This is a genomic window from Streptomyces rimosus subsp. rimosus, assembly GCF_000720725.1.
GTDB classification, from domain to species: domain Bacteria; phylum Actinomycetota; class Actinomycetes; order Streptomycetales; family Streptomycetaceae; genus Streptomyces; species Streptomyces rimosus_A.
Genome location: NZ_JOCQ01000057.1, coordinates 1 through 53,364, shown reverse-complemented (window position 1 = coordinate 53,364; position 53,364 = coordinate 1). Strand labels below are relative to the sequence as shown.

Genomic DNA, 53,364 nt, shown 5'->3' with positions numbered 1-53,364 from the left:
ACCGCCCCCGCCCGGCCCCCGCCTCCCGGGGCACATACACGGTCCGCGGGCGGCCCGTTCCCGGGCCCGGGAGGAAGGCGCTGTCTTCGGCCACCGCTGAGCCCCCCTTCGCGTACGGAAAGCGGGTGCGGCGGCACGGCACGGCGGGCAGGATCGGCGCGGCCGAAAGGATCGGCCCACGAAGAAAGGTGCGGAAACACCATGACCACCGAACGGCCCCGACCGCCGATGCGCGCGGGCGAGCGCGAATCCCTGCGCGCCTACCTCGACTTCCACCGCGCCACGCTCGCCATGAAGTGCGACGGCCTCTCCGACGAGGAACTGCGCAGCCGCTCCATGCCGCCGTCCACGCTGTCCCTGCTCGGCCTCGTCCGGCACCTGGCGGAGGTCGAGCGCACCTGGTTCCGGCGGGTGATCAACAAGGAGGACATCCCGCTCGTGTGGTCGCCGGAGGGCGACTACCAGGCGGCGTACGACCCCGGGACGAGCACCCGCGCCGACGCGTTCGACGCCTGGCGCACCGAGGTCGAGCACGCCCGCCGCATCGAACGCGCCGCCCCCTCCCTGGACGTGACCGCCCACCAGCCCCGCTGGGACGCCGATGTGTCCCTGCGCGTCGTGATGCTCCACGTCACCCTCGAATACGCCCGCCACAACGGCCACGCCGACTTCCTGCGCGAGGGGATCGACGGGGTGGTGGGGGCCTGAGGAGCGCCGGGGACGTCCGGCGGCGGCGCGCCGCCCCGGCCGTACCGTCCCCGGCCCCGCCTGGCATCCTGCGGACATGACCACGCAAGCCACCGTGGAGTTCGAAGCGCACCGGCCCCGGCTCTTCGCGCTCGCGTACCGGATGCTCGGTTCGGCGAGCGAGGCGGAGGACGCCGTGCAGGACGCCTACCTGCGCTGGAGCACGGCCGACGGCTCCGCCGTCCGTACCCCGGCCGCCTGGCTGACCAAGGTCGTCACGAATCTGTGCATCAACCGGCTCACCTCCGCCCGCGCCCGGCGGGAGCGGTACGTCGGCCCCTGGCTCCCCGAGCCGGTCCTCACCCACACCGCGGACGGGCGGCTCGGCCCGCTGGAGACCGCGGAGCAGCGCGAATCGGTGTCGTTCGCGCTGCTCACCCTGATGGAACGGCTCACCCCGGCCGAACGCGCGGTGTTCGTCCTGCGCGAGGCGTTCGGCCACAGCCACCGGGACATCGCCGAGGTCATCGGCGTCGGGGAGGCCCATTCGCGGCAGCTGCACCGTCGTGCCCGGGAACGGCTCGGTGGCTCCCCGCGCCGGCACTTCGACGTGGACGCCGCACAGCGCGCGAAGCTCGTCGAGCGGTTCTTCGCCGCCACGCTCGACGGCGACGTGGCCGGCCTCGAACGGCTGCTCGCCGACGACGTGGTGGCCTGGGCCGACGGCGGGGGCCGGGTGACCGCGGCGCGCCGGCCGGTCACCGGGCGCGTCAAGGTGCTCCGCTACCTGCTGGGCCTGGGGGCCCGGCCCGAAGCGGCGGTCATCCGGACCGACTTCGCCGAGGTGAACGGCGAACCGGCGGTGCTCTTCCGCGTGGGGGAGGACCTGCTCGGCGTCGTCGTCCCGGAGATACACGAGGGGCGGGTGAGCGCGGTCCGTACCGTCCTGAACCCCGACAAGCTCGCCTTCGCCGCGGGCCAGCTCGTGTGACCCGCTTCACCTTCCGGGCTGTCACGGATGCGCCCGCCCGCCGGTTCAGGGGGCATGACACATCACATCGTGGTCCTGGGAGCCGGGTACGCCGGACTGTCCGCCGCCAAGGGCGCGGCCCGCAGGCTGCGCCGCCGCGGCGTACGCATCACCGTGGTCAACGCCGTCGGCCACTTCGTCGAGCGGGTCCGGCTGCACCAGCTCGCCGCCGGCCGGCGGCCGGCGGACCTGCCGCTCGGCGCCCTGCTCGCCGGTACGGACATCGACCTGGTCGTCGCCCGGGTGACCGCCGTCGACGCCGCCACCCGTACGGTACGGATCGACTCCGCCCCGCACACCCTCACCTACGACACCCTCGTCTACGCGCTGGGCAGCGGGGCCGACACCACCGCCGTCCCCGGAGCCGCCGCGCACGCCCATGCGGTGGCCACCTACCAGGACGCGGTCCGGCTGCGGGCGCGCATGGCGGACGGGCGGGGGCCGGTGGCCGTGGCCGGGGCCGGGCTGACCGGCATCGAGGCGGCCACCGAACTCGCCGAGGCGCACCCGGGCCGCACGGTCCACCTGGTCACCGCCGGTGAGCTGGGAGCCGGCCTCTCGGAGCGCGGCCGGCGCTACCTGCGCGGTGCCCTGCACCGGCACGGCATCATCCTCCGCGAGCACACCCGGGTCCGCGAAGTCGCCGCGCACGGCCTGGTGCTCGCCGACGGCGGCGAGATCCCGGCCGCAACGGTCGTCTGGGCGGCCGGGTTCCGCGTCCCGGACCTGGCCCGCGAGTCCGGGCTCGCCGTCGACGGGCGCGGTCTGATCACGGTGGACCCGACGCTGCGCTCGCTCTCCCATCCGGAGGTCTTCGCGGCGGGCGACGCGGTGGCGGCGTACGGACCGGACGGCGCGGCCTCCCGTATGTCGTGCCAGACGGGGCTGCCGATGGGCGGGTACGTCGCGAAGAGCGTCGCCGCCGCGCTCACCGGCACCACCGTCGAGCCGCTCCGGCTGCGTTACGTCTGGCAGAACATCAGCCTCGGCCGCCACGACGGCCTCACCCAGTTCACCCGGGCCGACGACAGTCCGGTCGGCGCGGTGCTCACCGGCCGTGCCTCCGCCCGCTTCAAGGAGGCCGTCACCAGGGGCACGGTGCTGGCGCTGCGCCGCTGAGCCGGGTCTGTCCGCACGGGCCCCGTGCGTAAATGGCTGGCGCCGGCTCGGGACACGGCGGGACGATTCCGGGCAGCGAGGCCGCCGTACGTTCCTGTACCGGTGTCCCGCCCGCCAGGAGGGGAGTCCTGATGACCGGTGCAGCGTCCGGGCCGTCCGGCCCGGGGCCCGAAGCCCGTACGACGACCGGAGTGGTGCGTGGCGGCCGGGAGGCGGGCGTGGCTGTCTTCCGGGGCATTCCGTTCGCCGAACCGCCCGTCGGGGAGCTTCGGTTCGCCGCGCCGCGGGCGGTGCGCGGGTGGGACGGCGTACGGCCGGCCCTGTCGTACGGGCCGTCGCCCCCGCAGGGCGGCCACTTCGGCATGGAGGCGCTGTCCCGGGACGCCGACGACGACTGGCTGACGCTCAACGTCTGGACGCCCGAACCGGGCCCGGGCGCCGGGCTGCCGGTGATGGTGTGGATCCAGGGCGGCGCGTACGCGATCGGCACGTCGGCGCTGCCGGAGTACGACGGAGGCCGCCTGGCCGGTGCCGGTGTCGTCGTGGTGACGTTCAACTACCGTGTCGGACTTGAAGGCTTCGGGCAGTTCGAGGGGGCGCCCGCCAACCGGGGCCTGCTCGACCAGATCGCCGCTCTGGAGTGGGTGCGCGACAACATCCGGGCCTTCGGGGGCGCCCCGGACCGCGTCACGGTCTTCGGTCAGTCGGCGGGCGCCGGGTCGGCCGCCGCGCTGCTGGCCATGCCGCGGGCGGCCGGTCTCTTCGGCCGGGCCGTCGCGCAGAGCGTGCCGGGCACGTTCTTCACACCGGAACTGGCCGCCGACATCGCCGCCGCCTGCGCCGCCGAGCTGGGGCTGAAACCCACGGTGAGCGGCCTGCGCGCGGTGGCCCCGGCCCGGCTGTCCGCCGCCGGTGACGCGGTCGGCGCCACGATGGACCGGCACGCGCGCCGCTGGGGCGCCGTCGCACACCGGTCCATCCCGATCGCACCGGTCGTCGAGGGCGACACGCTGCCGGTCGCACCGTGGCATGCCCTGGCCGGCGGCGCGGCCCGCGACATCCCGCTGATCGTCGGCCACACCCGGGACGAGCAGCGGCTGTTCACCGTGATCGACGGCCTGCTCGGCCAGGTGACGCCCGAGCAGGCCGCGACCGCGCTGCGCATCTTCGGCCCCGGCCCGGACGGCGCGCGCCGTTACCGCGACCGCTTCCCGGCCGCGAGCCCGGACGAGCTGTACGAACGGGTCCAGTCGGACTGGCTGTTCCGCATGCCGAGCCTCCACCTCGCCGAGGCCCGGGCCGCGGTCGGCGGCCGGGTCCACGTCTACGAGCTGACCTGGCAGGCGCCCGGTATGGACGGCGTCTTCGGCGCCTGCCACGGTCTGGACGTACCGCTGGTGTTCGGCACCCTCGACCGCGGTCAGCCCGCCGTACTGATCGGCGAGGAACCCTCCCCGGAGGCCGAGACGCTGTCGGCCCGCATGCGCGCCGCGTGGACGGCGTTCGCCACCGACGGAGACCCGGGGTGGCCTGCGTACGACACCGGCCGGCGCCTCGTCCAGCTCTTCGACACCCGGCCGGCCGTCACCGCGGACCCGGCGAAGGCATCCCGCCTCATCTGGGAGGACCACACCTTCTCCGCGCTGCGGCCGGCCGGCGGGTAGCGGTCACCGGCGCGGCCGAGTGCTCAGCTGCCGGCCGCGCCGAACCACCTCGGCAGCGCGGCGACCAGCTCCCGTTGGTCCTCACCGGCCCACGCCACGTGCCCGTCCGGCCGCAGCAGCACCGCGGGCACGTTCAGCTCCTCGCTGACGTCCACCACGTGGTCGACCCGGTCCGCCCAGCCCTCCACCGAGAGGCGGCCGGTCTGGTCGAGCAGCAGGCCGCGGCCGCCGTGCATCAGTTCGTAGAGTCGCCCCCGCTTCAGGGCCACGTCCCGCAGCCGCCGGCCGAGCAGCTCGTGGCCCTCGCCGAAGTCGTAGTGGACCGAGACCGCGGTGATCTTCTCGATCAGGTACCGGTTCACCTCCTCGAACTCCATCAGCTCCGCCAGCAGCCGCCGCACCGACCGGGGGCCGGGCTCCGTGGACATCAGCAGCACCTGCGCACGGGTGTTGTCCAGGACGGCGGCGCCCACCGGGTGCCGCTCGGTCTGGTAGCTGTCCAGCAGCCCCTCCGGGGCCCAGCCGTTGACCTCGGCGGCCAGCTTCCAGCCGAGGTTGAACGCGTCCTGGATGCCGAGGTTGAGGCCCTGGCCGCCGGTCGGCGGGTGGATGTGCGCCGCGTCCCCGGCCAGCAGCACCCGGCCCTCCCGGTAGCGCTCGGCCTGCCGGGTGGCGTCACCGAAGCGGGAGAGCCAGCGCGGCGAGTGCACGCCGAAGTCGGTGCCGGCGGTCGCCAGCAGCTGGTGCTTGAACTCCTCGAACGTCGGCGGGACCGAGCGGTCCTCGGCCACCCCCGCGGCGGGCACGATCACCCGGTACACGCCCTCTCCGAGGGGCATGGCGCCGAACCACAGCTGCGTCTTGCGGACTTCGGTCATCACGGCCGTCAGCTCGTCCTGCGAGGCGGTCAGCGCCATCTCGCCCAGCAGCGTGTCACGCCGGCTCGGCTCGCCGGGAAAGCCGATGCCGAGCAGCTTGCGGACCGTGCTGCGCCCGCCGTCACAGCCGACGACGTAGCGCGAGCGCAGTGCGTCCGCGCCGGCCAGCTCCAGGGTCACCCCGTCCGCGTCCTGGCGCAGCCCGGTCACCGCGCAGCCGCGCCGGATCTCGGCGCCCCGCTCGACCGCGTGCTCGGTCAGCAGGCGCTCGGTGACGGTCTGCACGATGCCGAGGACGTACCCGTGCGCGGTGTCCATCCGCTCGGGCCACGACTTGCTGATGCCCGCGAAGAAACCGCCGACCTCGTACCGCTTGCCGAGCGCGAGGAAGCGCTCCAGCAGGCCGCGCTGTTCCATCACCTCGATGCTGCGCACGTGCAGGCCGAGCGCGCGGACCACCTTGGTCGGCTCCGGCTCCTTGTCCAGTACGAGCACGTCCACGCCCTGCAGCCGCAGTTCGGCGGCCAGCATCAGGCCGGTCGGCCCGGCGCCGACCACGATCACGTCCCTCACGTAAACCCCCATGCCACACGCCGGCAAAAGCGTGCGAATTTCGCGAACCCGCATTTCCCGCAGGTTCTGCCCTTGGCCGACGATTCTGCGGCACCACCGGGGCCTTGCCGCAAGCCCCCTGGTGTGCTATAGGTTAGTAGTGGCAGGGAGAGTGTGTTCTCCGTGCCTTTTTTCGTTCGAGGGTGCCGCGGACCGCAGGCGGGCGGGCAGGAAGAGAATCCTGATCCTGCCCGCCCCTCACACCACGCTCTCCCGCCACGCCTCGTGCAGCTCCGCGAACCGCCCCCGCCCCGCGATCAGTTCGGCCGGGGTGCCGTCCTCGACGATGCGGCCGCCCGACATGACCAGGACCCGGTCGGCCGTCTCGACCGTGGACAGGCGGTGGGCGATGACCACGGCCGTACGGCCGCGCAGGACCGTGTCCATGGCGTGCTGGACCGCGCGCTCGCCGGGGATGTCCAGCGAGCTGGTCGCCTCGTCGAGGATCAGTACGGCCGGGTCGGCGAGCAGGGCGCGGGCGAAGGCGACGAGCTGGCGCTGGCCGGCGGAGATCCGGCCGCCGCGTTTGCGTACGTCGGTGTCGTACCCGTCCGGCAGGGCCGCGATGAAGTCGTGGGCGCCGATGGCGCGCGCGGCCCGCTCGATCTCCTCGCGGGTGGCGTCCGGGCGGCCGATGGCGATGTTCTCGGCGACCGTGCCGGAGAAGAGGAACGCCTCCTGGGTGACCATCACCACCGCGCGCCGCAGGTCGGCGGTGGACAGGTCGCGCAGGTTGATGCCGTCCACGCGGACGTGTCCGGTCGCCGGATCGTAGAAACGGGCCAGCAGCTTGGCCAGGGTGGACTTGCCGGCGCCGGTGGAGCCGACGACGGCGACCGTACGGCCCGCGGCCAGCGTCAGGTCGAAGCGCGGCAGCACCTCGCCGCCGGTGCGGTAGCCGAAGCGGACGCCCTCGAAGACGACCTCGCGGCCGGGCCGGGAGCCGGGCCGCTCCGGCAGCGGCAGCGGATCGGCGGGCTCCGGGACACTCGGGCGCTGGGCGAGCAGCCCGGCGATCTTCTCCAGCGAAGCGGCGGCGGACTGGTAGGAGTTGAGGAACATGCCCAGGCGGTCGATCGGGTCGTACAGACGGCGCAGGTACAGCGCCGCGGCCGCCAGGACGCCCAGCGCCAGGCCGCCGGAGGCCACGCGGTACGCGCCCCACAGGACGAGCGCGGCCACCGCGACATTGGCCAGCAGGCGCGAGGAGACCACATACCGGGCCATCTCCAGGATCGCGTCGCCGTTGACGCGCTCGTGGCGGCCGTTCAGGCGGGCGAACGCGGCGTCGTTGGGGCGCTCGCGCCGGAACGTCTGCACCGGCCGGATGCCGTTGACCGTCTCGGTGAACTTCACGATCACGGCCGCCATCGCCGACGACTTCTCGCTGTAGACCCGCCGCGACCGGCGCCGGAAGGAGCGTATGAGCAGGTAGAGCGGCCCGGCCGTGGCCACCGCGGCGGCCCCCAGGCCCCAGTCGAGGTAGAGCAGCGTCGCCGTGATGTAGACCGTGGCCAGGACGATGGAGACCAGCTCCTGGAGGCCCTCGTTCAGCAGCTCGCGCAGCGCTTCCACGTCGGTGGTCGCGCGGGAGATCAGCCGGCCGGACGTGTAGCGCTCGTGGAAGTCCAGGCTCAGGGCCTGGCCGTGCCGGAAGATCCGGCCCCGCAGGTCGAGCAGGACGTCCTGGCTGATCCGCGCGGCGAGCCGGATGAAGACGTACTGGAGGCCGCCGGACGCCGTGGCGCACAGCAGATAGGCCGCGGCCACGGCGATCAGCGGACCGTGCCGGCCCTCGCGCAGGGCGGGCACGGCACGGTCGATGGCGAAGGCGACCAGCAGCGGCCCGGCCTGCACGGCGGCCTGCTGGAGCAGGAGGAGGACGCTCGCCGCCCAGACACGGCGGGTGTGCGGGCGCAGCAGTGACCCCAGGAGGGAGCGGGAAGCGCCCTTGTCGGTCGGCAGGACGTCCTGTTCGAAGGGATCGGGGCCGGCGGCGGCCGGGGGAGTGGCGGACGGCCGGGGCGCGGCGGGGGCGTCCGGGGTGCCGTGCGTGGTCGTCCGGCCGTCGTCGTCCGGCGCGCCACCTGTGGCCGTACCGGCATCCGTGCTCGTCGTCATCGCACGCTCTTCCCTTCGCGTCGGACGGCGCTCCCGCCGTCCGCGGCACCGGACATCAGCGCCGCGTACTCGGCGTTCTCCCGCAGCAGTTCGTGGTGGGTGCCGAGGGCGGCGATGCGCCCGCCGGACAGCAGCGCCACCCGGTCGGCGAGCAGGACCGTGGACGGGCGGTGCGCGACGACCAGCGCGGTCGTGGTCGCCAGCACCTGCCGCAGCGCGGCCTCGACCAGCGCTTCCGTGTGGACGTCCAGCGCCGACAGCGGGTCGTCCAGGACCAGGAAGCGCGGCCGGCCGACCACCGCGCGGGCCAGCGCGAGCCGCTGCCGCTGCCCGCCGGACAGACTCAGCCCCTGCTCGCCGACCTCGGTGTCGCGGCCGTCGGGCAGCGCGTCCACGAACCCTTCGGCCTGGGCGACGCGCAGCGCCCGCACGAGGTCGTCCGGACCGGCGTCCGCCCCGCCCATCAGGATGTTCTCCGCCACGGTCGCGGAGAACAGCGTCGGCTCCTCGAAGGCCACCGCCACCCGGGCCCGCAGCTCGTCGCGGGTCAGCGCCGTGATGTCCGTGCCGTCCAGGGTGATACGGCCGCCGGTGGCGTCGTACAGCCGGGGGACGAGCGCGGTGAGGGTGGTCTTGCCGCTGCCGGTCGCGCCGACCAGGGCCAGCGTCTCGCCGGGGCGGATGTGCAGGTCGATGCCCCGGAGGGTGGGCGGGGCCCCGGCGGGCGCGTCCGGATAGCGGAAGGTGACGTCGTGGAAGGCGAGGCCCGCCTTCTCGGTCACGGGGGCGGCCGGTCTGCTGCCGGGCGCCGCGGGCGCGTCGTCCCGGTCCGCCACCGGAGCGTCCAGCACCTCGAAATACCGGTCCGTGGCCGCCGCCGCGTCGTTGCTCATCGCCAGCAGGAAGCCGATCGACTCCACCGGCCACATCAGCGCGAGCGCCGTGGACAGGAACGCGACGAGGGTGCCGGCCGACAGGTCGCCGTCGGCCACCTGGACGGTGCCGAGCACCAGCGCCGCGCCGATGGCCAGTTCCGGCAGCGCGTTGATGAACGCCCAGAGGGTGGCCAGCAGCCGGGCCTTGCGCAGCTCGGTCGTGCGCAGCCGGGCCGTCAGCGCCCGGAACGCCCGGGCCTGGCTGCGGTGCCGGCCGAAGCCCTTGATGATCCGGATGCCGAGGACCGACTCCTCCACGACCGTGGTCACGTCGCCGACCTGGTCCTGGGCCCGGCGCGCGGCGACCGCGTACCGCGCCTCGAAGACCGAGCACAGCGCGATCAGCGGCACGATCGGGGCCAGCAGCACCAGCCCCAGCGACCAGCGCTGGACCAGCAGGATCACACAGCCCACCACGATCGTGGTGGCGTTGACGAGCAGGAACGTCAGCGGGAAGGCCAGGAACAGGCGCAGCAGCTGGAGGTCCGTGGTGCCCCGGGAGAGCAGCTGGCCGGAGGCCCAGCGGTCGTGGAAGGCGACCGGCAGGCGCTGTATGTGGCGGTACAGGCTGTCGCGCAGCGCGGCCTCGACGCTCGCCAGCGGGCGCGCCACCAGCCACCGCCGCAGCCCGAACAGGCCCGCCTCCGCGAGGCCGAGCAGGAGCAGGTACCCGCCGCCCAGCCACGCCCCGGCCGGGTCCCGGTCCGCGATCGGCCCGTCCACCAGCCATTTGAGGACGAGCGGGATGACCAGCCCGATGCAGGACGCGACGATCGCCACGAACGCCGCCGTGAACAGCCGCGTCCGCACCGGCCGGACGAACGGCCACAGCCGCAGCAGGGAGCGCACGGCGGAGCGCCGGGGCGCCGGACGCCGCCCGTCGGCGGTATCACCGGCGGCGTCACCGGCGGTATCACCGGCTGGATCGTCGGAGGACTGCTGACTCGTCACCTTCGCTGTCTCGGCCATCAGGACCGAGACTACGGCTCGCCACTGACATCACTCACCGGGTTTTCGCCGGGCCGTGTGCGGCAGTTGGGGCGGGCGGGGCGTCAGTCCGCCACCACGCGCAGCAGCAGCACCGACCGCTCGGGAACGGTGATCCGGGTGCCGGCGGGCAGCGCGGTCCCGGGCGGTCCGTCCTGGTCCTCGCGGGAGGTGTCCACGACCAGCTCGTACGCGTCGGCCCAGGGCGGCCCGGGAAGCGTGAAACCGGCCGGACGGTGGCCGGTGTGCAGCACGGCGAGGAAGCTGTCGTCGATGACGGGGCGGCCCTCGGGGTCGCGCTGCGGGATGTCCGTACCGGAGAGGTACATGCCGAGCGACGGGGTGGGCGTGTACCAGTCGGGCTCGGTCATCTCCGTGCCGCGCGGGGTGAACCAGGCCAGGTCGCGCAGGCCGTCGGGGCGCTGCGGGCGGCCGGAGAAGAACGCGCGGCGGCGCAGTACGGGATGGTCGCGGCGCAGCGCGATCAGCCGGGACGCGAGCGTGGCCAGGGCCCGCCAGCCCGGGTCCTCCAGGAGCGACCAGTCCACCCAACTGGTGTCGTTGTCCTGGCAGTACGCGTTGTTGTTGCCGCCTTGTGTACGGCCCATCTCGTCGCCCGCGACGAGCATCGGCACGCCGGTGGACAGCAGCAGCGTGGTGATCATGTTGCGCAGCTGGCGGCGGCGCAGCGCCCGGATCCCGGCGTCGCCGGTCTCGCCCTCGGCACCGCAGTTCCAGGAGCGGTTGCCGTCCGTGCCGTCGCGGTTGCCCTCGCCGTTGGCCGTGTTGTGCTTGTGTCCGTACGAGACCAGGTCGCGCAGGGTGAAGCCGTCGTGCGAGGTGATGAAGTTGACCGAGGCGTACGGGCGGCGGCCGCCCCACGCGTACAGGTCGCTGGACCCGGAGAGCCGGTAGCCGAGGTCCCGTACGTCCGGATGGGCGCCGCGCCAGAAGTCGCGCACGGTGTCGCGGTAGCGGTCGTTCCACTCCGTCCACAGCGGCGGGAAGGCGCCGACCTGGTAGCCGCCGGAGCCGACGTCCCAGGGCTCGGCGATCAGCTTGACGCGGCGCAGCACCGGGTCCTGGGCGATCACCGCGAGGAACGGCGAGAGCATGTCCACATCGTGCATGGAGCGGGCCAGGGCAGCCGCCAGGTCGAAGCGGAAGCCGTCCACGCCCATCTCGGTGACCCAGTAGCGCAGTGAATCGGTGATCAGGCGCAGCACGTTGGGCTGGACGACGTGCAGGGTGTTGCCGCAGCCCGTGTAGTCGGCGTAGCGGCGGCTGCCGTCCGCCAGCCGGTAGTAGCCGCGGTTGTCGATGCCGCGGAAGGACAGCGTGGGGCCCAGCTCGCTCGCCTCGGCCGTGTGGTTGTAGACCACGTCGAGCACGACCTCGATACCGGCGTCGTGCAGGGCCCGTACCATCCGCTTGAACTCGCCGACCTGCTGGCCGCGGGTGCCGGTGGCGGCGTAGCCGGCGTGCGGGGCGAAATACCCGATGGAGTTGTAGCCCCAGTAGTTGCGCAGGCCGCGCCGGAGCAGGTGGTCCTCATGGGCGAACTGGTGCACCGGCAGCAGCTCGACGGCGGTCACGCCGAGGCGGGTGAGGTGGGATATCGCGGCCGGGTGCGCCAGGCCCGCGTACGTGCCGCGCAGTTCCTCGGGGATGCCCGGGTGGCGCATGGTGAACCCGCGCACGTGCAGCTCGTACAGGACCGTGTCGGACCACGGCGTCTTGGGCCGCCGGTCGTCCATCCACTCGTCCCCGCCGTCCTCCGGGTCCTCGTCGCCGACCACGACGCCCTTGGGGACGTACGGGGCCGAGTCGCGGTCGTCGCGCACGGTGTCGGCGACGTGCTGCTGCGGCCAGTCGCGGACGTGCCCGTACACCTGGGCGGGCAGCGTGAACTCGCCGTCCACCGCGCGCACGTAGGGGTCCAGCAGCAGCTTGGCCGGATTCCAGCGGGCGCCGGTCCACGGGTCCCAGCGGCCGTGCACCCGGTAGCCGTAGCGCGTGCCCGGCCGGACGCCGGGCAGGAAGCCGTGCCAGATCTCGTGCGTCAGCTCCGTGAGCGCGCGCCGCGTCTCGCGGCCCTCGTCGTCGAAGAGGCACACCTCGACGGACTCCGCGCCGCCCGCCCACAGGGCGAAGTTGGTGCCCGCCACGCCGTCGGGGCCCGTCCGGAAGCGGGCCCCGAGAGGCTGCGGGCTGCCGGGCCGGACCGGTACGGGCGGTGGCGCGGCGCGGATGTCCGCGTCCGGCGCGGCGGACGGGCCGGACTCCCGGGCGGGCGGCACGCGGACCCGGTGGCCGTTGACGGGCGCGGTGCCGCTGCCCGGCTCCGCGCCGCCGGCGGCGTCCGGGCCCTGCGTGCCGGCGGGGTGCGCCGTACGCCCGGGGCCACCGCGGCCGTGCTGTCCGCTCCGCCCGCCGTCCTCGCTGCGCACGTCCGGTACCGACTCCTGCTCGGGTGCGCTCGACACAGGGCAGCCTCCTGCGGCTCGGGCTCGGTCGGACGGGCCCGCGCGGCGTCCCGGCCGCGCACCCGGCCCGTCCTCCCCTGAGTTCTTCCCGCAACGGGCCGCCGCCTCACGTTTCCTCCGCGCCGGGGGCCTCGTTGATCTGTCCGTGACCTATCGCGGCGTGACATATCGGGACATGGGGCAGCGGATTCTCGTACGGCGGTCTTCGGTGCGGACCGCCTCCGTTCCGGCGCCTCCGGTACGGCGGACGACGGCGGCCCGGCCGCCCCACGGAGGCCGGGCGCCGTCCTCGGTGGCGGCCGCCGCCCTGACCTTCGCCGTCCTGGCGGCAGCGGCGGCGCTGGCCGGCTGCGGGCTCCCCGATGTGGTGACCGGGGGCAAGCCGCGCTCTCCCGAGGAGGCGATCCGGGTGTCGCCGGACGACGGCTCGAAGGACGTACGGCCCGCCGACCGCGTCCTGGTGCGGGTGCCGGACGGGCGCCTCGAACGGGTCGCGGTCAGCCGTATCGAGGACGACGGGAGCACGCCCGTGCCGGGCCGGATCGCCCCGGACGGCCTGAGCTGGCGCCCGTCCGGGCACGCCCGCCTGGTACCGGCCGCGCGGTACACGGTGGACGCGGTGGCGCTGGACGGGCACGGCCGCCGGTCCGCCCGCCACACCACCTTCACCACGTTCGTGCCTCCGCACCGCCTCGTGGGCTTCTTCGCGCCCGAGCACGGCGCCACCGTCGGCACCGGCATGATCGTCTCGCTGGAGTTCAACCGGCCGGTCGCCGACCGCGCGGCCGTCGAGCGCGCCGTCTCGGTCACCGCCCGGCCCGCCGCCCGGATCGCCGGGCACTGGTTCGGCGCCCGCCGCCTCGACTTCCGGCCGCGCGCCCGCTGGCGGCCCGGTACGGAGGTCACGATGGACCTGCGGCTGCGCGGCGTACGGGCGGCGCCCGGCGTGCTCGGCGCGCAGCGCAAGACGGTCCGGTTCAGGATCGGCCGGGATCAGACCAGCCGGGTTGACGCGGCGGCGCACACGATGACGGTGTGGCGCGGCGGACGGCGGGTGGCCACGCTCCCGGTGACCGCCGGCGGCCCCGGCAGCCCCACGTACAACGGGAAGATGGTGATCCTGGAGCGGCACCCGGTGACCCGCATGGACGGGGACACGGTCGGCTTCGGCGGCGAGTACGACATCCCGGACGTGCCGCACGCCCTGCGCCTGACCACCTCGGGAACGTTCCTGCACGGCAACTACTGGGCGCCCCCGCGCACCTTCGGCGGGACCAACACCAGCCACGGCTGCGTCGGGCTGCGGGACACCCAGGGCGGCGGCCCCGACACCCCGGCCGGCTGGTTCTACGAACGGTCGCTGGTCGGGGACGTGGTGGAGGTCGTGAACTCCCGGGACCGGACGGTCGCGCCGGACAACGGGCTCGGTGGCTGGAACATGCCGTGGCAGATGTGGCGCGCGGGCTCAGCGCTGCCGTAGAGGCGCCGAAAAACGGGGAGCGATCCGGCCGACTTCGGGGCGAACCGGACTCCCTTTCATGTCATCCCGCCCCACGCCTACCACTTGAGGCCGAACGGTGACATCACCGGGTGAAGCCACTGTCGGTGCGGTGTGGTTACCTATCGGCTGAGCGTGCGTGGGTAGGTATGCGCGTACGGGGGATTGCGGGCCGGGCGAGGGACAAAAGGGGCCAGTCGTGAACGTGCAGCAGGGGCAGCCGGTGACGGGGGCGCGGCGGGCGGGGCCGCGCGGGAGCGGCGGGGTGCTCGCGCTGCTGCTGGCGGCGCTGCTGATACTGGTCACCGCCTGCGGAGGCGGTGACGAGGACAAGCACGGCGGCACCGACCCGGAGAAGCAGCCCTCCCAGGCCAATGTGACGATCACGCCCGGGGACGGCGCGAAGGACGTGGCCACCGACGGCGCCCTGAAGGTCAGCGCCTCGGGCGGGCGGCTGACCTCGGTCAAGGTCGTGGACGACAAGGGCGCCCCGGTCGCGGGCAAGCTGAACGGCGGCTCGGTCTGGCAGCCCACCGGCAAGCTGCGCGCCGCCACGACGTACAAGGTCGACGCCGTCGCGGTCGACGACCAGCTGCGCGAGTCCGCCCGGCACGCGACGTTCACCACCCTGGTGCCCAAGAACACCTTCACCGGCCGGTACACCCCCGAGGACGGCCAGACCGTCGGCGTCGGCATGCCGGTCTCCGTCAACTTCACCCGGGGCATCACGGACCCGAAGCGGATCGAGCAGGCGATCAAGGTCAAGGCCGAGCCCGCGGTCCCGATCGCGAGCCACTGGTTCGGCAACGACCGCCTCGACTTCCGTCCGGAGAAGTACTGGAAGCCCGGCACCAAGGTCACGCTCAGCATGGATCTCAAGGGCGTCGAGGGCCGGCCCGGCGTCTACGGCACCCAGTCCAAGCACATATCCTTCACGATCGGCCGCAGCCAGATCAGCACGGTCGACGTCAAGGCGAAGGAGATGTCCGTCGTCCGCGACGGCAAGAAGATCAAGACGATCCCGGTCACCGCGGGCGGCCCGGGCACCGAGACGTACAACGGCCAGATGGTGATCAGCGAGAAGCACGAGGTCACCCGCATGAACGGGGAGACCGTCGGCTTCGGCGGCGAGTACGACATCGCCGATGTGCCGCACGCGATGCGGCTGTCCACCTCCGGCACGTTCATCCACGGCAACTACTGGTCCGGACGCTCGACGTTCGGCTCCCGCAACGCCAGCCACGGCTGCGTCGGCCTCTACGACCAGCGCGGCGGCGGCGACAGCTCGACCCCCGCAGCCTGGTTCTACGCCAACTCGCTCATCGGCGACGTGGTCACCGTCGAGAATTCCCACGACGAGACGATCGCGCCGGACAACGGCCTGAACGTATGGAACATGTCCTGGGAGAAGTGGCGCTCCGGCCGGTAGGGCAGAGCGCGCGGCAAGCGGCCGGGGCCTTGACCGAAGGGCGCCGGTCCGCCCCGCGTTAACGCGGACTAACCTGCCCCCATGACTGTGAACTTCGAGGTCGCCGAGGGCGTCGGCACCATCCGCCTGGACCGCCCGCCGATGAACGCACTGGACGTCGCCACCCAGGACCGGCTGCGCGAGCTGGCCGAGGAAGCCACCCGGCGCGACGACGTGCGCGCCGTCGTGGTCTGGGGCGGCGAGAAGGTGTTCGCCGCCGGCGCGGACATCAAGGAAATGCAGAACATGGACCACGCGGCCATGGTCGAGCGCTCCAAGGCCCTGCAGGACTCCTTCACCGCCATCGCGCGCATCCCCAAGCCGGTGGTCGCCGCTGTCACCGGGTACGCGCTCGGCGGCGGCTGTGAGCTGGCGCTGTGCGCCGACTTCCGGATCGCCGCCGACAACGCCAAGCTGGGCCAGCCGGAGATCCTGCTCGGCCTGATCCCGGGCGCGGGCGGCACCCAGCGGCTGGCCCGGCTGGTCGGCCCGTCCAAGGCCAAGGACCTGATCTTCACCGGCCGCCAGGTGCGCGCCGACGAGGCGCTGGCCATCGGCCTGGTGGACCGCGTCGTGCCGGCCGCCGAGGTCTACGAGCAGGCGCACGCCTGGGCGGCCCGGCTCGCGACCGGTCCCGCCATCGCGCTGCGGGCCGCGAAGGAGGCCGTCGACGCGGGCCTGGAGACCGATATCGACACCGGCCTGACGATCGAACGCACCTGGTTCGCCGGCCTCTTCGCCACCGAGGACCGGGAGACCGGCATGCGCAGCTTCGTGGAGGAGGGGCCGGGCAAGGCCAAGTTCCGCTGATACTCCTGTTGTTGGCGGGGCCCCTGGGGTTTGGCCGATGCCCGATGCCTCGTGTGGGCGAATTGCGGGATGCGCCGCCACGCCCCGGAGGGGCCCCGTCCGCTGCCCGCTGATCAGGTGAACACATCAGGACACCGCAGGTCAGCCGGGTTTCGGCCGCGTCACCACTGCCGTAGGCATATGACGGGGCGGCGTGCCGGATGCAGTGATTCCGGGCGGGGCATTCCTCCGGTTCCGCCCCCGTGACGCGGCGGTAACAGCCATGATGGGGGCATGGCGGGCCTCGAAGGAATGGAGCAGCCGCGGCCGCGGAGCGGCACGGCCGCCGCACGCTGGGGACTTCCCGGAGGTCTCCCGGGTGCGGGCGCGCAGGGCGGCCCGTCCGACGGGGAGGACCTCGCCGCCAGGGCGCTGGAGTTGGTGGGCGACCCCACGCTGGGCGAGGTGCGGATGCCCTCCCGCCCCGAATCCGCCCTCACCGCCCGCCGGCTGACCCAGTCCGTGCTCCTCGGGCGGTGGTCTCTGTCGCCCCAACTGACCGAACATGCCGTCCTGTTGGTCTCCGAGCTGGTCGGCAACGCCGTCCGGCACACCGGCGCGCGCACCTTCGGGCTGCGGATGCTGCGCCGCCGTGGCTGGATCCGTATAGAGGTGCGCGACCCTTCCCGTGGCCTGCCCTGCCTGATGCCCGTCCACGAGATGGACATCAGCGGCCGGGGCCTCTTCCTCGTGGACAAGCTCTCCGACCGCTGGGGCGTGGATCTGCTGCCGCGCGGCAAGACGACCTGGTTCGAGATGCGCGTCATCGACCGCTGAGCCGGCGTACCGGTCCGCCCCGCCGGGGTGCGGCGCGCCGGAAACGCGACTGGGGCCTGCCCGCGGCGTACGCGGGGAAGGCCCCAGTGTCGACCGCCGTCGGGCGAAAAGGGGTGTGCCCGCGGGGTCTGGACGACCTGGCCCGGGTCAATGGGGGTCGCTGCACCGACTATGGCAGGCCGGTCGCGACCTTGCCAAAGGTGCATTTCAGGACAGAGGGCGTCGAAGAGGTGTCAATTGCTGGTCGATCCAAGGTGAGCTACGACACCAGCCTTGCATTTAGTGGTTAGGTAATCGATTCCCTCGATGGTTATGCGGCCAAGATCGTGGGTTATGCAATCAGTTCCGGGGCGGTTCCCGGGCGGGGGCGCGCGGTCGGTCGCGGACGGGCGGGCCCGCGATCCGTAGGATGGGCGGCTCACGCCGAGGACGCCGCCGGGACGCCGGACGGGCGCCCGCCGCAGCCGCCCGGACGACGCAGCGAAAGGAGACAGGGCCATGGAACGCGTACGCCGCTCGGCCGTCGCGACCCTGCTCCTGCTGCTCGCCGTCACCTTCGCGCCACTGCTGTGCCGGGTGGGCGGCGTCCAGGCCGTACCGGTGGCACGGGCGGCCGTGCCACAGGCCGAGGCGGCGCAGACCGGAGTGGCACAGACCGGGACGGGGCGGGCCGCCGGAGCGGCACAGGACGGGACGGGGCGGGCCGGAGCGGCGAAGGCCCGGGTGGCGCAGGCCGCCGGCCGGGACGCGACCGCACCGGCCGCCCACTACTACGCCGTGGCGCAGGCGCCCAAGAAGTGCTCCGGACAGCACGCCCCCAGCCAGAACGAGTCGGCCCCGGTGCCCACCCCCAACCGTGGCGAGCCGCTGACGCCCGCCGGCACCGGCCCGGCGCCGTTCGCGGCCCACGCGCCCGCCTGTTTCGCGCTCGCCCGTCCGCCCACCGGCACGGCGCCCGCCACCGATCACACCGCGCTCCTGCCCGTACTGCGGATGTAGGCCGCTGCCCGCACGCACCGGCCCGATCCTTCCACCCAGTACGTCTGGAGCATCCGCATGCCCACTTCCGCATCGTCCGCCTCACCCACCCGCAAGATCGCCGCCATCGGTGCCGTGATCGCCCTGGTGGTGGCGCTCGTCGCCATCGGTGTCGCCGTCGGCAAGGCCGTCGAAGGCGGCTCGGACCGCGCCGCGGACACCCCCGGCGCCGCCGCCTCCGTCTCCCCGCGGCAGGACGACGACCAGCAGCTGTACGACCAGCTCGCGCGGCAGACCAGCCGGCGCACGGACGGCGACCCGCTCGCCGTCGGCAAGAAGGACGCCCCCGTCGTCCTGGTCGAGTACGCCGACTACCAGTGCTCGTTCTGCGGACGCTTCACCCGCGAGACCCAGCCCGAGCTGATCAAGAAGTTCGTGGACGACGGCACCCTGCGCATCGAGTTCCGCAACTTCACCATCTACGGCGCCGACTCGGAGCGGGCCGCCCGCGCCTCCTGGGCCGCCGGGCAGCAGGGCCGGTTCTGGCAGATGCACGACGAGCTGTACGCCAAGACCAACAAGGGCAGCGCGCTCGCCGAGGACAAGCTCGTCGAGATGGCCCGCAAGAGCGGGGTCGCCGACCTCGACAAGTTCCGTAGCGACATCAACAGCCCGGCCGCCGCTGCCGCCCTGAAGAAGGACCAGGAGGAGGGCTACCGGCTCGGCGTCCAGTCCACGCCGTCCTTCCTCGTCAACGGCCGTCCCGTCGCGGGGGCCCAGCCCACCGGCGTGTTCGAGCAGGCGGTCAGCCAGGCCGCCGAGCAGGCCGAGAAGTCCGGCGGCGCGGACAAGGGCCGGCAGGCGGGCAAGGCGGAGGAGCCGGCGAAGTGACGGACATCGGTTACCTCGCCGCCTTCCTGGGCGGCGCACTCGCCCTGCTCAGCCCGTGCAGCGCCCTGCTGCTGCCCGCGTTCTTCGCGTACTCCCTGAGCAACCCCGGCCGGCTGCTGGCCCGTACCGGCGTGTTCTACCTGGGCCTGGCCACCACGCTGGTCCCGCTCGGCGCGGCCAGCACGGCCGCCAGCCGGCTGTTCAACGGCCACCGGGACCTGCTCGTCGCCATCGGCGGCTGGGTGGTGATCGCGATGGGCGCCGCCCAGATCCTCGGTCTGGGCTTCGCCTCCAAGCGCGCCCAGCAGGCGGCGGCCCGGATCACGCCGCGCTCGGCCGTGTCCACGTTCCTGCTGGGCTGCGTCTACGGCCTCGCGGGCTTCTGCGCCGGGCCGATCCTGGGCGCGGTGCTGACGGTCACGGCGGTCAGCGGCTCGCCGGTTTACGGCGCCTCCATGCTCGCCGTCTACGCGCTCGGCATGGCCCTTCCGCTGTTCGTGCTCGCGCTGCTCTGGGACCGTTTCTCGCTGGGCAGCCGGGGCTGGCTGCGCGGCCGCGAATTCAGCGTCGGAAAGCTGCGGCTGCACACCACCTCCGTGCTGTCCGGCCTCTTCTTCATCGGAATCGGCATCCTGTTCCTCACCTTCAACGGAACCAGCGCGCTGCCCGGAATCCTCGACCCGGACGCGGAGATCCGGGTCGAGGAATGGGCCACCCGGATCGGTAATTCCGTACCGGATTTCGTCCTCGTCGCCCTGGTCGCGCTCGTCGTCGCGGCGGTGCTGGGACGTATCGCGCTGCGCCCGGAGAAGAAGCGGGAGGACTGAGGCGTACGGCCCCGGCGCGGCCGGGTGACCGGCGGCGCGTACGGGGCCATCCGGCGCACGGGCGGTCCGGCATCCCACGCACCCCGCGGGATGTCGGACCGCCCGAACGCGTTCCGGGCGCTATTTTCACCGGCCATGGACACCCTCGTCTTCGCCGGCCTGCTGGTCGCGCTCCTGGCGGTCGTGGGCGACAAAAGCCGGGCCGTGGTGCTCGGGTGGTGGTGGCTGATACTCGCCGCGACCCTCGCCCTGCTGGCCCACCACATCACCAGCAGCCTCGCGCTGTCCTTGCATTACTGACCCGGGGAATTCCGGGGCCCAGGTATTTCCCGCTGTCCGCCGCTTCCGACCGCCCGGAGCTGCCGGTGTCCATGAACGCACCCACCTACCCCGATCTGGAACCGGGGCCGCCCGCACTCGTGGCCCGCGGGCAGTACTGGTTCGCCTGCCTTTTCGTCGTCGGCTGGACCGGCGTCGTCTGCGGCGGCCTCTTCTACCAGTTCGTACGGTGGGAATATCCCTGCCCGCTCTGTGTGATCCAGCGGATGTTCATGATGCTGGCCTTCCTCGGGCCCGCGTACATCGTCCGGCAGGGTCTGAACGGCACGGTCGCGCGCCGCGACTGCCTCATGGGCTGGGGCCTGGCCCTGACCGGCTGCGTCGCCGGGTCCTTCGCGGCGTGGCGGCAGACGATGCTGCACATCCTGCCCGGCGACAAGGGCTACGGCAGCCGGCTGCTCGGCCTGCACCTCTACGTCTGGGCGTGGGTGCTCTTCCAGGCGTCCGTCGTCGCCATCGGCGTCGTCATGGCCTTCGCGTACAGCACGGCGGCCGACCGGCACGTGCCGGCCTCCGGGCCGTACCGGGCCGTCGGCAGGTTCACCCTGGCCTTCGCCACCCTCGTCGTCGCCGTGAACGTCGTCGCGATCCTCCTCGAAGAGGGCTTCCACTGGTTCCTGCCGGACAACCCGATCCGTTACGAGTTCTTCTACGACCTCGGCTTTCTCTAGGGCTGGACCAGAGCTGGGCCAGGGGTGAACGAGGCCTGGACCAGGGCGGGGCGGAACCAGGGCATACGGGGGCGGCGCCGGGCACCGCCCCCGTACCGGACGCCCGCCGCGCCCCGCACCGGCATGCCCGCCGCTACGCGCTGCGCCGCAGGGCGTGCTCCTGCCGATCCCAGTGATAGGGCTGGTGCGGCTTGGCGTCCGCGCGGCGGCGGCGGTCGTTGCACAGCAGGCACTTGCCGTACCCCGGAGGCAGCGGGTCCTCCGGGTCGCCGTACAGCGGATCGACGGCGCCGTGCGGGTGTATGGCGCAGCCGGTCGGGCCGGTCAGCGTGCTGAGCGAGCTGGCGGCGGTCAGCGCCTGCCGCAGGACGTCGACGAGCTGGTCGGCGTCCCGCCGGGTGGGCGCCGCCTGGAGGGAGGAGGCGATGTCGGATGCGGTCGTCAGCGCGGTCTGGAGTTCGCGCAGGTCTGCGTAACCCATGCTCCGGAGCGTAGGGGTACCCACTGACAGTCGATCTTCCGATCGCGTTTCACGGCTTCGCATGCCCCATCCCTGCCCGCCGCCGGCCACGCTTGCGCACACCTTGGATGACCATCCCCTTGCCGGAGCATGACAGACGTCACAGCGGGGTGCGGAAACGAAGACGGTGCGGGCCGCTCTCAGGAGCGGCCCGCACCGTCGGGAAGCCGACCGGGGCCCGGCGGCCGGAGCCGGTCAGGGCGCGATCGGCAGCTCCCGCTTGTGCGCCGTGGCGTGGTAGCGGCGGACGATCGCCTCGTACGCCTCCTCGCCCACCGGCTTGCCTTCGAGGAAGTCGTCGATCTGGTCGTACGTGACGCCGAGGGCGTCCTCGTCCGGCTTGCCCGGGTCCAGCGTCTCCAGGTCGGCGGTCGGCACCTTCCAGACCAGCTCGGCCGGGGCGCCCAGCGCCTCCGCGACGGCCCGGACCCGGCGCTTGGTCAGGCCGGTGAGCGGCACCACGTCCGCCGCGCCGTCGCCGTACTTGGTGAAGAAGCCGGAGACCGCCTCGGCGGCGTGGTCGGTGCCGACGACCAGGCCGTCCTGCGCGCCCGCCACCGCGTACTGCGCGATCATCCGCTGCCGCGCCTTGATGTTGCCCTGGACGAAGTCCTGGTGACGCTCGTCACGGAAGGTGACCCCGCCGGCCAGCGCCGCCTCCAGCGCGGCGTCGCTGGCCGGGCGGATGTCGACGGTCAGCAGCCGGTCCGCCTTGATGAACTCCAGCGCGAGCTGCGCGTCGTGCTCGTCGGCCTGGACGCCGTACGGCAGCCGCATCGCGTAGAACGTCGCCTCGTGCCCGGCGGCGCGGGCCCGCTCGACCGCCAGCTGGCAGAGCCGGCCGGCGGTGGTGGAGTCCACGCCGCCGCTGATGCCCAGGACCAGCGCGCGCAGGCCCGTGGCCGTCAGCCGCTCCGCGAGGAACGCCACCCGGCGTTCGATCTCCGCCTGGACGTCGAACGACGCGGACACCTGGAGGTCCCGGGCGATCTCCTGCTGCTGGGACGTGGACGCCGGGTCGGTCACGGCTGCTCCTTCGGGCGAGGGGCGCGGTGCGCGCGGTGCTGGTGCGGACACCCAAGACTCTATGACGGAGCCGCCCACGCCTTCAGGGCGGCCCGGTCCGCGAAGTCGCCCACGTCCTTGTCCAGCGGCCGGTCCGTGTACTGGTGGAAGGTCCAGTCGGCCTTGATGCGCGGGCGCCCGGCCGAGACGTAGTCGGCGATCCACAGACCGTCACCGGCGTAGGACGTCGTGTCGTGGTTGATCCAGAAGTCGCGGTTGCAGTAGAGGATCACGCGGTGCGTGGGCCGCAGCCGCTTGACCTCCCTGAGGAACTGGTCCTTCTGCGCGTTGCTCGCGTAGGTGCCGCCGCCGGTGCGCTCCCAGTCCGCCGCCAGCAGATCCCCCTCCACGGATGCGCACTTGTCGACGAAGTACTGGGCCTGCGCCGCGATGTTGCCCGGCCACAGGAAGTGGTAGAAGCCCACCACGCAGCCTGCCTTGCGGGCCTTGTCCGCCTGCGCGTTCTGGTGCGGGTTGACGTACGAGCGGCCTTCCGTCGCCTTGATGATGACGAAGTCCAGACCGGTCGCCGAATACGAGGGGTTGTGCGAGCTGACGTCGACGCCGTGCAGCATGAGCGGCCTCCTGCCCGACCGAAAACGATCGATTACGATGCGTCACCTGTTCTTATCAGCAGTTCAACATGTCCACGGCATCCTGCGCCAGATGCCTGAGGCCAATTTCCGCTGATCAACGCGTTGTTGGTGCCGCTACGCCCGTGCGTGACGTTCTTCGATCATTGGTGACCGGCTGTCATAACGGTAGCGATACGTAGGTGTAGGAACGCCGAATACGGGGGAGGGGTTACGCGGTCCGGCCAGGCAGGCGAAACGGACCGGCCAGAGAACTACCCGGGTTCGGCCAGACCGCGCACCGCCATGTTTCGGCCGCCCGCACACCGCGGCCGAAAGCGCATTCCTCCCGATCCTTGGCAGACTCATCGGATGAAGCACGCCGCACGCCCCACCGAGGACGACCCCTCCGGCCCGCACCCCCTGCCGACGGCCTCGGAACGGCCCGGCGTCTCCCGCCCGCTCCTCGTCTCCGCCGCCTGCATCCTGCTTTTCGCCGCCACCGCCGCGCTCCTCGCCGTACACGGCTGGGCCCCACTCGGCCCGGAACGGGCCGCCCACACCTGGTCGGTGGCCCACCGCCCGGACGCGGCGGGCACGGTCGCCGTCGTGGTCACGGCCACCGGTTCCGGTCCCGTCCCGTACGGACTGGCCCTGCTCGCGGGCGCGCTGGCCGGCCGGAACGCGCACGAGCGGCTGCGCGCCGCCGTCGTCGCGCTCTGCGTACTCCTCCTCGGCCAGGCGGTCCGCTACGCCCTGATGGAACTCATCGCCCGCCCGCGCCCCTCCGAGGCGGACTGGATCGCCCGGGCCACCGGCCACTCGTTCCCCTCGGGCCACTCCACGACGTCCGTCCTCGTGGCCGGCCTGCTCGCCCGGGCCGTACTGACGCGCCTCCACGGCGTGGTCGTCCGCCGCCTGGCCTGCACGCTGCTCGCGGTATGGGCCGTCACGGTCGGCGCCACCCGCGTCTACCTGGGCGTGCACTGGCCCGGCGACGTCCTCGCGGGCTGGCTCCTGGCCACGGCCTGGCTCTCCTGTGCCCTGCACCTCGTGAGGCGAGGCACCCTGCCGTTCCCACCCGCCTCCCCTCCCTCGGCCGCCCCCGAAGCCACACATTGACCCTTGAACGACCCACGGCCTCCCCACGTCTTCACCAAGCCGGGCATGGACCGGTACGGGCGCGAGCAACACCCCCGTGAACTCCGGACATTCGGTGGTGCCGGCGTGCGCACCGCCCGCCCGAGGGAGGCCCTCCATGGAACGCCGGCACGACCACACCCCGCCCCGTTGCCCCGCCGCACCACCCGCCGACCCGACCCCGTGCCAAGGGCCGCACGACGCGGTGACGATCGTCGACCGGCACGGCCGCGAGGTCGCGGGCTGCGTCCACCACTGCGCCCGCCTGCTGGCCGGCCTGGAGGGCGCCCGCGTCCATCCGTTCGTCCCGGCGGGCAGCGCCATGGACGTCTATCTGCGCGCCCGCGAACTCCCGCCGTTCGCCTGGGAGATAGGCAAGTAAACGATCTTGTCAGTGCCGGCCCCTAGGCTACGCCCATGACCGAACCGAACGGGGGCCCGCAAGCCGAACCCAGCCCACCCGCCTCATCCGTCCCGCCTGTCCAGCCGTACTACGCCCAGCACGCCGCCGCCCTGGCCGACCGGTACGAAAGCCTCGCCTTCGACACCGTGCACCAGGACTTCCTCCCCCTGCTGCCCCCGCCTTCGGCCCGCATCGCCGACATCGGCGCGGGCACCGGCCGCGACGCCGCCGCACTGGCTGCCCGGGGCCACACCGTCCTGGCCGTCGAACCCGTCCCCGAACTACGCGCGCTCGCCCGCCGCCTGCACCCGTCCCCCTCGATCCACTGGCTGTCGGACGCCCTCCCCGGCCTGCCCCGCCTCGCCGCCGAAGCGGGCCGTCTCGACGCGATCCTCCTCTCCGCCGTCTGGATGCACCTGCCCGAACCGTCCCGCCCACCGGCCATGCGCCGCCTTCACGACCTCCTGGCCCCCGGCGGCCGCCTCTTCCTCACCCTGCGCCACGGCCCGCCCCCCGAGGGCCGGCAGCTGTACGACATCCCCGCCCACGAAACGGTCGTCCTCGCCGCACAACACGGCCTCCGCCCCCTCCAACACACGCAGGCCGCCGACCACCTGGCCCGCGACCACGTCCACTGGAGCACCCTCACTTTCGAGAAGGAACGCCCGTGACCACCGACGACTTCTACGCCATCGCCCCGTCCGCCCGCGCTTCCTGGCGGCTGGTGATCCTGATGGGGCGCAACGCCCGAACGTACAAGTTCGCCCTCGGCGACGCCCTGCTCCAGCGCGCGTCCCAGGGCCACACGGAAATCCCCCTGCGCGACCTCGCCGCCCCGTACGCGATGGCCATACTGGAACGCCAGGCTCCCCAGGCGCCGGGGAGCGAGGCCGGGCTCGGCGCGACGGACTTCCTGACCGTAGCGGCACAGGAGAGCGCGGAATCCCGTCGGCTCGGCCGTCCCACCGACCGGCTGCTGGACGCCGCGGAGCGGTCGATGCCGGGAATGGTCATGGAGAAGTTCCACAACCACGGCGGCAGCCCGGTGCCGCACAGCTTCTACGAGGTCGTCGGCCGCGGACGCCACCGCACGGTCCGGCTCAGCTCCGCCCTGGGCCGGGTGGCTCGTTCGTACGAGCGCGAAGGACTCCGCACTGAGCTGGACGCCCGCTGGAGCATCGTGGAGAGCAGCTTCGCGACCGGCATAGGCCGCAGCCTGCTCAAGGAGGGCGTCCATGTGGACCGGGACACCCTGTACATCACGGAACGGCACCGGCGCCGCCCGGTCACCGGTGTCGCCGGGGCCGTGGCCGGGTTCCAGCACGGGCGCTGCCACATCTGCGACGAGTCGCTGGACGGCGACCGCCCCGCCGTCGACCACGTCTTCCCGCACGCTCTCATGCGCCGTTACGCCGGCGTCAACGGCTGGCACGGCCCCGACCTGGACAGCCTGTGGAACCTGGCCGTCGCCCACGCGAAGTGCAACGGCGAGAAGAGCGACCGCATGCCGACCCCCGCAGAACTGATCCGCCTGGCCCGCCGCAACGAGGCGATCATGCGCTCACCGGAGCGCCTCCATACGACCCTGCGCCTCACACTGAAGAACGCGATACCTGGTCGGCGAATATCCGACTGGCGGACGTTCCTGCGGGAGGTGGGGAAGGCCTGCGCGTAAGTGCCGACGAGCGCGGACAGGCCCTCACAGTCCAGGACGAGAGCGCCGGTCACGTTCGAGCCGGCGCTGGATGAGGGACTCCACGTAGGCGAACATACTGCGTTTGCCGGTATGCGCCTTGAGGGCCGCGATGGTGCCCTCGTAAAGCGAGACGGAGCCCGGCCTTGCAGCACTCTTCCGGTCAGCGGGGCCGCCCGGACCCCGCATCCCACCGGTACCGACTGCCCTTGGTCCGGGCCCCGAGCCCCCACCGCCGGGCCGACCGCGCACCACGCGCGTCCCCGTGGGCGCAGCTCCCCGGCCCCCGGCCCGAAGGGCACTCAGCACTCGATGATGTTCACAGCCAGCCCGCCCCGAGCCGTCTCCTTGTACTTCACGCTCATGTCCGCCCCCGTGTCCTTCATCGTCTTGATGACCTTGTCGAGGGAGACGTGGTGGCGGCCGTCGCCGCGCAGGGCCATGCGGGCGGCGGTGACGGCCTTGACCGCGGCCATGCCGTTGCGTTCGATGCACGGGATCTGGACGAGGCCGCCGACGGGGTCGCAGGTCAGGCCCAGGTTGTGTTCCATGCCGATCTCGGCGGCGTTCTCCACCTGCTCGGGGGTGCCGCCGAGGACCTCGGCGAGGCCGCCGGCGGCCATCGAGCAGGCCGAGCCGACCTCGCCCTGGCAGCCGACCTCGGCGCCGGAGATGGAGGCGTTCTCCTTGAAGAGCATGCCGATGGCGGAGGCGGCCAGCAGGAAGCGGATCACGCCGTCCTCGTCGGCGCCGGGGACGAAGTTGACGTAGTAGTGGAGGACGGCGGGGATGATGCCGGCGGCGCCGTTGGTGGGGGCGGTGACGACCCGGCCGCCGGCCGCGTTCTCCTCGTTGACGGCCATGGCGTAGAGGGTGGTCCACTCCATCGCGTGCGCCTCGGGGCTGCCCTCGGCGCGCAGCGCGCGGGCGCCGTTGGCGGCGCGGCGGCGGACCTTCAGGCCGCCGGGCAGGATGCCCTCGCGGGACATGCCGCGGGACACGCACGACTGCATGACCTGCCAGATCTCCAGGAGACCGGCGCGGATCTCGTCCTCCGTACGCCAGGCCTTCTCGTTCTCCAGCATGAGGGAGGAGATGGACAGGCCGGTCTCGCGGGAGAGGCGCAGCAGCTCGTCGCCGGTGCGGAAGGGGTACTTCAGGACCGTGTCGTCGAGCTTGATGCGGTCCTCGCCGACCGCGTCCTCGTCCACCACGAAGCCGCCGCCGACGGAGTAGTAGGTCTTCTCCAGGAGCGGGGCGCCGGCCGCGTCGTAGGCGAAGAGCGTCATGCCGTTGGCGTGGTACGGCAGGGAGCGGCGGCGGTGCAGGATCAGCTCGGTCGACTCGTCGAAGTCGATCTCGTGGTCGCTGCCTATCTCCGCGCCGAGCAGCCGCAGCTTGCCGCTCTTGCGGATCCGCTCGACCTCGTCGTCGGCGGTCTCGACGTCCACGGTGCGCGGGGAGTGGCCCTCAAGGCCGAGCAGGACGGCCTTGGGCGTGCCGTGGCCGTGGCCGGTGGCGCCGAGCGAGCCGAAGAGCTCGGCCCGTACCGCCGTCGTCTGCGCGAGCAGACCGTCCTTCTTGAGGCGCCCGACGAACATGCGGGCGGCGCGCATCGGACCGACCGTGTGGGAGCTGGACGGGCCGATGCCGATGGAGAAGAGGTCGAAGACGGAGATGGCCACGGTGGCGGACTCCCTTGTCTGCTCGTGGTGGACGGTGGAGCAAATAGAGATTTGGGGCGGACGAAACGGAAGGTACGTTTCTGCGCCGACTGTCGAGCCTAACCCGGACGGCGGACAGACTCTCAGACGGAGGCCGTCGGACGGCTGTCCTCCGGGGCAACTACGGAAGACGCAGGGGAGGCGGTCCGGCCGTCGAGTACCGGTCCGGAACCGGCCGGGCCGCCGGGTCCCGGTCCGGAACCCGTCAGGCCCACCCGGTGGGCGTGCACCCCGGCCCGTACGGCCCAGAAGTAGAAGGCGACGGCGGAGAGCGCCACCAGCGCGATGTCCACGCCGCCGGGCAGCACACCGTGGCCGCCGAAGTCCGGGCTGCCCAGCGCGGACAGCAGGGACATCCAGGCCAGGAAGCCGACGAGCCACCACGCGGGCGCGAACTGCCGGTGCAGGCCGCGCACGCCGCGCCGCCGCAGCACCACCGCCGCCACCGGCGCGGCCACCACGGTCAGCAGCGCGACCTTGCCGGTGTCCGGCCACTTCGACCAGTACAGGGCGCAGGCCGCGAAGGCGAAGGTCAGCGGGGCGAGGACGCCCGCGGCGGGCAGCCGGAACGGGCGCGGCAGATCCGGCCTGGTGCGGCGGAAGACGCCCACCGCGATCGGGCCGATCAGATACGAGATGACCATGGCGGCCGAGATCACACTGGCCAGCGCGTGCCAGCTGTGGCCGACGGTGACCAGCAGCAGCACCGAGAAGCCGAGGTTGAGCCACATCGCGGGGCGGGCGGTCCCGTACCGGGGGTGCACGGCGGCGAGCTTGCGGGGGAAGAAGCCGGTCTCGGCGAGGTTCTGGACCATGTACGCGGCCGACGCGACGTTGGCGATGTTGGAGCCGGCCGGCGAGATGAAGGCGCCGAACTGGAGCAGCGTGACGACCCAGTGCAGCATCAGCACCTTGGCCAGGTCGGCGAAGGGCGAGCTGAAGTCCACGCCGTGCCAGCCGCCGCTCTGCGCGAGCTGTTCCGGCGGTACGGCGCCGAGGAACGCGGTCTGCAGGGCGAGGTAGATCACCAGGCCCAGCGAGAGCGCGCCGACCAGCGCGACGGGGATCGCCCGGCCGGGGTTCTTCGCCGCCCCGCCGAGGTTGATCACGGCCTGGAAGCCGTTGAAGGCGAAGACCACGCCGCAGGTGGTCACGGCGGTCAGCACGGCCGGCCAGCCGTACGGGGCGAAGCCGCCGTGCGCGGAGAAGTTCGAGGTGTGGAAGCCGGAGGCGATCAGCGCGGCCACCGCGATCACCGGGATGGCGAACTTCACCAGGGTCAGCACGGTGTTCGCGCGGGCCAGCAGCTGGACCGACCAGTAGCAGGTCAGCCACAGCGCGAAGGTCAGCAGCAGCGCCACGCCCAGGCCCGAGGCCGTCAGATGGCCGTTGGCCGGATCGACCAGGTCACGGGCCCACCCGTAGCTCCAGGACGACATGTACTGGGTGGCGGCGATGGACTCGATCGGGATCAGCGAGGCGGTCGCGATCCACACCGCCCAGCCGGTGAGGAAGCCGAGCACGGGCCCGTGCGAGAGGTGGCCGTAGCGGGCCATGCCGCCGGGGATCGGGTACGCGGAGCCGACCTCCGCGTAGCACATCGCGATCATGCCGATGAAGACCGCGCCGATGACCCAGGCCACCAGCGCCGCGGGCCCGGCCACCTGGGCGGCCGCGCCGGCCCCGAAGAGCCACCCGGAGCCGAAGATCGAGCCGATGCCGATCATGATGAGGGCGAAGAGGCCGATCCCCGTGCGGTTGCCCGCGCTCATGTCCATTGCCGTGCGTGTTCCGTCCTGCTGTGGCCCGAGGGGCCCGGCCCTGCTGTGGTACGAAGGGCCCCGCGCCATTGCGGGGCCGGTTCTCAGCCTATGTGGCGCAAAATCACCGTAAGGCGGACGGAAAAGCCGTACGCCCGGGGTCAACGCCCCCGGGCGTACGGCCTGTTCACCCCGCGGGCACCGCCTCGGCGGCACCCCGCGGGGTGTACTTCATGAAACGCGTCACACGTGCGCCGCGGACGCGCCACGGGGGCGCGCCACCGGCGGTCGAGTGGCGGGTGTCACAGCGATCGCCGCGAGCGGCTCACAGGGACGGGTACAGCGGGTGCTTGCCCGCCAGCGTGGTCACCCGGGCCTTGAGCGCCTCCGCGTCGTACGACGGCTTCAGCGCCTCGGCGATGATGTCGGCGACCTCGCGGAAGTCCTCCGCCTGGAAGCCGCGGGTGGCCAGCGCCGGGGTGCCGATCCGCAGACCGGAGGTGACCATCGGGGGCCGCGGGTCGTTCGGGACGGCGTTGCGGTTGACCGTGATGCCGACCTCGTGGAGACGGTCCTCGGCCTGCTGGCCGTCCAGCTCGCTGTTGCGCAGGTCCACCAGGACCAGGTGCACGTCGGTGCCGCCGGACAGCACCGAGACGCCCGCCCCGGTCACGTCGGACTGCGTCAGGCGCTCGGCGAGGATGCGGGCGCCGTCCAGCGTGCGCTGCTGGCGCTCCTTGAACTCCTCGCTCGCCGCGACCTTGAAGGACACCGCCTTCGCCGCGATCACGTGCTCCAGCGGGCCGCCCTGCTGACCGGGGAAGACCGCCGAGTTGATCTTCTTGGCGAGCTCCTGGGTGGACAGGATCACGCCGCCGCGCGGACCGCCGAGGGTCTTGTGCGTGGTGGTGGTCACGACGTGGGCGTGCGGCACCGGGTTGGGGTGCAGCCCGGCCGCGACCAGACCGGCGAAGTGCGCCATGTCGACCATCAGGTACGCGCCGACCTCGTCGGCGATCCGGCGGAACGCCGCGAAGTCGAGCTGACGCGGGTACGCCGACCAGCCGGCCACGATGAGCTGCGGACGGGTCTCCTTGGCCAGGCGCTCGACCTCGCCCATGTCGACCTGACCGGACTCCTCGTCGACGTGGTAGGGCACCACGTTGTAGAGCTTGCCGGAGAAGTTGATCTTCATGCCGTGGGTCAGGTGCCCGCCGTGCGCGAGGTTCAGACCCATGATCGTGTCGCCCGGCTTGAGCAGCGCGAACATCGCGGCGGCGTTGGCCTGCGCGCCGGAGTGCGGCTGCACGTTGGCGGCCTCGGCGCCGAAGAGCGCCTTGATGCGGTCGATGGCGATCCGCTCGACCACGTCGACGTGCTCGCAGCCGCCGTAGTAGCGGCGGCCCGGGTAGCCCTCGGCGTACTTGTTGGTGAGGACCGAGCCCTGGGCCTCCATGACGGCGGCCGGGGCGAAGTTCTCCGACGCGATCATTTCGAGGGTGGACTGCTGACGGTGGAGCTCGGCGTCGACGGCGGCGGCGACGTCCGGGTCGAGCTCGTGGAGGGAGCTGTTCAGAAGCGACATGACTCTTCCTGGGGTTCGCGGGGCGCACGGCCCCGCCAGGCGGCGGGTGGGCGGGTCAGCCGGTGAAGGCGGTGTACTCGTCGGCCGAGAGCAGGTCGTCCGGCTCGCCGCTGACCTTCACCTTGAACAGCCAGCCGCCCTCGAAGGGGGCGGTGTTCACCAGCGAGGGATCGCTCACCACGTCCTCGTTGATCTCCGTGACCTCGCCGTCGATGGGGGAGTAGAGATCGCTGACGGACTTGGTCGACTCCAGCTCACCGCAGGTCTCGCCCGCCGTGACCGTGGCACCGACCTCCGGAAGCTGCACGAAGACGACGTCGCCGAGCGCGTTGGCGGCGTGCTCGGTGATGCCGATCGCCGAGACGCCCTCCTCGGCGGCCGACAGCCACTCGTGCTCCTTGCTGTAGCGCAGCTGCTGGGGGTTGTTCATGTCTTGATTCTCCTGGATACGGTGGCGTGCTCGGTGCAGGGGTCTTGACAGGTGAGACGCGGGTGCGTCCGGGGCGGAGGTACGCGCGTCACTTCTGGCGCTTGTAGAAGGGCAGCGCCACGACCTCGTACGGCTCGTGGGTCCCGCGGATGTCCACCGCGACACCGGTGGTGCCGGGCGTGGCGTGCGCGGCGTCCACGTACGCCATGGCGACCGGCTTGCCGAGGGTGGGGGAGGGGGCACCGGAGGTGACCTCGCCGATCACGGCGCCGTCCGGGCCCACGACCGGGTACCCGGCGCGCGGCACGCGGCGGCCCTCGGCGATCAGCCCCACCAGCTTGCGCGGCGGATTGGCCTCGGCCCGGTCCCGGGCGGCCTCCAGGGCGGCGCGGCCCACGAAGTCGCCACCGTTCGTCGTCTTCTCGAACTTCACGACCCGGCCCAGGCCCGCGTCGAACGGGGTGGTGTCCGTGGTCAGCTCGTGCCCGTACAGCGGCATGCCCGCTTCCAGGCGCAGCGTGTCCCGGCAGGACAGGCCGCAGGGCACCAGGCCCGCGTCCTTGCCCGCCGCGGTCAGCGCCTCCCAGAGGGCGACGGCGTCCGCCGGGCGGACGAACAGCTCGAAGCCGTCCTCACCGGTGTATCCCGTACGGGCGATCAGCGCCGGTACGCCCGCGACGGTGCCGGGCAGCCCGGCGTAGTACTTCAGGCCGTCCAGGTCCGCGTCGGTGAGGCCCTTGAGGATGCCGGGGGACTCGGGCCCCTGCACGGCCAGCAGCGCGTACGCGTCCCGGTCGTCGCGCACCTCGGCGTCGAAGCCGCTCGCCCGCTCGGTGAGCGCGTCCAGCACGACCTGGGCGTTGGAGGCGTTGGCGACGACCATGTATTCCGTCTCGCCGAGGCGGTAGACGATCAGGTCGTCCAGGATGCCGCCGTCGGCGTCGCAGATCATGGTGTAGCGGGCGCGGCCCACGGCCACCCCGCCGATGTTGCCGACCAGCGAGAAGTCCAGCAGGTCGGCGGCGGCCGGGCCGGTGACGGTGATCTCGCCCATGTGCGAGAGGTCGAACAGGCCGGCGCGGGTACGGACGGCGACGTGCTCGTCACGCTCACTGCCGTAGCGCAGCGGCATGTCCCAGCCGGCGAAGTCGGTCATGGTCGCGCCGAGCGCGCGATGGGTCGCGTCCAGCGCGGTCCGGCGGGGGGCTTCGGTCATGGTGGGGCTCCCGGGCATGGGTGACAGGACGGTCTCCCCATCTGTCATCGGAACCTGAGAGGTTCACCGGAAGGCCGTCACCGGTCCCGGTTTGCACCTTGGGTGGAGCCACACCACGGCGGCCCGCTTTTCAGATCTGCCTCGCCCGCGCGGTATCGGGGCCTGAGAGATTCAAGGGAGGACTTGCTCCTTCGGCGCCCCGCCGTGGCGGCCGGGGACTCTCCCGCGCGGATTCAAGCGGCCGGTATGCAGTTGGCTGAGCGTGGCACCCGTACGGCGACGCGCACGCTGAGGCGCGGTCCCGCACTGGGCGCGCACATCATCGCACGGGATCCCCGAATGCAGGAGCCAAGGTCGTACCGGTGTTCGCCGGGGTGTCACGACCAGGTCCTGGGACTGTACTGATCGTGGGAATTCCTTGAACCGCATTACCTTTTCTTGACACTCTGCGGGTAAGGGGACGGAACCACCGGACCGGGAGGGGCGATCACGGTGCACAGGCAGGCCGCACTCGCGACAAGTCCGGGAGGCGCGCCCCCGGGCTGTGTCCCGGAAGCGACGGGAGCCGTCCCGGAGCCCCGGCGGCTGCCGCTCGGGGTGGTACGCCCCGGCCGGGCGCGCGACGCGGCGGCGGAGGTCGTCGACCTCAGGGACGGGTGCGCCCCGCGCGAGGCGGCCGAGCTGCGCTTCGCCGCGGGGGACATCGTGGTGGTCTCCGGCCTGCCGGGCAGCGGCAAGAGCACGCTCATGCTCCGGGTGGTGCCCGCCCTCGACCGGCAGGGCGCCGCCGTACACCGCGTCGATTCCCAGGACGTACGGGAGCGCTGGGAGCGCGGCAGGCTGCGCCGGCTGCCGTACGCGCTCTACCGGCCGCTGGTCCGCGCCTCCCACTACCTCGGGCTGCGGCGGGCGCTGCGCTCCGGCGGCAGCGTGGTGGTGCACGACTGCGGCACGCTCGCGTGGGTGCGCCGCTGGCTCGCGCGTGAGGCGCGGCGCGGCGGGCGCGGGCTGCATCTGATGCTGCTGGACGTGCCGCCCGAGGTCGCGCTCTCCGGCCAGCGCTCGCGCGGGCGGGGCGTCTCCGGTTACGCCTTCGCCCGGCACCGGCGCGCGGTGCGGCGCCTGACCGCCCGCGCCCGCGCGGCCCGGCTCCCCGCGGGCTTCACCTCGGCCGTCCTGCTGGACCGGCCGGCGGCGGGCGCCCTGCGCCGGATCGGCTTCGAGTGAGAGTCATGCCGGTTTTCTGACGGTACGCCTGTTGTGCGAGGTCGCGCCGGGTCATGTGGCTGACGGGCCGTACGGCTGACGGGCCGTACGGAACATTCCGTACGGCCCGTCAGACCGGTCCTAACCGTGGCATATCTCCCGCATCTGCGCCTCCTCCGGACGCTAGGTGCCGGGCCGATTCAGAGACCCAGGCTCTTGAGCAGCACTCCGGGCAGCCCCAGCACCGATTTGAGCAGCGAGCCGGCACCACCCTGCTGCTGCGGGGCCTCCGCGGGCTGCTGCTGGGGCGCTTCCGCGGCGGGCTGCTGCTGTGCGTCGGCGGGGCGCTGCTCCTCGTTGGCGGGCTGCTGCTTGGGCGCCTCGGCGGCGGGCGGCTGCGGGTCGCTGGTCGGCGCCTTCGGCTGGGCGGCGGGCTGCTCGTCCGTCTCGTACTCGTCGGCCGCCTGGCCCGACGGCTGGGGGACCGGCCGGTTGGCGGGCTGCGCGGCGGACCCGGCGGCCGGCTGCTGCCGCAGGTCGCCGACCAGCTTGTCCACGCCCAGGATCTTGAAGATGTCCACGACCGACCTGGAGACCGACTCGGTCAGCTGCCCGGTCCTGCTCGCGGGGTCGGTGGGCTCCTCCTGCGACGGGGCCCGACGGCCGGTCAGCTCGTCGAGTTTCACGCGGAGATCCTGCGTCACCAGGCCGAGCCGTACGGTGTCGGCGGACGTCGCGCGGTCGGAGTCCTCGTTCAGCATCCGCGCCAGCCGCTGGGCATCGGCCAGGACCGAGTCCAGCCGGGTCCGTGCGGCCCTGACCTGCACGGAGTGGCCGCGGGCCTCGGCGGACTTCTCGGCCAGCTCCGCCGAGGCGTTCGCCAGCCGGTCGATGTCGTCGACGATGACGCTCTGGTTGCGCTCGTGGGACTTGGGGCCGTCCGACGCGCTCGCGGGAGCCGTGGCACCGAGCGCGAGGGCGCCGGCGGCGGCCGCGCTGACGAGGGTGGGGACGGTCCGGTGCGTTGCCATCAGGAGACATGCCTTTCTGTAGGAACGGCAGGGCAAGATCACCCTGGAGCCACCTTCGGAGCGGTGTGCACGGTCCGCAACCGCTCGCGCGCGTTCGGTGGTCATCCGGACGCATCAGGCCGCCGCCCGCCTGGTGGCGTTAGGGTCTTCGACCGAGTAAGAGCGGCGAAGCGGGTGGGTGGACATGGACTTTCCGGAGCAGGGCATTCCGCAGCTGGGGTGGCCCGCCAACGAACTGGAGGAGGTGCTCGCCGCCTCGGTGGGCACGCCCGGTGCGGGTGCCCGCATCGTCGAGGTGCTCGGGCGCAGCCGGATATGGGTGCCGCTGCCCAAGGGCGGCGGCCCCGAGAGTGCCGGAATGGGACGGGCGGGCCTGGACCTGCCCACCGTCGAGATCGGATCGGCCGCCTATGTGCCGGTCTTCAGCTCCGAGCAGGAGTTCCTGCGGGTGGCCGGGCCCCACCTGCCGTACGCCGTCGCCCCGGCCGCCGAATTCGCCCGCGGACTGCCCCCGCTGATGGGCATGGCGGTCAACCCGGAGGGCACGGTCGGCGTGCCGCTGCCGCCGGACGCGGTGGCCGAACTGTGCCGGGCCGACCGCCCCGACCTCCCCGGCGCGCCCAGCGGCGCCCGGGTCCGGCTGTTCGAGCCGGACTGGCAGGAGGAGCCGGTGGACTTCCTGGCCGCGGCCGGGCTGGAGTTCTCGGCCGCCGGCTTCGTGGTCACCGCGCGCCGCGCGCTGGCCAGCATCGAAGGGGACGCGCCCGCGCTGTTCGTCGGCGTCCAGGTGGACGCCGCGGCCGTCGCGCCGCACGATCCGGCCGTACGGGACGCCGTGACCGGGGCGCTCGGCCGGGCCCTCGGCGGGACCCCGCTGACCTGGCCTGTCCAACTGGTCATGCTGGACCTCGCACAGGGCGACCCGGTCGCCGACTGGATGCTGGAGCGGGTCCGCCCCTTCTACTCGCGCGAGCACGCGTAGCGGCCGGTATCCGCGCCGCGGGGGCCCCGTCCGCCGCCCGCCCGGCCGGGCCGCGTCCGGTGACCGCAAGCTGCGTGTGCTGATCCGACCGGGGCCCGGACGCAGGCTCTAAGCTGTTGGTGCGACCGGCAGGCGTACCCCACGTGCCTGCCGACAGAAGGGACGGACCACGTGAGCGCGGGTGCGCATCAGGGAGCGGCTGCCGGGCAGGTCGAGCAGATGCTGCAGCAGGTCTCGCCCGGCCGGTACGACGCCTACGAGGCGTTGCTGCAGGCGCTCGCCGCCGGCCAGGTCTGGATGCTGCTCTGGCACGGCCAGCCGGGTTCGCCCGATGCGCAGTACGGCAACATGGAGGTCGACGGGCTCGGCTACGCGCCGTGCGTGACCTCCGCCCCCGAGCTCGCCGCCAGCGGCTGGAACCGCGCCCACGAGGTCGTCTACGGCCGCGACATCGCGGCCACCCTCTTCCCGGACCGCTGGGGCCTGTGGCTGAACCCGCACGCCCCCGGCGGCGGCGTCGGCATCCCGTGGCTGGACCTGCGGCGCATCGCGGGCGGTCTGGACCGGCTGCCCGCCGGACCGCTGCGGATCACCGAACCGGCCATCGAGATCCCGCAGTTCTACGCCCTGCTGGGGCAGAACGCGCACCGCACGCCCGCCGTGCGCTCGCTGCGCCGGGCCTGGGTGCAGCCCGCCCTCGGCGCCCCGTACCTGGCCATCGGCCTGGACCTGTACGACACGGGCCAGCCGGCCGTGGACTCGGTGCGGTTGATGATCCAGCAGTCCATCGGCGCGGTGCCGGAGGGGCTGCCCGTCTCGACGGTCGCGATGAACGACGAGTACGACCCGGTCGGCATGTGGATGCGGGCCAACGCGCGGCCGTTCTTCGACCGGGACGCCTACGCGGCGGGCCCGGTGCCCGCGCCCGCTCCGGCCCCGGCGTACGGATACGGATACCCGCGCCCGTACTGATCCCGGCGCACCGCCCCGGGCGTACCGCTCCCGCCGTGCGCCCCGCTCCCCGCCGGCCCCACCCGTCCCGGTCCGGCCGGTTTCCCCTGTCTTCCGCCGGTGCCGTCCGGCTCCTGCCGGTTCCTCCCGGCCCGAAATGGCCTGCCCCGCCCGGTAGTTGACCTCTGGTCCGGACCGCGCGACCCGCTCAGTCGCGGCGGATGTCCGTATAACGGAAATCCGTGGTTCACATCACAGTTGCGCATCCATTCCCGGCCAGGGCTGGTGAGTGATCGCGAGTCGGATGAAGACTCCCGCAGCAGAGGGCTTCGGTCCGAGTCGTACGAGAGTTCCATCCGCTCGTCAGTCGCGTGACCTTCCGCGACATCCGCACCATCGGCAACACCTGCAACACCTGTTTCTGCAACGCCCGCACTACCTGCACCAGTTGCTCCAGCTGTTTCAGATTTCTCCCAGTTGCTCCAGATGTACTTCGTGCACCAGTGATGTGAACCAGGCCGCGCAACCGCGGCGCGCATGGGCCGGCGGCGCCGGCCGAGAGGGGTCAAAGGCACCGTGACCGCACCGATCGAGACCACCGGGGCGGCTGCCGAGGCGCAGCCGGAAGCGGTGCTGCAAGGCGTCGAGGGCAAGAAGATCGTGGGCCGCTCGCTCGGGCAGATCGCCTGGCTGCGGTTCAAGCGCGACAAGGTCGCGGTCGCGGGTGCCATCGTTGTCATCCTGCTGATCCTCGTCGCCGCCCTCTCCCGGCCGATCCAGTCCTGGCTGGGCCTGGACCCCAACAGCCCCAACCGGGACCTCATCGACCCCAACACCACGCTGCCCAGCGGCGACTTCGGCGGCATGAGCTGGGACCACCCGCTCGGCGTCGACCCGAAGTTCGGCCGCGACCTGTTCGCGCGGGTGCTGGAGGGCTCCTGGGTCTCGCTGATCGTGGCGTTCGGCGCGACGCTGCTGTCGGTGGCCATCGGCACCGTGCTCGGCGTGGTGGCCGGCTTCTACCGGGGCCGGGTGGACTCGCTGATCAGCAGGCTGATGGACGTCTTCCTGGCCTTCCCGCTGCTGCTGTTCGCCATCGCCATCTCCGCCTCGCTCCAGGGCGGCGCCTTCGGGCTCGAAGGGCTGCCGCTGCACATCTCGGTCCTGATCTTCGTGATCGGATTCTTCAACTGGCCGTACATGGGCCGGATCGTGCGGGCCCAGACGCTGTCGCTGCGGGAGCGGGAGTTCGTGGACGCCGCCCGCGGCATGGGCGCCCGCGGCCCGTTCATCCTCTTCCGGGAGCTGCTGCCGAACCTGGTGGGCCCGATCATCGTCTACTCGACGCTGCTGATCCCCTCCAACATCCTCTTCGAGGCGGCGCTGAGCTTCCTGGGCGTCGGCATCCAGCCGCCCCAGGCGTCCTGGGGCGGCATGCTCAACCAGGCGGTCAAGTACTACGAGGTCGACCCCCAGTACATGATCGTCCCCGGTCTCGCGATCTTCATCACCGTGCTGGCGTTCAACCTCCTCGGTGACGGCCTCAGGGACGCGCTCGACCCGCGCAGCCGCTGACACCGCCGGGCGCGTCCGCCCGGCAGGCCCCACCCAAGTTTCCGACCAACGAAGGGGAAACCGACCATTATGCGAAGGTCAGTCCCGGTCGCGGCGATCGCGGCCCTCACCAGTGCGGGCCTCCTGCTGTCCGGCTGCAGCGGCAAGAGCTCGGGGGGCGGCTCCGCGGAGGCGAACGCCGCCACCAAGGGCATCGTCAACGCCTCGGACGAGAAGGGCGGCACGCTCACATACGCGATGAGCGACGCCCCCGAGTCCTACGACCCGGGCAACACGTACTACGCGTACGTCTGGAACTTCAGCCGCCTGTACGCGCGCCCGCTCACCACCTTCAAGCCGGGCCCCGGCCCCAAGGGCAACGAGCTGGCGCCCGACCTGGCGGAGTCGATGGGCAAGGCCAGCGACAACAACACGACCTGGACGTACAAGATCCGCAAGGGTCTCAAGTACAGCGACGGCTCCGCGATCACCTCGAAGGACGTCAAGTACGCGGTGGAGCGCAGCAACTTCGCGCGCGACATCCTCTCGCTCGGCCCGAACTACTTCCAGACGTACCTCAAGGACAACGAGGGCGGCTACAAGGGCCCCTACAAGGACAAGAGCGAGGAAGGCCTGAAGTCCATCGAGACCCCGGACGACCAGACGATCGTCTTCCACCTGAAGCAGCCGTTCGCCGAGTTCGACTACCTGGTGAGCGCGCCGCAGACGGCGCCGGTGCCGCGGGCCAAGGACAAGGGCGCGGACTACACCAAGAACATCGTGTCGTCCGGCAGCTACAAGTTCGACACCTACGAGGAGGGCAAGCAGGTCGTCCTCACCCGTAACCCGCACTGGTCGGCCGCGACCGACCCGCTGCGCAAGCAGCTGCCGGACAAGATCGTGCTGAAGATGAAGGTCGCCCAGTCGACGATCGACAAGGACCTGAAGGCGGGCAACACCCACATCGACATGGCCGGACGCGGTGTGGACGCCCAGACCCAGGCCCAGCTCCTGACCAACACGAAGGACAAGGGCAACACCGACAACGCGCTCGGCCAGCGCCTGTCCTACGTGGCGATCAACTCCAAGGTCGCGCCGTTCGACAAGCCCGAGTGCCGCAAGGCCGTGCAGTACGCGATCGACAAGAAGGCCGTGCAGACCGCGCTCGGCGGGCCGATCCGTGGTGAGATCGCCTCCACGGTGCTGCCCACCGACCTCGCCGGGTACCAGAAGTTCGACCTGTACCCGCAGAAGTACAACGGTGAGAACCTCGACCTGACCGAGGCCAAGAAGCAGTGGCAGGCGTGCGGCGCCGGCAACGTGGACACCGTCATCACCGCCCGCAGCGACCGCCAGGACGAGGTCGACGCGGCCACCTCGGTGATCAACTCGCTGAAGAAGATCGGCATCAACGCCAAGATCCAGACGTACCCGAGCGGCAAGTACTTCTCGGACTACGCGGGCGTGCCGGCGTTCACCAAGAAGAGCAACGTCGGCCTGATGATGATGCAGTGGGGCTCGGACTACCCGACCGGCTTCGGTTACCTGAACCAGATCGTCAACGGCAAGGCGATCCAGAAGTCCGGCAACTCCAACCTCTCCGAGCTGGACGACCCGGCCATCAACAAGCTGCTCGACGAGGCCATCGCGACCAGCGACAAGGCGCAGCGGGAGAAGGACTACGCGGAGGTCGACAAGAAGACGATGGAGCAGTCGGTCATCGTCCCGCTGACCTACTTCAAGATCCTGATGTACCGCTCGCCGAAGGCCACCAACCTGGTGTCCACCTCCGCCTACAGCGGTGAGTACGACTACCTCAACGTCGGCGTCAAGAAGTAGCAAGCCCGAAAGGCAGGTGAAGGCAAGGGCTTCCGCGGGCCGGCCGGTCCGGTCCGCGGTGCCGACGCCGCAGTCCCGTGTTCGCGTACATCATCCGCAGGTTGATCAGCGCGGTGATTCTGCTGCTGATCGTCAGCGCGGTCACCTTCGGCATCTTTTTCGTACTGCCGAAACTGGCCGGGCAGACCGCCGACCAACTGGCCGCGCAGTACATCGGAAAGGCCCCATCGGCCGCGGACCTCGCCGCGGTGAAGAAGAACCTCGGCTTGGACAAGCCGGTCTTCGTACAGTACTGGGACTTCCTCAAGGGCATCTTCGTCGGGGTGGACTACAAGTTCGGCCCGGACGCCGCCACATGCAACGTGCCGTGCTTCGGCTACTCCTTCAAGACCCACCTGGAGGTCTGGCCGGAGATCCAGTCCCGGCTTCCGGTGACCATCTCGCTGGCCGCCGGCGCGGCCGTGGTGTGGCTGGTCTCCGGCGTCGCCACCGGCGTGCTCTCCGCGCTGCGCCCCGGGTCGGTCTTCGACCGGATGGCGATGGGCGTCGCGCTGGCCGGCGTCTCGCTGCCCATGTTCTTCACCGGCGCGCTGGCGCTGGCCCTGTTCACCTACCAGTGGCCGATCTTCGAGCGCAGCGACTACGTGCCGCTCTTCGAGGACCCGTTCCTGTGGGCACAGACGCTGGTGCTGCCCTGGGTCACGCTGGCCTTCCTCTACTCCGCCCTCTATGCCCGCCTGACGAGAGCGAGCATGCTGGAGACGCTGAGCGAGGACTACATCCGTACCGCGCGCGCCAAGGGACTGGGCGAGCGCAAGGTCGTGGTGCGCCACGGCCTGCGCGCGGCGCTCACCCCGATCGTCACGGTCTTCGGCATGGACGTCGGCCTGCTGCTCGGCGGCGCGCTGATCACCGAACAGGTCTTCTCCCTCAAGGGCGTCGGCGCGTTCGCCGTCGAGGCGATCAACGCCAACGACCTGCCGAACATCCTCGGCGTCACCTTGCTCGCCGCGTTCTTCATCGTCATTTGCAACCTGGTGGTGGACGTTCTGTACGCCGCCGTCGACCCGCGGGTGAGGCTGTCGTGACCGACTTCCCGGATTCCACCGCCGGCCACCGCGCCGGACCCTCCGTACCGGACACCGCCGCCGACGGGCCGCCGCCCGCCGCTCCGCCTGCCGACCCGGCCGACCTGACCAGGACGGGCGCCGCGGTGGGCGAGCCGGCCCCGGCCGGTTCGAAGGCGCCCACGGCCTTCCTCGAAGTGCGCGATCTGAAGGTGCACTTCCCCACCGACGACGGCATCGTGAAGTCCGTGGACGGCCTGTCCTTCAGCCTGGAGAAGGGCCGCACCCTCGGCATCGTCGGCGAGTCCGGTTCCGGCAAGTCGGTCACCTCGCTGGCGATCATGGGCCTGCACCGGGCCTCCCGGCAGCAGCGCAGCAAGGTGGACATGTCCGGCGAGATCTGGCTGGACGGCAAGGAGCTGGTCGGCGCCGACCCGGACGAGGTGCGCCGGCTGCGCGGCCGCGAGATGGCGATGATCTTCCAGGACCCGCTGTCCGCGCTGCACCCGTACTACACGGTCGGCAGCCAGATCGTGGAGGCCTACCGGGTCCACCACGCCGTGGACAAGAAGACCGCGCGCAAGCGGGCGGTCGAGATGCTGGACCGGGTGGGCATCCCGCAGCCCGACAAGCGGGTGGACGACCACCCGCACCAGTTCTCCGGCGGTATGCGCCAGCGCGCGATGATCGCCATGGCGCTGGTCAACAACCCCGAGCTGTTGATCGCGGACGAGCCGACCACCGCCCTGGACGTGACCGTGCAGGCGCAGATCCTGGACCTGATCCGCGACCTCCAGAAGGAGTTCGGCTCCGCGGTCGTCATCATCACCCACGACCTGGGCGTGGTCGCCGAGCTGGCCGACCAGCTGCTGGTGATGTACGGCGGCCGGTGCATCGAGCGCGGCCCGGCGGAGAAGGTCTTCTCCGAGCCGCAGCACCCGTACACCTGGGGCCTGCTGGGCTCGATGCCGCGCATCGACCGGGAGCAGACCGACCGCCTGATCCCGGTCAAGGGATCGCCGCCCAGCCTGATCAACGTCCCGTCCGGCTGCGCCTTCAACCCCCGCTGCCCGTACGCGGACGTCCCCGAGGACGACCTGACCCGCACGGTCCGCCCCGAACTGCGCCAGGTCGACCATGGGGGCACCCCCGCCGATGAGGGCGTGGCCGGCGGGGGAGGCCACTTCGCCGCGTGCCACATGGCGCCCGAGGAGCGGGCGCGGATCTGGACCGAAGAGATTGCGCCGAAGCTGTGACCGAGACTGAAGAGACCGGCGTCGTGGCCGGTACGACGGACGAGAGCGCCGCGCCGCTGCTGCGGGTACGCGGCCTGGTGCGCCACTTCCCGATCACCAAGGGCCTGCTCAAGCGGCAGGTGGGCGCGGTGCAGGCGGTCGACGGCATCGACTTCGAGGTACGGCCGGGGGAGACCCTGGGCGTGGTCGGCGAGTCCGGCTGCGGCAAGTCGACGATGGGCCGGCTGATCACCCGGCTGGACGAGCCCACCGGCGGCACCATCGAGTTCGAGGGCCGCGACATCACCCACCTGCCGCCGGGCAAGCTGCGCCCGATGCGCCGCGACGTCCAGATGATCTTCCAGGACCCGTACGGCTCGCTGAACCCGCGGCACACCATCGGCGGCATCGTCGGCACCCCCTTCCGCCTCCAGGGCGTCGAGCCCGAGGGCGGCCTGAAGAAGGAGGTGCAGCGGCTGCTGGAGCTGGTGGGCCTGAGCCCGGAGCACTACAACCGCTATCCGCACGAGTTCTCCGGCGGCCAGCGGCAGCGCATCGGCATCGCGCGGGCGCTGGCCCTCAAGCCCAAGCTGGTCGTCGCGGACGAGCCGGTCTCCGCGCTGGACGTCTCCATCCAGGCGCAGGTCGTCAACCTCATGGACGACCTCCAGGACGAACTGGGCCTGACCTACGTCATCATCGCCCACGACCTGTCCGTCATCCGGCACGTCTCGGACCGGATCGCGGTGATGTACCTCGGCAAGATCGTGGAGCTGGCCGACCGGAAGTCGCTGTACGAGGCGCCGATGCACCCGTACACCAAGGCGCTGCTGTCCGCCGTGCCGGTGCCCGACCCGAAGCGGCGCACCCAGCGCGACCGCATCCTGCTCAAGGGCGACGTGCCCTCGCCGATCGACCCGCCCTCCGGCTGCCGGTTCCGTACCCGCTGCTGGAAGGCGACCGAGGTGTGCGCGACCACCGAGCCGCCGCTGGTGGCGCTGCGCACCGGGCACGAGGTGGCCTGCCACCACCCGGAGAACGCGCCGGACGGCGCCCGGGACGACGAGCCCGCGAAGACCGCCTGAGGCGGCGCGGCGGGGCCGGAAGGCCGGTGCGGGGCGGTACGGAACCGCCGCCCCGCGCCGGCCTTCCGGCGTTCCCGTACCGGCCTTGACCGGCGGGTTTGCCGACCATAGATTCGAGCGCGCCCGGCGGCGCACGGCCGCCCGCCGGCTCCAGGAGAGGTGGAACCTTTGCCCGCGCAGCCCGACGGCCCGGCCCCCGACCCCGCGCTGACCGCTTACGAGGCGGTCGCGGCGGACTACGACACCATCGTCGAGGACCCGTACCTGCTGCGCTGGATCACCTTCTACGGCAAGCTCGTCGAGCGGTACGGCTCCGGCGGCACCCGGCTGCTGGACGCGGGGTGCGGCACCGGGCGCGGCACCCTCGCGCTGCGCGACCGCCTCGGGTACACGGTCACCGGCTGCGACCTCTCGCCCCGGATGATCGAGGTGGCGCGCGCCAAGCCGGAGGCGGCCGGAACGCCGTTCCACGTCGCCGACCTGCGGGACATGCCGGACCTCGGCTCCTTCGACGTCGTCACGTGCATGGGCGAGCCGCTGGCCTACCTGGGCGGCGAGCAGCTGGCCACCGCCTTCGCGGGGCTGGGCCGGCAGCTGGCGGACGACGGCGTGCTGGTCTTCGACATGACCACGCTGGGCAGCTTCCGGCGCGACTACGCGGTGACCAAGGTGGCGGACCGGGACGGCCGGTACGACGTGTGGCGCGGCGGGCCGGTCCCGGCCGGGCCGGACGCCGTCGTGGACGTCACCCACGACTACTTCGCGCGCACCGGCGAGGACAGCTGGCGCCGGGTCTCCTCCCGGCACCGCTACCACCACCACTCCGACGCCACGGTGCGCCGGGAGCTGGCCGCGGCCGGTCTGCGGCTGATCGCGGCGCACGGCGTCGAGGGGCGCAAGCTGACCGGCGTACCGGACGAGGACACCTGCCGGAAGATTCTCTACGTGGCCGGAAAAGGGTCTGAGTGAAGCGTCAACTGTTCAGTTGAGCATGACGAGTTGGCAAAGTCCGGAGTGAAAAACGACAGAAGAGTGCAGAGTCGGCGCGGTTGTGCATCGGACGACATCCGTGTGTTCGAAGGGACGGCTCATGGCACTCTCCCGTTCAGCACGTCGCTCCGCCCGTCTGCTCCCCCTCGCCACCGCGGTGGCCGCGGCCTTCACCCTCGCCGCGGCCCCCGCCGCCTCGCCCGGCGCCCCGGGCGTCGGCGACCCGTACTTCCCGAACCTCGGCAACGGCGGCTTCGACGCCCTGCACTACGACCTCGGCGTCAGCTACGAGCCCGCCACCGGCCGCCTCGACGGCCGCACCGAACTGACCGCCCGCGCCACCCAGGACCTCACCTCCTTCGACCTCGACCTCCAGAAGCTGGAGGTCACCTCGATCGAGGTGGACGGCAGACGCGCGCGGTTCACCCGCTCCGGCGACGAGATCACCATCACGCCCAGGCGGCCTCTCGAAGAGGGCGAACGGTTCACCGTCGAGGTCGTCTACGGCGGCGTGCCGCTGCCGCTCAGCGGGCCGATCGTCTTCGGCTCCGACTACGGCTGGATGAAGACCGCCGACGGGGTCTTCGTCGCCTGCGAGCCCAACGCCGCGTCCACCTGGTTCCCCTCCAGCGACCACCCGGGCGACAAGGCCACGTACGACATCCGCATCGACGCGCCCGAGGGCCTGACCGGCGTCTCCAACGGGCGGCTGGTGGACTCGTGGGACGAGGACGGGCGCTCGTACTTCCACTGGCGCGAGCGCAAGCCGATGGCCACGTACCTGGCCACCGCCACGATCGGGAAGTTCGACGTCCGTACCGGCACCACCCCCGGCGGCATCCCGATCTACGTCGCCACCGACCCGAAGCTGCCCACCGGCACCGTCGACGTCTACGGCATCACCGCCGCGGTGACCGACTACTGGTCTAAGGTCTTCGGCCCGTACCCCTTCGAGGAGACCGGCGCGATCGTCGACGACATGCCGCAGGCGGGTTTCTCCCTGGAGACCCAGAGCAAGCCGATCTACTCGGCCGTCCGCAGCGAGACGACCATCGCCCACGAGATCGCCCACCAGTGGTTCGGCGACTCGGTCTCGGTGAGCAACTGGCAGCACATCTGGCTCAACGAGGGCTTCGCCTCGTACGCGCAGTGGCTGTGGGACGAGCACAAGGGCACCCGCACCGCGCACGACGCCTTCCGCGCGGCGTACGCGGCCCAGCCCGCCGAGTCCGACTTCTGGAAGGTGAGGATCAGCGACCCGCAGCGGGACACCATGTTCGCGCGGGCCGTCTACACCCGGGGCGCGATGACGCTCCAGGTGCTGCGCGAGCGGATCGGTGACCAGGCGTTCTTCAAGCTGCTGCCCGCGTGGACCAAGCAGCACCGCTACGGCAACGCGGACACCCGGCAGTTCATCGCGCTGGCGGAGAAGATCTCCGGACAGCGGCTCGGCGACCTCTTCCACACCTGGCTCGACACGACCGGCAAGCCGGCCCTGCCCTGACGCACCGGCACCCCGGGGCCGGGCGGCCTGCCGGAAGCCGTCCGGCACGCCGCCCCGCCTTGGGGGTACGGCGCACCGCGTCACGTACCGTTGATCGTGGTACGAACGCGGTGGAAGGGGACGCCGAATGAGCCTGACCGGAACCCCGTTCTTCGTGGTGCTGCTGATCGCGACGGTCCTCGCGGTCCTCGCCACGCTGGTGTCGTGGGGCCGGGGCCGCGGGCCGCAGCCGGTGCGCTGGCTGGCCCGTATCCTCCTGATCGGCCTGTGTCAGCTGACCGCCATCTGCGCCGTCGCGGCGGCCATCAACAACAGCTACGGCCTGTACGCCTCCTGGGACGACCTGCTGGGCACCGAGCAGGACGCGGTGGCGATGCCCGGGCCGCCGGTCGGCCGGGCCAAGTTCAACGAGGGCCCGAACGGCATCAAGGACACGTACTTCCGCGGTGCGAAATCCCATCTGTCCGGGCAGGTGATGGTCTGGACGCCGCCGCAGTACGACGACCCGGCGTACCGGAAGACCAAGTTCCCCGTCGTGATGCTGCTGCACGGCGTGCCAGGATCCCCGCAGTCCTGGCTCGAACAGGGCGGCATGCCCGGCGACCTCCAGCAGCTCGTCGCGGGCAACGCGGCGCACCCCTTCATCCTCGCCATGCCCGTGGTCAACCCGGGCAGCGTGGACACGGACTGCACCGACATCCCGAACCACAAGACCGCCACCTGGCTCGCGACCGACGTCACGGACCTGATCAGCCACCACTTCCGTACCGCGCCCGGGCCGAAGAACTGGGGCCTGCTGGGCTTCTCGACCGGCGGGTACTGCGCGGCCAAGCTGCCGCTGCAGTACCCGAAGAAGTTCGGCGCGGGCGTGGCCTTCGACCCCGACCCGCTGACCGGCGATCCGGACGTGCTCACCGATCCGGCGCTGCGGCAGCGCAACAGCCCGCAGTGGCTGGTCCGGCACGCCAAGGCCGACGTGGGCCTGTTCCTGGCCACCTCCGCCCAGGACCCGATCAGCCCGCCCGCCAACATCGAGCGCCTCAAGAGGGCCGCCGAGGGCACCCCCACCCGGGTCAGGACGCTGGTGCTGCCGACCGGGGGTCACAACTACGGGACGTGGACGCGGATGTATCCGGCGGCGTTCGGGTGGCTGAGCGAGGAGCTGGAGGCGCCGCGGCCGTCGGGGTGAGGCGGGGCGTCTACCGCGGCTTCAGCTGCTGCGGCCGCGGCAGGTGGAAGCCGAAATAGACCGCTGCCATCCGCAGCGCGAAGACCAGGCCGGCGGAGACCACGGCGGCCACGTCCGCGCGGACGTGGAGGTGGTGCAGGCCCAGGTAGGAGGCGGCGCCCGCGAGGGCGGCGATGGCGTAGACGTCCTCGCGGAGCAGGAGCGGAGGGAACTCGCCGCACAGCACGTCGCGGATGACCTCGCCGACCACGCCGCTCATCACCGCGAGGATGAGCACCGCCAGCGGCGTCGCGCCCGCGGTGATGGCGGCCCGGGCGGCGATGACGGTGACGACCGAGAGCCCGATCGCGTCGACGACCAGCAGGGACTTGCGGGGGAGCTGCCAGTAACGGAGGTAGACGATGGTGCCCACGCTGACACAGATGATCAGTGTGAGCAGCACCCAGTCGTGGGTCCAGTAGAGCGGGTGGTCGTCGAGGATCAGGCTGCGCAGGGTGCCGCCGGCGGTGGCGGCGGCGAACGCCAGCACCAGACCGCCGAACGGGTCCATGTTGGCGCGGTAGGCGGCCAGCACCCCGCTCGCGGCGAAGGCCGCGATGCCGACCAGGTAGAGCACGTGAAGCATGGGGGCATGATCTCAGGCCGGCGGGCCGGGCCGCGCGTCCGTGGCGCTCCGTCCGGGCCGGCCACCGGTGCCGGAGGTCGAAGGCGGTCGAAGGAGGTTGAAGGAGGTTGAAGGAGGAAGGGTCTACCGGTGAGTAACAAATCCGTGTAGCGTGCCACGCATGGCACAGGTGACCATAGGTAACAGCGAATTCGACCGCGACACGACGGTCGTCCGCCGGGCCCCCGGGCACTACGAGGCCGAGCTCTCGGCCGGCTGGACGATCATCCACGCGGTCAACGGCGGCTATCTGCTCGCCCTGATGGGCCGGGCCCTGGGCGACGCCCTGCCGCACCCGCACCCCCTCTCGGTCACCGCGCACTACCTGACCGCCTCCGTCCCCGGCCCGGCCGTCATCCGCACCGAGACCGTGCGCACCGGCCGCACCATGTCCACCGGCACCGCCACCCTCGTCCAGTTCGAGGAGGACGGCACCGAGGTGGAGCGGCTGCGGGTGCTCGCCGCGTACGGCGACCTCGACGCGCTCGACGACGACGTACGCACCACCGCCAAGCCGCCGGCCATCCCGCCCTACGAACACTGCCTCGGCACGGACAGCGCGCCCGAAGGGCGGTCGCCCATCCCCGGCAGCACCGCCATCGCCGACCGGCTCACCATCCGGCTGGACCCGGCGACCTGCGGCTGGGCCGTCGGCGCGCCCTCCGGGAACGGCGAGATGCGCGGCTGGTTCGGCCTCGCCGACGGCCGCGACCCCGACCCGCTCTCGCTGCTGCTGACGGTCGACGCGCTGCCGCCCACCGCCTTCGAGATCGGCCTGACCGGCTGGGTCCCCACCGTCGAGCTGACCACGCACATCCGCTGCCGCCCGGCCCCCGGCCCGCTGCGCGTCGCCATCACCACCCGCAACCTGGCGGGCGGCTTCCTGGAGGAGGACGCGGAGGTCTGGGACAGCGCGGACCGCCTCGTCGCCCAGTCCCGCCAGCTCGCCCGCGCGCCGAAGCCCGCCACGGCGGCGTGACCGCCGGAGGCGCCCGCGTGAACCGCCTGTTCCAAAGGGGGCGCGTCGGCCGGGGTGACGTGCCAGACTGATCACATGGGGGACATGCCACTGCCACTGAGCATCGACGAAGACACGGTCGTCTGGCTGCACTTGACGCCGGCCGGCGCGGGCGGTCAGGCGCTGCCCGACGCGGCGCCGTCCGGGAAGGACGACGACGGGGACCTGGAGCTGCCCGACGGCTACGGCCAGGCCCGGCCGGTCAGCGTGGACGGGCGGGTCACGCGGGCGCTGACCCGGGGCGGCGAGGCGCTGGAGAGCGCCCTGCGCCCGCTCGGCTCCGTCCTGGGCAGCATCCACCGCTCGCTGGCGGGCGGAGATCACCGGCCGGACGAGGTCACGGTGGAGTTCGGGGTCACCCTCGGCTCGGACCTGAGCCTGGGGGTCTTCTCCGGCAACGGCGAGGCCAGCTTCAAGGTCTCCGCCACCTGGAACGTCGGCAGCGGCAGTACGACCTGAGGACGGCGTGGTGGTGTCCGGCGTGGATCAGCCGCTGTACCGCTCCTTCGTATCGGTCCGCGGCGACGGACGGGCCGTCGGCGCGGGCGTGCTGGTCAGCGACGATCTCGTACTGACCTGCGCGCATGTCGTCAACAGCGCCCTGGGCCGGGACCGTTACGAGCAGGCGCTGCCGGGCCCGGGCCGCACCGTCCGCGTCCGGCTGCCGCACGTCGCGCCCGACCGTGAGCTGACCGCCCAGGTCGAGCCCGCCCTGTGGAGCCCGCCGCGCGCGCCGGGCGGCAGTGGGCCCGTACCGCCCGGCGCGCTGCTCTACCTCGGCGACCTGGCCGTGCTCCGGCTGCCGGGCCCCGCGCCCGCCGGCGCCGAACCGGCCCCCTTCCTCCCGCACGCCTACGGCAACGAGGTCGTCGCCCTGTGGGCCAGCGGCCACCCGCTGCCCACCGTGCGCGCGGTGCCCCGGGTCTCCGCGCCGCCCTGGGTCGCGCTGGACGTGGTCGGCGGCACCGAGGTCAAGGAGGGGTTCAGCGGCGGGCCGCTGTGGGACCGCGAGCGGCAGGCCGTCGTCGGCATCGTGGTGGCCGACCTCCAGGCCGCGCCCGGCGCCCGTCCGGCGGGCCGGCCCCCGGCCGCGGCCACGCTGTACGCGATCAGCGTCCCCGCCATCGAGGCCGAACTGACCGAGCTGCCGCCGCCCGTGGTGCCCACCGCCCGGCGCGGCGTCCAGCAGCTGCTGGCCGTCCTGGAGACCGTGCTGACCACCCCGGACCTGGTCCGCCGCTGCGAGGAACTGCTCGCCTCCCGGCTGGGGCGCCCGTCCCGCGGCCTCGGCGCCGACCTCGACCGGCTGGTCGGCCTGGCCGTGGGCGTCCGGCGCGGGGTGCCCGAACTGCTCCAGGCCGTACGGGAAGTGGCGCCGGACGGCAGCGGCCCGCAGTGGGAGCGGCTGCGCAAGGTGGCCCGCACCGTCAGCCCCGGTGAGTGCCTGACCCACGGCCAGCGGCGCGGCCTGACCGGCCTGCTGGCGCAGTGCGTCCGCACGGACCCCCGCGCGCTGCTGGACACCGTCCTGCCGCACGCCATCGAACTGCCCGCGGTGCCCGGCCTTGCCGACGCCCTCGACGTCCTGGAGGGGTACGAGGCCCCGGGCGACCAGCTGGTGCCGCCGCTGCTCCAGGGCGTGGTGCGCATCGGCGTGGAGGAGAGCGAGACGGGCCCCGACCTGGCCGAGGACCTGGCGGCCTGGGCGCAGCGCGCCGCCGCGCGCCTCGGGGTGGATGTGGCCGCCGTACGGCAGTACACGGCCGATGTGCGCGGTTACCGCTTCGAGCGCGCGCGGGCCGCCGCGGCGGAACACCGATCCGCCGTCCGCGGCCACCACGAGCAGCGGCCGGGCGCCTGGGCGGGCATCGGCAGCGCCGCCGTGACCATGACGCCCCGGCCGAACGGCACGGCCCCGGCCCGCAACGGCACACGGCTGTCCAGGGTGCCGCGCGTCCAGGTGGAGCTGCTGCCCGCCGCCACCGGGCGGCACTACACGTACCAGGTCTGGGCCTGGAGCGGCGGCGACGCCCCGCACGTCCTCGTCCTCGCCCAGGACACGGAGGTGACCAGCGAACAGGTCGTGGACGACATCCACCGCGTCCTGGTCAACGAGATCCGCGAGGACCCCGAGCCCGCGCTCGTCGAGTTCTTCCTGCCCGCCGCCTGGCTCGGCCTGCCGGTGGACCGCTGGGAGTCCTTCGACAGCGACGAGGACGGGCCCTTCGAACTGGGCTTCACCCGGCGGGTGGTGATCCGCACCGCCCGGCGCTCCCGCGAGAGCTACGCCGGGTGGAAGCGGCGCACCGCCGCCCTGGACGGCGCCCGCAGCCTGGTGCTGGACCACGGCTCCACCGACCGCAAGGTGGCCCGCGCCCGGCTGGAGATGCAGCCCGAGGTGGGCACGGTGATCGTGTGCTGCGAGCCGCGCCACCACGGGACGCTGCTGCGCCAGTGCGTCCAGGCGGGCGTGCACACTGTCCTGTGGCACCGCGAGGAGCACGGCGAGAACGTCGCCGCGGGCCTGCTCGAACTGGTCGAGGGCGGGCACCACACCCAGCTGCCCGAGACGGTGCGGCTGGAGCGGGCCAAGGCGGTCGCCGAGGCCGCCTCGACGCACCACCGGGGACGCCAGCTGTCCCTGATGTACGACGCGCCCGACCACCGGCCACCGCAACTGGCCCCGGACGCCTGGGTCCTGACCCAGCCGTGAAGACAGCCGTGAAATCAGCCGTGAAGGCGGCAAGCGAGCAAGGACGAAGGAGAACGACCCGTGGACCCACAGAGCACACCCGACCACGGCCCGGGAGCCGGGCCGGAGCCCGAGGGCTGGTGGGTGTTCCGCGGTCCCGCACCGCTGCCGGCGGCGCCCCCGTGGCGCTACTTCGCCGCCGCGCGCAGGAGGGCCGAGGCGCCCGCGCCGTACCTGATGGACCGCAACGAGGTGTCCGTCGTCAACGCCGCGCTGCACCTGCACCGCCCGCTGCTGGTCACCGGCCGCCCGGGCACCGGCAAGAGCTCGCTGGCCCGCGCCATCGCCACCGAGCTGGGCCTCGGCGACGTGCTGCGCTGGTCCGTCAACAGCCGCTCCACCCTCGCCGACGCGCTCTACCGCTACGACGCGGTGGGCCGGCTGCGCGAGGCGTCGCTGCGCCGTGAGCGCGAGGCCGCCCGTACGGCACCGCGCCGCCTCAAGGACCACCGCGGCTCCTTCACCACGGACATCGGCCACTACCTGCGCCTGGGCCCGCTGGGCACGGCGCTGGCCGCCGCCGACCGGCCGCGGGTGCTGCTCGTCGACGAGCTGGACAAGTCCGACATCGACCTGCCCAACGACCTGCTGGTGGTGCTGGAGGAGGGCGAGTTCGAGATCCCGGAGCTGGCCCGGCTGTCCGAGCAGCACCAGGACGTGCACGTGCTCACCGACGGCAGCCGGGAGCGGGTGCGGGTGCACCGCGGCGTCGTCTCCTGCGCGCACTTCCCGGTCGTGGTGATGACCAGCAACGGCGAGCGGGAGTTCCCGCCCGCCTTCCTGCGCCGCTGTGTCCGCCTGGACCTGCCCGACCCGACGCCCGAGCGGCTGCGCGACATCGTCGCCCACAACCTGGGACCGGCCGCGCTCGCCGAGGCCGAGGACCTGATCGACGGCTTCCTGCAGCGCTCCAAGACCGAGACGCTGGCCACCGACCAGCTGCTGGCCGCCGTCCACCTGCGGATCACCGGTGCCGACCTGACCAAGGATGAGCTGCTCTCCGCGGTCATGCACCGCCTGGACGAACCCATGTCGCCATGATCGACCGGCTGCGGCAGGTCCTCGCCGGGCAGGGCTACGACCTGGGGGCGCACGAGCTGCTGGACGTCCTGTGGCTGGCCCGCGCGGTGCGCGAGGGCGAGGGCCGGCAGGCCGCGGCCGAGGAGGGGCCCGGGGCGGACACCGGGGCGGACGGCGCTCCGTACGGGGACGGAGACGCGGAGCCGGCGGCCGCGGGCGGCGAGTCCGCCGGGGAGGCCGGCGAGGCGGACGGGCCGGATGCCGCGGCCGGTCCGGGGGAGGCCGACGGGGCCGGGGCGGCGCCGGGCGGCGAGGGCGCCACCGTCCTTCCGGCGCAGCGCTCCCTGTACGC

At 72.5% G+C, this 53,364-nt stretch carries 46 protein-coding genes, 1 pseudogene and 2 riboswitches; of the genes and pseudogenes, 33 read left to right on the top strand and 14 right to left on the bottom strand.

Going from position 1 to position 53,364, the window contains the following annotated elements:
* Positions 1-201 precede the first annotated feature (201 nt).
* The 4 genes from IH45_RS0126585 to IH45_RS0126570 all read left to right on the top strand — a co-directional run bounded on the left by IH45_RS0126585 (position 202) and on the right by IH45_RS0126570 (position 4,500).
* A complete protein-coding gene (locus IH45_RS0126585) occupies positions 202-708 on the top strand; it encodes a DinB family protein (RefSeq protein WP_030673529.1) in 507 nt (168 codons plus the stop codon).
* Positions 709-784: 76 nt separating this feature from the next.
* The gene (locus IH45_RS0126580; protein ID WP_030673526.1) at positions 785-1,678 is read left to right on the top strand and encodes an RNA polymerase sigma-70 factor; all 894 of its coding nucleotides are present in this window, start codon (positions 785-787) and stop codon (positions 1,676-1,678) included.
* Positions 1,679-1,732: 54 nt separating this feature from the next.
* The gene (locus IH45_RS0126575; protein WP_030673511.1) at positions 1,733-2,836 is read left to right on the top strand and encodes an NAD(P)/FAD-dependent oxidoreductase; all 1,104 of its coding nucleotides are present in this window, start codon (positions 1,733-1,735) and stop codon (positions 2,834-2,836) included.
* 131 nt (positions 2,837-2,967) lie between these two features.
* Positions 2,968-4,500, top strand: coding sequence for a carboxylesterase/lipase family protein (locus IH45_RS0126570; protein ID WP_030673507.1), 1,533 nt, complete (start codon positions 2,968-2,970; stop codon positions 4,498-4,500).
* A gap of 23 nt (positions 4,501-4,523) precedes the next feature.
* Here IH45_RS0126570 and rox read toward each other — a convergent pair whose 3' ends face one another.
* From rox to glgX, 4 genes are all read right to left on the bottom strand, one after another.
* On the bottom strand, positions 4,524-5,951 hold the full coding sequence (gene rox / locus IH45_RS0126565) for a rifampin monooxygenase (RefSeq protein ID WP_030673505.1): 1,428 nt from the start codon (positions 5,949-5,951) through the stop codon (positions 4,524-4,526).
* 237 nt (positions 5,952-6,188) lie between these two features.
* Positions 6,189-8,111: an ABC transporter ATP-binding protein gene (locus tag IH45_RS0126560; RefSeq protein WP_030673504.1), complete on the bottom strand. Its 1,923-nt coding sequence runs from the start codon at positions 8,109-8,111 to the stop codon at positions 6,189-6,191.
* Positions 8,108-10,015: an ABC transporter ATP-binding protein gene (locus IH45_RS0126555; RefSeq protein ID WP_078897793.1), complete on the bottom strand. Its 1,908-nt coding sequence runs from the start codon at positions 10,013-10,015 to the stop codon at positions 8,108-8,110. Before IH45_RS0126555 ends, IH45_RS0126560 begins: the two co-directional genes overlap by 4 nt.
* An 83-nt stretch (positions 10,016-10,098) precedes the next feature.
* Positions 10,099-12,333, bottom strand: coding sequence for a glycogen debranching protein GlgX (glgX, locus tag IH45_RS0126550; RefSeq protein WP_030673498.1), 2,235 nt, complete (start codon positions 12,331-12,333; stop codon positions 10,099-10,101).
* Positions 12,334-12,679: 346 nt separating this feature from the next.
* On the opposite strand from glgX, the gene IH45_RS0126545 reads away from it, so the two are divergent.
* From IH45_RS0126545 to IH45_RS0126505, 9 genes are all read left to right on the top strand, one after another.
* A complete protein-coding gene (locus tag IH45_RS0126545; protein ID WP_234440685.1) occupies positions 12,680-13,999 on the top strand; it encodes a L,D-transpeptidase in 1,320 nt (439 codons plus the stop codon).
* Between the two features lie 223 nt (positions 14,000-14,222).
* The gene (locus IH45_RS0126540) at positions 14,223-15,446 is read left to right on the top strand and encodes a L,D-transpeptidase (RefSeq protein WP_394298713.1); all 1,224 of its coding nucleotides are present in this window, start codon (positions 14,223-14,225) and stop codon (positions 15,444-15,446) included.
* An 81-nt stretch (positions 15,447-15,527) separates the two neighbouring features.
* Complete coding sequence (locus IH45_RS0126535; protein WP_030673475.1) at positions 15,528-16,295, top strand: enoyl-CoA hydratase/isomerase family protein; 768 nt, start codon at positions 15,528-15,530, stop codon at positions 16,293-16,295.
* Between the two features lie 273 nt (positions 16,296-16,568).
* The gene (locus IH45_RS0126530) at positions 16,569-17,111 is read left to right on the top strand and encodes an ATP-binding protein (protein ID WP_030673472.1); all 543 of its coding nucleotides are present in this window, start codon (positions 16,569-16,571) and stop codon (positions 17,109-17,111) included.
* 498 nt (positions 17,112-17,609) lie between these two features.
* Positions 17,610-18,110 (top strand): hypothetical protein, encoded by a 501-nt coding sequence (locus IH45_RS0126525; RefSeq protein WP_030673470.1) that lies wholly within the window; start codon positions 17,610-17,612, stop codon positions 18,108-18,110.
* A gap of 57 nt (positions 18,111-18,167) precedes the next feature.
* On the top strand, positions 18,168-18,980 hold the full coding sequence (locus IH45_RS0126520) for a DsbA family protein (protein WP_030673467.1): 813 nt from the start codon (positions 18,168-18,170) through the stop codon (positions 18,978-18,980).
* Positions 18,977-19,807 (top strand): cytochrome c biogenesis CcdA family protein, encoded by an 831-nt coding sequence (locus IH45_RS0126515; protein ID WP_030673465.1) that lies wholly within the window; start codon positions 18,977-18,979, stop codon positions 19,805-19,807. The genes IH45_RS0126520 and IH45_RS0126515 overlap by 4 nt, the downstream gene beginning before the upstream one ends.
* A gap of 135 nt (positions 19,808-19,942) precedes the next feature.
* On the top strand, positions 19,943-20,107 hold the full coding sequence (locus IH45_RS1000000149480) for a DUF5993 family protein (RefSeq protein ID WP_199810728.1): 165 nt from the start codon (positions 19,943-19,945) through the stop codon (positions 20,105-20,107).
* A gap of 71 nt (positions 20,108-20,178) precedes the next feature.
* Positions 20,179-20,817, top strand: coding sequence for a disulfide bond formation protein B (locus IH45_RS0126505; RefSeq protein WP_078897792.1), 639 nt, complete (start codon positions 20,179-20,181; stop codon positions 20,815-20,817).
* A gap of 133 nt (positions 20,818-20,950) precedes the next feature.
* Here the strand turns inward: IH45_RS0126505 and IH45_RS0126500 are convergent, their stop codons facing one another.
* From IH45_RS0126500 to IH45_RS0126490, 3 genes are all read right to left on the bottom strand, one after another.
* Positions 20,951-21,298, bottom strand: coding sequence for a hypothetical protein (locus IH45_RS0126500; protein ID WP_032918449.1), 348 nt, complete (start codon positions 21,296-21,298; stop codon positions 20,951-20,953).
* A gap of 234 nt (positions 21,299-21,532) precedes the next feature.
* Positions 21,533-22,363 (bottom strand): ammonia-dependent NAD(+) synthetase, encoded by an 831-nt coding sequence (gene nadE / locus IH45_RS0126495; RefSeq protein ID WP_030673457.1) that lies wholly within the window; start codon positions 22,361-22,363, stop codon positions 21,533-21,535.
* 59 nt (positions 22,364-22,422) lie between these two features.
* Entirely contained in the window at positions 22,423-22,977 is a 555-nt protein-coding gene (locus IH45_RS0126490; RefSeq protein WP_030673453.1) for a GH25 family lysozyme, read from the bottom strand.
* 369 nt (positions 22,978-23,346) lie between these two features.
* Here IH45_RS0126490 and IH45_RS0126485 point away from each other — a divergent pair, with 369 nt between their 5' ends.
* The 4 genes from IH45_RS0126485 (at position 23,347) to IH45_RS0126470 (ending at position 26,192) form a co-directional block, all read left to right on the top strand.
* On the top strand, positions 23,347-24,096 hold the full coding sequence (locus IH45_RS0126485) for a phosphatase PAP2 family protein (protein WP_030673450.1): 750 nt from the start codon (positions 23,347-23,349) through the stop codon (positions 24,094-24,096).
* 136 nt (positions 24,097-24,232) lie between these two features.
* Entirely contained in the window at positions 24,233-24,496 is a 264-nt protein-coding gene (locus tag IH45_RS0126480; protein ID WP_030673447.1) for a hypothetical protein, read from the top strand.
* A gap of 35 nt (positions 24,497-24,531) precedes the next feature.
* Positions 24,532-25,188, top strand: a complete 657-nt coding sequence (locus tag IH45_RS0126475) for a class I SAM-dependent methyltransferase (RefSeq protein ID WP_234440684.1) — start codon at positions 24,532-24,534, stop codon at positions 25,186-25,188.
* Positions 25,185-26,192, top strand: a complete 1,008-nt coding sequence (locus tag IH45_RS0126470) for an HNH endonuclease (RefSeq protein WP_030673441.1) — start codon at positions 25,185-25,187, stop codon at positions 26,190-26,192. The genes IH45_RS0126475 and IH45_RS0126470 overlap by 4 nt, the downstream gene beginning before the upstream one ends.
* A 320-nt stretch (positions 26,193-26,512) precedes the next feature.
* Here IH45_RS0126470 and IH45_RS0126465 read toward each other — a convergent pair whose 3' ends face one another.
* From IH45_RS0126465 to gcvT, 5 genes are all read right to left on the bottom strand, one after another.
* Entirely contained in the window at positions 26,513-27,895 is a 1,383-nt protein-coding gene (locus IH45_RS0126465; RefSeq protein ID WP_030673438.1) for an L-serine ammonia-lyase, read from the bottom strand.
* Positions 27,896-28,017: 122 nt separating this feature from the next.
* On the bottom strand, positions 28,018-29,712 hold the full coding sequence (locus tag IH45_RS0126460) for an APC family permease (RefSeq protein WP_030673435.1): 1,695 nt from the start codon (positions 29,710-29,712) through the stop codon (positions 28,018-28,020).
* A 307-nt stretch (positions 29,713-30,019) separates the two neighbouring features.
* A complete protein-coding gene (glyA, locus tag IH45_RS0126455) occupies positions 30,020-31,279 on the bottom strand; it encodes a serine hydroxymethyltransferase (RefSeq protein WP_030673432.1) in 1,260 nt (419 codons plus the stop codon).
* 55 nt (positions 31,280-31,334) lie between these two features.
* Entirely contained in the window at positions 31,335-31,709 is a 375-nt protein-coding gene (gene gcvH / locus IH45_RS0126450) for a glycine cleavage system protein GcvH (RefSeq protein ID WP_030673429.1), read from the bottom strand.
* An 88-nt stretch (positions 31,710-31,797) separates the two neighbouring features.
* Positions 31,798-32,925, bottom strand: a complete 1,128-nt coding sequence (gene gcvT, locus IH45_RS0126445) for a glycine cleavage system aminomethyltransferase GcvT (protein WP_030673426.1) — start codon at positions 32,923-32,925, stop codon at positions 31,798-31,800.
* A gap of 31 nt (positions 32,926-32,956) precedes the next feature.
* A riboswitch (glycine riboswitch) is annotated at positions 32,957-33,065 on the bottom strand.
* Positions 33,066-33,161, bottom strand: a riboswitch (glycine riboswitch). It abuts the riboswitch before it with no gap.
* A gap of 256 nt (positions 33,162-33,417) precedes the next feature.
* Here gcvT and IH45_RS0126440 point away from each other — a divergent pair.
* Positions 33,418-34,152 carry an AAA family ATPase gene (locus IH45_RS0126440; protein ID WP_030673422.1) on the top strand — a complete coding sequence of 245 codons (735 nt, stop codon included), beginning with the start codon at positions 33,418-33,420 and terminating at the stop codon, positions 34,150-34,152.
* 179 nt (positions 34,153-34,331) lie between these two features.
* Here IH45_RS0126440 and IH45_RS0126435 read toward each other — a convergent pair whose 3' ends face one another.
* A complete protein-coding gene (locus IH45_RS0126435) occupies positions 34,332-35,162 on the bottom strand; it encodes a hypothetical protein (RefSeq protein ID WP_030673419.1) in 831 nt (276 codons plus the stop codon).
* A gap of 184 nt (positions 35,163-35,346) precedes the next feature.
* On the opposite strand from IH45_RS0126435, the gene IH45_RS0126430 reads away from it, so the two are divergent.
* The 10 genes from IH45_RS0126430 to IH45_RS0126385 all read left to right on the top strand — a co-directional run bounded on the left by IH45_RS0126430 (position 35,347) and on the right by IH45_RS0126385 (position 47,558).
* Positions 35,347-36,144 carry an enhanced serine sensitivity protein SseB gene (locus tag IH45_RS0126430; RefSeq protein ID WP_030673416.1) on the top strand — a complete coding sequence of 266 codons (798 nt, stop codon included), beginning with the start codon at positions 35,347-35,349 and terminating at the stop codon, positions 36,142-36,144.
* 171 nt (positions 36,145-36,315) lie between these two features.
* Complete coding sequence (locus tag IH45_RS0126425; protein ID WP_030673412.1) at positions 36,316-37,116, top strand: enhanced serine sensitivity protein SseB C-terminal domain-containing protein; 801 nt, start codon at positions 36,316-36,318, stop codon at positions 37,114-37,116.
* 555 nt (positions 37,117-37,671) lie between these two features.
* Positions 37,672-38,670: an ABC transporter permease gene (locus IH45_RS0126420; RefSeq protein ID WP_030673409.1), complete on the top strand. Its 999-nt coding sequence runs from the start codon at positions 37,672-37,674 to the stop codon at positions 38,668-38,670.
* Positions 38,671-38,739: 69 nt separating this feature from the next.
* Complete coding sequence (locus IH45_RS0126415; protein WP_030673406.1) at positions 38,740-40,488, top strand: ABC transporter substrate-binding protein; 1,749 nt, start codon at positions 38,740-38,742, stop codon at positions 40,486-40,488.
* A 77-nt stretch (positions 40,489-40,565) separates the two neighbouring features.
* Entirely contained in the window at positions 40,566-41,576 is a 1,011-nt protein-coding gene (locus tag IH45_RS0126410; protein ID WP_030673403.1) for an ABC transporter permease, read from the top strand.
* A 104-nt stretch (positions 41,577-41,680) separates the two neighbouring features.
* Positions 41,681-42,811, top strand: a complete 1,131-nt coding sequence (locus tag IH45_RS0126405; protein WP_030673400.1) for an ABC transporter ATP-binding protein — start codon at positions 41,681-41,683, stop codon at positions 42,809-42,811.
* Complete coding sequence (locus IH45_RS0126400; protein WP_030673397.1) at positions 42,808-43,875, top strand: ABC transporter ATP-binding protein; 1,068 nt, start codon at positions 42,808-42,810, stop codon at positions 43,873-43,875. The genes IH45_RS0126405 and IH45_RS0126400 overlap by 4 nt, the downstream gene beginning before the upstream one ends.
* Positions 43,876-44,043: 168 nt before the next feature.
* Positions 44,044-44,844 (top strand): class I SAM-dependent methyltransferase, encoded by an 801-nt coding sequence (locus IH45_RS0126395; RefSeq protein ID WP_030673392.1) that lies wholly within the window; start codon positions 44,044-44,046, stop codon positions 44,842-44,844.
* Positions 44,845-44,965: 121 nt separating this feature from the next.
* Entirely contained in the window at positions 44,966-46,369 is a 1,404-nt protein-coding gene (locus tag IH45_RS0126390; RefSeq protein ID WP_030673389.1) for a M1 family metallopeptidase, read from the top strand.
* 127 nt (positions 46,370-46,496) lie between these two features.
* Positions 46,497-47,558 carry an alpha/beta hydrolase gene (locus IH45_RS0126385; RefSeq protein WP_030673387.1) on the top strand — a complete coding sequence of 354 codons (1,062 nt, stop codon included), beginning with the start codon at positions 46,497-46,499 and terminating at the stop codon, positions 47,556-47,558.
* 10 nt (positions 47,559-47,568) lie between these two features.
* Here the strand turns inward: IH45_RS0126385 and IH45_RS0126380 are convergent, their stop codons facing one another.
* Positions 47,569-48,183, bottom strand: coding sequence for a trimeric intracellular cation channel family protein (locus IH45_RS0126380; RefSeq protein WP_030673384.1), 615 nt, complete (start codon positions 48,181-48,183; stop codon positions 47,569-47,571).
* A 160-nt stretch (positions 48,184-48,343) separates the two neighbouring features.
* On the opposite strand from IH45_RS0126380, the gene IH45_RS0126375 reads away from it, so the two are divergent.
* The 5 genes and pseudogenes from IH45_RS0126375 to IH45_RS0126355 all read left to right on the top strand — a co-directional run.
* Positions 48,344-49,201 carry a thioesterase family protein gene (locus IH45_RS0126375; protein ID WP_030673381.1) on the top strand — a complete coding sequence of 286 codons (858 nt, stop codon included), beginning with the start codon at positions 48,344-48,346 and terminating at the stop codon, positions 49,199-49,201.
* 75 nt (positions 49,202-49,276) lie between these two features.
* Entirely contained in the window at positions 49,277-49,699 is a 423-nt protein-coding gene (locus IH45_RS0126370; protein WP_030673378.1) for a CU044_2847 family protein, read from the top strand.
* Positions 49,700-49,721: 22 nt separating this feature from the next.
* Positions 49,722-51,953: a VMAP-C domain-containing protein gene (locus tag IH45_RS0126365; RefSeq protein ID WP_234440683.1), complete on the top strand. Its 2,232-nt coding sequence runs from the start codon at positions 49,722-49,724 to the stop codon at positions 51,951-51,953.
* A 60-nt stretch (positions 51,954-52,013) separates the two neighbouring features.
* Entirely contained in the window at positions 52,014-53,033 is a 1,020-nt protein-coding gene (locus tag IH45_RS0126360; RefSeq protein WP_030673372.1) for an AAA family ATPase, read from the top strand.
* Positions 53,030-53,364, top strand: a pseudogene (locus IH45_RS0126355) (hypothetical protein); the annotation flags it as partial. The gene IH45_RS0126360 and the pseudogene IH45_RS0126355, both read left to right, overlap by 4 nt.

What these genes read in the sequence shown, in the direction of transcription:
- IH45_RS0126390 (WP_030673389.1), top strand. Translation starts at nt 44,966, where the DNA reads ATGGCACTCTCCCGTTCAGCACGTCGCTCCGCCCGTCTGCTCCCCCTC.
- glyA (WP_030673432.1), bottom strand. Translation starts at nt 31,279, where the DNA reads ATGTCGCTTCTGAACAGCTCCCTCCACGAGCTCGACCCGGACGTCGCC.
- IH45_RS1000000149480 (WP_199810728.1), top strand. Translation starts at nt 19,943, where the DNA reads ATGGACACCCTCGTCTTCGCCGGCCTGCTGGTCGCGCTCCTGGCGGTC.
- IH45_RS0126555 (WP_078897793.1), bottom strand. Translation starts at nt 10,015, where the DNA reads ATGGCCGAGACAGCGAAGGTGACGAGTCAGCAGTCCTCCGACGATCCA.
- IH45_RS0126460 (WP_030673435.1), bottom strand. Translation starts at nt 29,712, where the DNA reads ATGGACATGAGCGCGGGCAACCGCACGGGGATCGGCCTCTTCGCCCTC.
- IH45_RS0126435 (WP_030673419.1), bottom strand. Translation starts at nt 35,162, where the DNA reads ATGGCAACGCACCGGACCGTCCCCACCCTCGTCAGCGCGGCCGCCGCC.
- IH45_RS0126530 (WP_030673472.1), top strand. Translation starts at nt 16,569, where the DNA reads ATGGCGGGCCTCGAAGGAATGGAGCAGCCGCGGCCGCGGAGCGGCACG.
- IH45_RS0126520 (WP_030673467.1), top strand. Translation starts at nt 18,168, where the DNA reads ATGCCCACTTCCGCATCGTCCGCCTCACCCACCCGCAAGATCGCCGCC.
- IH45_RS0126490 (WP_030673453.1), bottom strand. Translation starts at nt 22,977, where the DNA reads ATGCTGCACGGCGTCGACGTCAGCTCGCACAACCCCTCGTATTCGGCG.
- IH45_RS0126485 (WP_030673450.1), top strand. Translation starts at nt 23,347, where the DNA reads ATGAAGCACGCCGCACGCCCCACCGAGGACGACCCCTCCGGCCCGCAC.
- IH45_RS0126375 (WP_030673381.1), top strand. Translation starts at nt 48,344, where the DNA reads ATGGCACAGGTGACCATAGGTAACAGCGAATTCGACCGCGACACGACG.
- IH45_RS0126475 (WP_234440684.1), top strand. Translation starts at nt 24,532, where the DNA reads ATGACCGAACCGAACGGGGGCCCGCAAGCCGAACCCAGCCCACCCGCC.
- IH45_RS0126500 (WP_032918449.1), bottom strand. Translation starts at nt 21,298, where the DNA reads ATGGGTTACGCAGACCTGCGCGAACTCCAGACCGCGCTGACGACCGCA.
- IH45_RS0126430 (WP_030673416.1), top strand. Translation starts at nt 35,347, where the DNA reads ATGGACTTTCCGGAGCAGGGCATTCCGCAGCTGGGGTGGCCCGCCAAC.
- IH45_RS0126505 (WP_078897792.1), top strand. Translation starts at nt 20,179, where the DNA reads ATGAACGCACCCACCTACCCCGATCTGGAACCGGGGCCGCCCGCACTC.
- gcvT (WP_030673426.1), bottom strand. Translation starts at nt 32,925, where the DNA reads ATGACCGAAGCCCCCCGCCGGACCGCGCTGGACGCGACCCATCGCGCG.
- IH45_RS0126380 (WP_030673384.1), bottom strand. Translation starts at nt 48,183, where the DNA reads ATGCTTCACGTGCTCTACCTGGTCGGCATCGCGGCCTTCGCCGCGAGC.
- IH45_RS0126575 (WP_030673511.1), top strand. Translation starts at nt 1,733, where the DNA reads ATGACACATCACATCGTGGTCCTGGGAGCCGGGTACGCCGGACTGTCC.
- IH45_RS0126525 (WP_030673470.1), top strand. Translation starts at nt 17,610, where the DNA reads ATGGAACGCGTACGCCGCTCGGCCGTCGCGACCCTGCTCCTGCTGCTC.
- IH45_RS0126580 (WP_030673526.1), top strand. Translation starts at nt 785, where the DNA reads ATGACCACGCAAGCCACCGTGGAGTTCGAAGCGCACCGGCCCCGGCTC.
- IH45_RS0126585 (WP_030673529.1), top strand. Translation starts at nt 202, where the DNA reads ATGACCACCGAACGGCCCCGACCGCCGATGCGCGCGGGCGAGCGCGAA.
- gcvH (WP_030673429.1), bottom strand. Translation starts at nt 31,709, where the DNA reads ATGAACAACCCCCAGCAGCTGCGCTACAGCAAGGAGCACGAGTGGCTG.
- IH45_RS0126560 (WP_030673504.1), bottom strand. Translation starts at nt 8,111, where the DNA reads ATGACGACGAGCACGGATGCCGGTACGGCCACAGGTGGCGCGCCGGAC.
- IH45_RS0126370 (WP_030673378.1), top strand. Translation starts at nt 49,277, where the DNA reads ATGGGGGACATGCCACTGCCACTGAGCATCGACGAAGACACGGTCGTC.
- IH45_RS0126385 (WP_030673387.1), top strand. Translation starts at nt 46,497, where the DNA reads ATGAGCCTGACCGGAACCCCGTTCTTCGTGGTGCTGCTGATCGCGACG.
- IH45_RS0126535 (WP_030673475.1), top strand. Translation starts at nt 15,528, where the DNA reads ATGACTGTGAACTTCGAGGTCGCCGAGGGCGTCGGCACCATCCGCCTG.
- IH45_RS0126570 (WP_030673507.1), top strand. Translation starts at nt 2,968, where the DNA reads ATGACCGGTGCAGCGTCCGGGCCGTCCGGCCCGGGGCCCGAAGCCCGT.
- IH45_RS0126480 (WP_030673447.1), top strand. Translation starts at nt 24,233, where the DNA reads ATGGAACGCCGGCACGACCACACCCCGCCCCGTTGCCCCGCCGCACCA.
- IH45_RS0126415 (WP_030673406.1), top strand. Translation starts at nt 38,740, where the DNA reads ATGCGAAGGTCAGTCCCGGTCGCGGCGATCGCGGCCCTCACCAGTGCG.